54 protein-coding genes, 6 tRNA genes and 2 pseudogenes (2 of these 62 only partly in view) are annotated in these 54,485 nt (G+C 66.3%); 29 read left to right on the top strand and 33 right to left on the bottom strand.

The genetic code is table 11. From position 1 onward, the window contains the following. On the top strand, nt 1-878 hold the 3' portion of the coding sequence (locus tag ACTJLD_RS10200) for a Bcr/CflA family multidrug efflux MFS transporter (RefSeq protein WP_060083968.1). 340 nt of this gene lie to the left of the window's left edge; the window shows 878 of its 1,218 coding nt (coding positions 341-1,218); its start codon lies beyond the left edge, outside the window; its stop codon occupies nt 876-878. 99 nt (nt 879-977) lie between these two features. Here the strand turns inward: ACTJLD_RS10200 and ACTJLD_RS10195 are convergent, their stop codons facing one another. The 3 genes from ACTJLD_RS10195 to zwf all read right to left on the bottom strand — a co-directional run bounded on the left by ACTJLD_RS10195 (nt 978) and on the right by zwf (nt 5,121). Beyond that, nucleotides 978-2,906: a bifunctional transcriptional regulator/glucokinase gene (locus ACTJLD_RS10195; protein WP_059695899.1), complete on the bottom strand. Its 1,929-nt coding sequence runs from the start codon at nt 2,904-2,906 to the stop codon at nt 978-980. Beyond that, a complete protein-coding gene (gene pgl / locus ACTJLD_RS10190) occupies nt 2,884-3,564 on the bottom strand; it encodes a 6-phosphogluconolactonase (RefSeq protein ID WP_059695897.1) in 681 nt (226 codons plus the stop codon). Before pgl ends, ACTJLD_RS10195 begins: the two co-directional genes overlap by 23 nt. An 87-nt stretch (nt 3,565-3,651) precedes the next feature. After that, the gene (zwf, locus tag ACTJLD_RS10185; protein ID WP_027788124.1) at nt 3,652-5,121 is read right to left on the bottom strand and encodes a glucose-6-phosphate dehydrogenase; all 1,470 of its coding nucleotides are present in this window, start codon (nt 5,119-5,121) and stop codon (nt 3,652-3,654) included. Nucleotides 5,122-5,552: 431 nt separating this feature from the next. Here zwf and ACTJLD_RS10180 point away from each other — a divergent pair, with 431 nt between their 5' ends. From ACTJLD_RS10180 to ACTJLD_RS10165, 4 genes are all read left to right on the top strand, one after another. Next, complete coding sequence (locus tag ACTJLD_RS10180) at nt 5,553-6,800, top strand: ABC transporter substrate-binding protein (protein WP_027788123.1); 1,248 nt, start codon at nt 5,553-5,555, stop codon at nt 6,798-6,800. 137 nt (nt 6,801-6,937) lie between these two features. After that, on the top strand, nt 6,938-7,876 hold the full coding sequence (locus tag ACTJLD_RS10175) for a carbohydrate ABC transporter permease (RefSeq protein WP_027788122.1): 939 nt from the start codon (nt 6,938-6,940) through the stop codon (nt 7,874-7,876). Then, on the top strand, nt 7,866-8,723 hold the full coding sequence (locus ACTJLD_RS10170; protein WP_006476648.1) for a carbohydrate ABC transporter permease: 858 nt from the start codon (nt 7,866-7,868) through the stop codon (nt 8,721-8,723). The genes ACTJLD_RS10175 and ACTJLD_RS10170 overlap by 11 nt, the downstream gene beginning before the upstream one ends. Before the next feature lie 112 nt (nt 8,724-8,835). Next, complete coding sequence (locus ACTJLD_RS10165) at nt 8,836-9,954, top strand: ABC transporter ATP-binding protein (RefSeq protein WP_021163438.1); 1,119 nt, start codon at nt 8,836-8,838, stop codon at nt 9,952-9,954. A gap of 89 nt (nt 9,955-10,043) precedes the next feature. On the opposite strand, the gene ACTJLD_RS10160 is transcribed toward ACTJLD_RS10165, so the two are convergent. The 3 genes from ACTJLD_RS10160 to trxB form a co-directional block, all read right to left on the bottom strand. Then, nucleotides 10,044-10,667 (bottom strand): trimeric intracellular cation channel family protein, encoded by a 624-nt coding sequence (locus ACTJLD_RS10160; protein WP_027788121.1) that lies wholly within the window; start codon nt 10,665-10,667, stop codon nt 10,044-10,046. Continuing rightward, complete coding sequence (locus tag ACTJLD_RS10155) at nt 10,654-11,433, bottom strand: Smr/MutS family protein (RefSeq protein ID WP_440658645.1); 780 nt, start codon at nt 11,431-11,433, stop codon at nt 10,654-10,656. The genes ACTJLD_RS10160 and ACTJLD_RS10155 overlap by 14 nt, the downstream gene beginning before the upstream one ends. Before the next feature lie 136 nt (nt 11,434-11,569). Next, a complete protein-coding gene (gene trxB, locus ACTJLD_RS10150; protein ID WP_021163435.1) occupies nt 11,570-12,532 on the bottom strand; it encodes a thioredoxin-disulfide reductase in 963 nt (320 codons plus the stop codon). A 413-nt stretch (nt 12,533-12,945) separates the two neighbouring features. Here trxB and ACTJLD_RS10145 point away from each other — a divergent pair, with 413 nt between their 5' ends. The 3 genes from ACTJLD_RS10145 to ACTJLD_RS10135 all read left to right on the top strand — a co-directional run bounded on the left by ACTJLD_RS10145 (nt 12,946) and on the right by ACTJLD_RS10135 (nt 17,491). Then, on the top strand, nt 12,946-15,255 hold the full coding sequence (locus tag ACTJLD_RS10145) for a DNA translocase FtsK (RefSeq protein ID WP_440658644.1): 2,310 nt from the start codon (nt 12,946-12,948) through the stop codon (nt 15,253-15,255). A 46-nt stretch (nt 15,256-15,301) separates the two neighbouring features. Further along, nucleotides 15,302-15,991, top strand: a complete 690-nt coding sequence (lolA, locus tag ACTJLD_RS10140; RefSeq protein WP_440658643.1) for an outer membrane lipoprotein chaperone LolA — start codon at nt 15,302-15,304, stop codon at nt 15,989-15,991. Nucleotides 15,992-16,180: 189 nt separating this feature from the next. Then, the gene (locus ACTJLD_RS10135) at nt 16,181-17,491 is read left to right on the top strand and encodes a replication-associated recombination protein A (RefSeq protein ID WP_027788118.1); all 1,311 of its coding nucleotides are present in this window, start codon (nt 16,181-16,183) and stop codon (nt 17,489-17,491) included. A 39-nt stretch (nt 17,492-17,530) separates the two neighbouring features. Here ACTJLD_RS10135 and ACTJLD_RS10130 read toward each other — a convergent pair whose 3' ends face one another. Then, nucleotides 17,531-17,797 carry a DUF2164 domain-containing protein gene (locus ACTJLD_RS10130; protein ID WP_021163431.1) on the bottom strand — a complete coding sequence of 89 codons (267 nt, stop codon included), beginning with the start codon at nt 17,795-17,797 and terminating at the stop codon, nt 17,531-17,533. Between the two features lie 263 nt (nt 17,798-18,060). On the opposite strand from ACTJLD_RS10130, the gene serS reads away from it, so the two are divergent. The 3 genes from serS to ACTJLD_RS10115 all read left to right on the top strand — a co-directional run bounded on the left by serS (nt 18,061) and on the right by ACTJLD_RS10115 (nt 20,046). Then, nucleotides 18,061-19,362, top strand: coding sequence for a serine--tRNA ligase (serS, locus tag ACTJLD_RS10125; protein WP_440658642.1), 1,302 nt, complete (start codon nt 18,061-18,063; stop codon nt 19,360-19,362). Between the two features lie 136 nt (nt 19,363-19,498). Further along, nucleotides 19,499-19,589: transfer RNA gene (locus tag ACTJLD_RS10120), tRNA-Ser, on the top strand. Nucleotides 19,590-19,731: 142 nt separating this feature from the next. Further along, the gene (locus ACTJLD_RS10115; RefSeq protein ID WP_440658686.1) at nt 19,732-20,046 is read left to right on the top strand and encodes a methyl-accepting chemotaxis protein; all 315 of its coding nucleotides are present in this window, start codon (nt 19,732-19,734) and stop codon (nt 20,044-20,046) included. Here the strand turns inward: ACTJLD_RS10115 and ACTJLD_RS10110 are convergent. Both ACTJLD_RS10110 and ACTJLD_RS10105 read right to left on the bottom strand, forming a co-directional pair. Beyond that, nucleotides 19,965-21,125, bottom strand: coding sequence for an alkane 1-monooxygenase (locus ACTJLD_RS10110; RefSeq protein ID WP_060083965.1), 1,161 nt, complete (start codon nt 21,123-21,125; stop codon nt 19,965-19,967). The genes ACTJLD_RS10115 and ACTJLD_RS10110 overlap by 82 nt on opposite strands. Before the next feature lie 263 nt (nt 21,126-21,388). Further along, complete coding sequence (locus ACTJLD_RS10105; RefSeq protein WP_196494415.1) at nt 21,389-21,544, bottom strand: hypothetical protein; 156 nt, start codon at nt 21,542-21,544, stop codon at nt 21,389-21,391. Nucleotides 21,545-21,792: 248 nt separating this feature from the next. On the opposite strand from ACTJLD_RS10105, the gene ACTJLD_RS10100 reads away from it, so the two are divergent. The 5 genes from ACTJLD_RS10100 (at nt 21,793) to ACTJLD_RS10080 (ending at nt 24,958) form a co-directional block, all read left to right on the top strand. Further along, on the top strand, nt 21,793-22,305 hold the full coding sequence (locus tag ACTJLD_RS10100; RefSeq protein WP_027788116.1) for a GNAT family N-acetyltransferase: 513 nt from the start codon (nt 21,793-21,795) through the stop codon (nt 22,303-22,305). 169 nt (nt 22,306-22,474) lie between these two features. Then, on the top strand, nt 22,475-23,254 hold the full coding sequence (minC, locus tag ACTJLD_RS10095) for a septum site-determining protein MinC (protein ID WP_059695888.1): 780 nt from the start codon (nt 22,475-22,477) through the stop codon (nt 23,252-23,254). Between the two features lie 59 nt (nt 23,255-23,313). Next, nucleotides 23,314-24,129: a septum site-determining protein MinD gene (gene minD / locus ACTJLD_RS10090; protein WP_027788114.1), complete on the top strand. Its 816-nt coding sequence runs from the start codon at nt 23,314-23,316 to the stop codon at nt 24,127-24,129. A 12-nt stretch (nt 24,130-24,141) separates the two neighbouring features. Beyond that, on the top strand, nt 24,142-24,396 hold the full coding sequence (gene minE / locus ACTJLD_RS10085; protein ID WP_006486661.1) for a cell division topological specificity factor MinE: 255 nt from the start codon (nt 24,142-24,144) through the stop codon (nt 24,394-24,396). Between the two features lie 160 nt (nt 24,397-24,556). Further along, entirely contained in the window at nt 24,557-24,958 is a 402-nt protein-coding gene (locus ACTJLD_RS10080) for a YXWGXW repeat-containing protein (RefSeq protein ID WP_440658640.1), read from the top strand. Nucleotides 24,959-25,077: 119 nt separating this feature from the next. On the opposite strand, the gene ACTJLD_RS10075 is transcribed toward ACTJLD_RS10080, so the two are convergent. Then, nucleotides 25,078-26,634, bottom strand: coding sequence for a chloride channel protein (locus tag ACTJLD_RS10075; RefSeq protein WP_301825486.1), 1,557 nt, complete (start codon nt 26,632-26,634; stop codon nt 25,078-25,080). 170 nt (nt 26,635-26,804) lie between these two features. Here ACTJLD_RS10075 and waaC point away from each other — a divergent pair, with 170 nt between their 5' ends. After that, on the top strand, nt 26,805-27,803 hold the full coding sequence (waaC, locus tag ACTJLD_RS10070) for a lipopolysaccharide heptosyltransferase I (protein WP_440658639.1): 999 nt from the start codon (nt 26,805-26,807) through the stop codon (nt 27,801-27,803). Nucleotides 27,804-27,822: 19 nt separating this feature from the next. On the opposite strand, the gene ACTJLD_RS10065 is transcribed toward waaC, so the two are convergent. The 9 genes from ACTJLD_RS10065 to rph all read right to left on the bottom strand — a co-directional run bounded on the left by ACTJLD_RS10065 (nt 27,823) and on the right by rph (nt 34,298). Beyond that, the gene (locus tag ACTJLD_RS10065) at nt 27,823-28,002 is read right to left on the bottom strand and encodes a hypothetical protein (protein ID WP_440658637.1); all 180 of its coding nucleotides are present in this window, start codon (nt 28,000-28,002) and stop codon (nt 27,823-27,825) included. Nucleotides 28,003-28,106: 104 nt separating this feature from the next. Then, nucleotides 28,107-29,417 (bottom strand): MFS transporter, encoded by a 1,311-nt coding sequence (locus ACTJLD_RS10060; RefSeq protein ID WP_175863702.1) that lies wholly within the window; start codon nt 29,415-29,417, stop codon nt 28,107-28,109. Between the two features lie 294 nt (nt 29,418-29,711). Next, nucleotides 29,712-30,203, bottom strand: coding sequence for an energy transducer TonB family protein (locus tag ACTJLD_RS10055; protein WP_027788109.1), 492 nt, complete (start codon nt 30,201-30,203; stop codon nt 29,712-29,714). A 334-nt stretch (nt 30,204-30,537) separates the two neighbouring features. Beyond that, a complete protein-coding gene (locus tag ACTJLD_RS10050) occupies nt 30,538-30,831 on the bottom strand; it encodes a hypothetical protein (protein ID WP_027788108.1) in 294 nt (97 codons plus the stop codon). 188 nt (nt 30,832-31,019) lie between these two features. Continuing rightward, entirely contained in the window at nt 31,020-31,415 is a 396-nt protein-coding gene (locus ACTJLD_RS10045) for a hypothetical protein (protein WP_440658636.1), read from the bottom strand. A gap of 142 nt (nt 31,416-31,557) precedes the next feature. Continuing rightward, nucleotides 31,558-31,645, bottom strand: a tRNA-Ser gene (locus ACTJLD_RS10040). A 44-nt stretch (nt 31,646-31,689) separates the two neighbouring features. Next, a complete protein-coding gene (hemW, locus tag ACTJLD_RS10035; RefSeq protein WP_027788106.1) occupies nt 31,690-32,904 on the bottom strand; it encodes a radical SAM family heme chaperone HemW in 1,215 nt (404 codons plus the stop codon). A gap of 34 nt (nt 32,905-32,938) precedes the next feature. Next, a complete protein-coding gene (gene rdgB / locus ACTJLD_RS10030; protein ID WP_027788105.1) occupies nt 32,939-33,565 on the bottom strand; it encodes an RdgB/HAM1 family non-canonical purine NTP pyrophosphatase in 627 nt (208 codons plus the stop codon). Between the two features lies 1 nt (nt 33,566). Continuing rightward, on the bottom strand, nt 33,567-34,298 hold the full coding sequence (gene rph / locus ACTJLD_RS10025; protein WP_059695881.1) for a ribonuclease PH: 732 nt from the start codon (nt 34,296-34,298) through the stop codon (nt 33,567-33,569). A gap of 173 nt (nt 34,299-34,471) precedes the next feature. Here rph and ACTJLD_RS10020 point away from each other — a divergent pair, with 173 nt between their 5' ends. The 5 genes from ACTJLD_RS10020 to ACTJLD_RS10000 all read left to right on the top strand — a co-directional run bounded on the left by ACTJLD_RS10020 (nt 34,472) and on the right by ACTJLD_RS10000 (nt 39,044). Continuing rightward, on the top strand, nt 34,472-35,395 hold the full coding sequence (locus tag ACTJLD_RS10020; RefSeq protein WP_059529547.1) for a YicC/YloC family endoribonuclease: 924 nt from the start codon (nt 34,472-34,474) through the stop codon (nt 35,393-35,395). Between the two features lie 88 nt (nt 35,396-35,483). Further along, nucleotides 35,484-36,167 carry a guanylate kinase gene (gmk, locus tag ACTJLD_RS10015; protein ID WP_027788102.1) on the top strand — a complete coding sequence of 228 codons (684 nt, stop codon included), beginning with the start codon at nt 35,484-35,486 and terminating at the stop codon, nt 36,165-36,167. A 58-nt stretch (nt 36,168-36,225) separates the two neighbouring features. Beyond that, the gene (gene rpoZ / locus ACTJLD_RS10010) at nt 36,226-36,429 is read left to right on the top strand and encodes a DNA-directed RNA polymerase subunit omega (RefSeq protein WP_006025620.1); all 204 of its coding nucleotides are present in this window, start codon (nt 36,226-36,228) and stop codon (nt 36,427-36,429) included. A 63-nt stretch (nt 36,430-36,492) separates the two neighbouring features. Beyond that, nucleotides 36,493-38,859: a RelA/SpoT family protein gene (locus tag ACTJLD_RS10005; RefSeq protein WP_021164124.1), complete on the top strand. Its 2,367-nt coding sequence runs from the start codon at nt 36,493-36,495 to the stop codon at nt 38,857-38,859. Next, on the top strand, nt 38,859-39,044 hold the full coding sequence (locus ACTJLD_RS10000; protein ID WP_155637381.1) for a hypothetical protein: 186 nt from the start codon (nt 38,859-38,861) through the stop codon (nt 39,042-39,044). Before ACTJLD_RS10005 ends, ACTJLD_RS10000 begins: the two co-directional genes overlap by 1 nt. Nucleotides 39,045-39,046: 2 nt before the next feature. On the opposite strand, the gene ACTJLD_RS09995 is transcribed toward ACTJLD_RS10000, so the two are convergent. From ACTJLD_RS09995 to ACTJLD_RS09985, 3 genes are all read right to left on the bottom strand, one after another. After that, nucleotides 39,047-39,123: transfer RNA gene (locus tag ACTJLD_RS09995), tRNA-Arg, on the bottom strand. A 60-nt stretch (nt 39,124-39,183) separates the two neighbouring features. Continuing rightward, nucleotides 39,184-39,260 (bottom strand) — tRNA-Arg (locus tag ACTJLD_RS09990). Between the two features lie 67 nt (nt 39,261-39,327). Further along, nucleotides 39,328-39,404 (bottom strand) — tRNA-Arg (locus tag ACTJLD_RS09985). A gap of 129 nt (nt 39,405-39,533) precedes the next feature. Between ACTJLD_RS09985 and greB the strand changes: the two genes are divergently transcribed. Continuing rightward, nucleotides 39,534-40,097 (top strand): transcription elongation factor GreB, encoded by a 564-nt coding sequence (gene greB, locus ACTJLD_RS09980; protein WP_060372277.1) that lies wholly within the window; start codon nt 39,534-39,536, stop codon nt 40,095-40,097. An 83-nt stretch (nt 40,098-40,180) separates the two neighbouring features. Here the strand turns inward: greB and ACTJLD_RS09975 are convergent, their stop codons facing one another. After that, complete coding sequence (locus ACTJLD_RS09975) at nt 40,181-41,326, bottom strand: porin (protein WP_060083963.1); 1,146 nt, start codon at nt 41,324-41,326, stop codon at nt 40,181-40,183. 499 nt (nt 41,327-41,825) lie between these two features. Beyond that, nucleotides 41,826-42,092: a hypothetical protein gene (locus tag ACTJLD_RS09970; RefSeq protein WP_027788099.1), complete on the bottom strand. Its 267-nt coding sequence runs from the start codon at nt 42,090-42,092 to the stop codon at nt 41,826-41,828. A gap of 399 nt (nt 42,093-42,491) precedes the next feature. Between ACTJLD_RS09970 and ACTJLD_RS09965 the strand changes: the two genes are divergently transcribed. Together ACTJLD_RS09965 and ACTJLD_RS09960 are read left to right on the top strand one after the other, a co-directional pair. Then, entirely contained in the window at nt 42,492-42,695 is a 204-nt protein-coding gene (locus ACTJLD_RS09965) for a cold-shock protein (RefSeq protein ID WP_011351289.1), read from the top strand. A gap of 141 nt (nt 42,696-42,836) precedes the next feature. After that, nucleotides 42,837-43,976 (top strand): exonuclease domain-containing protein, encoded by a 1,140-nt coding sequence (locus ACTJLD_RS09960; protein WP_440658633.1) that lies wholly within the window; start codon nt 42,837-42,839, stop codon nt 43,974-43,976. A gap of 18 nt (nt 43,977-43,994) precedes the next feature. Here the strand turns inward: ACTJLD_RS09960 and ACTJLD_RS09955 are convergent, their stop codons facing one another. Both ACTJLD_RS09955 and ACTJLD_RS09950 read right to left on the bottom strand, forming a co-directional pair. Further along, nucleotides 43,995-44,588 (bottom strand): chorismate mutase, encoded by a 594-nt coding sequence (locus ACTJLD_RS09955; RefSeq protein ID WP_027788097.1) that lies wholly within the window; start codon nt 44,586-44,588, stop codon nt 43,995-43,997. A 223-nt stretch (nt 44,589-44,811) separates the two neighbouring features. Further along, the gene (locus ACTJLD_RS09950) at nt 44,812-44,916 is read right to left on the bottom strand and encodes a chorismate mutase (RefSeq protein WP_162269111.1); all 105 of its coding nucleotides are present in this window, start codon (nt 44,914-44,916) and stop codon (nt 44,812-44,814) included. Between the two features lie 240 nt (nt 44,917-45,156). Here ACTJLD_RS09950 and ACTJLD_RS09945 point away from each other — a divergent pair, with 240 nt between their 5' ends. From ACTJLD_RS09945 to ACTJLD_RS09930, 4 genes and pseudogenes are all read left to right on the top strand, one after another. Continuing rightward, a complete protein-coding gene (locus tag ACTJLD_RS09945; protein WP_048024310.1) occupies nt 45,157-45,546 on the top strand; it encodes a DUF2946 domain-containing protein in 390 nt (129 codons plus the stop codon). Between the two features lie 126 nt (nt 45,547-45,672). Beyond that, the gene (locus ACTJLD_RS09940; RefSeq protein WP_440658632.1) at nt 45,673-48,036 is read left to right on the top strand and encodes a TonB-dependent receptor; all 2,364 of its coding nucleotides are present in this window, start codon (nt 45,673-45,675) and stop codon (nt 48,034-48,036) included. After that, a pseudogene (locus tag ACTJLD_RS09935) lies at nt 48,024-48,368 on the top strand (exo-alpha-sialidase); the annotation flags it as partial. The gene ACTJLD_RS09940 and the pseudogene ACTJLD_RS09935, both read left to right, overlap by 13 nt. Further along, nucleotides 48,363-48,662, top strand: a pseudogene (locus ACTJLD_RS09930) (TlpA family protein disulfide reductase); the annotation flags it as partial. The pseudogenes ACTJLD_RS09935 and ACTJLD_RS09930, both read left to right, overlap by 6 nt. A 79-nt stretch (nt 48,663-48,741) precedes the next feature. Here ACTJLD_RS09930 and ACTJLD_RS09925 read toward each other — a convergent pair. From ACTJLD_RS09925 to pepN, 7 genes are all read right to left on the bottom strand, one after another. Beyond that, on the bottom strand, nt 48,742-48,996 hold the full coding sequence (locus ACTJLD_RS09925) for a GlsB/YeaQ/YmgE family stress response membrane protein (protein WP_027788093.1): 255 nt from the start codon (nt 48,994-48,996) through the stop codon (nt 48,742-48,744). 260 nt (nt 48,997-49,256) lie between these two features. Next, nucleotides 49,257-49,469: a hypothetical protein gene (locus ACTJLD_RS09920; RefSeq protein ID WP_027788092.1), complete on the bottom strand. Its 213-nt coding sequence runs from the start codon at nt 49,467-49,469 to the stop codon at nt 49,257-49,259. Beyond that, entirely contained in the window at nt 49,466-51,199 is a 1,734-nt protein-coding gene (locus ACTJLD_RS09915; protein ID WP_440658631.1) for an FAD-dependent oxidoreductase, read from the bottom strand. The genes ACTJLD_RS09920 and ACTJLD_RS09915 overlap by 4 nt, the downstream gene beginning before the upstream one ends. A 144-nt stretch (nt 51,200-51,343) precedes the next feature. Further along, a complete protein-coding gene (locus tag ACTJLD_RS09910) occupies nt 51,344-52,153 on the bottom strand; it encodes a helix-turn-helix transcriptional regulator (RefSeq protein ID WP_440658630.1) in 810 nt (269 codons plus the stop codon). 170 nt (nt 52,154-52,323) lie between these two features. Further along, a tRNA-Thr gene (locus tag ACTJLD_RS09905) sits at nt 52,324-52,399 on the bottom strand. Nucleotides 52,400-52,605: 206 nt separating this feature from the next. Next, nucleotides 52,606-53,619, bottom strand: a complete 1,014-nt coding sequence (locus tag ACTJLD_RS09900) for a class 1 fructose-bisphosphatase (RefSeq protein WP_006485729.1) — start codon at nt 53,617-53,619, stop codon at nt 52,606-52,608. Nucleotides 53,620-53,898: 279 nt separating this feature from the next. Further along, nucleotides 53,899-54,485 carry the final stretch of an aminopeptidase N gene (gene pepN / locus ACTJLD_RS09895; RefSeq protein ID WP_440658629.1) on the bottom strand. The gene runs 2,107 nt beyond the window's last position, so 587 of the gene's 2,694 nt are visible here — the last part of the coding sequence; its start codon lies off the right edge, out of view; the stop codon is at nt 53,899-53,901.

The following is a 54,485-nucleotide window of genomic DNA, read 5'->3' as shown; positions in this document are numbered from 1 at the left end:
CCGGCGCGGCGTCGGTGCTGTCGCGTGCGATCGCGCGCGACGCGCACGAGCCGACCGACGCGGCGAAGGTGCTGTCGATGGTCGCGATCGTCACCGCGGTCGGGCCGCTGCTGGCGCCGCTGATCGGCGGGCAGATCCTGCGTTTCTCGGGCTGGCGTGGCGTGTTCGTCGTGCTGGCCGTGTTCGGCGCGGTGTGCGCGGCGACCGCGTACCTGCGCGTGCCCGAAACCTGGCCGAAGGAGCGGCGCAAGAGCGCGGCCGTGCTCGCGTCGTTCGCGTCGTACGGGCGCATCCTGTCCGACCCCGTCGCATGGGGGCACATGCTGTGCGGCGGGATGGCGTTCGCGTCGATGTTCTCGTACATCACCGCGACACCGTTCGTCTACATCGAGTATTTCCACGTGTCGCCGCAGCACTACGGGTTGCTGTTCGGCCTGAACGTGGTCGGCATCATGATCGGCAACTTCACGAACACGCGGCTGGTCGGCCGCGTCGGTTCGCTGCGCATCATCGCGGCCGCGTCGCTGGTGAGCTGCATCGCGTCGCTCGCGGTCGCGCTCGTCGCGCTGACGGGGTGGGGCGGGCTGTGGTCGATCGTCGTGTGCCTGTTCTTCGTCGTCGGCGTGGTCGGGATCCTGTCCGCGAACTGCACGACCGACCTCATGCATCGTTATCCGCACAATGCGGGCGCGTCGGCAGCCGTGTTCGGCGCGATGCAGCTGGCGCTCGGCGCGATCGCGAGCGTGGCGATCGGCGCGCTCGCGGACGGCACGCCGTTCGCGATGGGGGTGACGATCGGTGTTACGGGCGTGCTGTGTTTCGCCGGGCGCTGTCTCGTGCTGCGCTGGCACGGGCGGCCGGTGAAAGCGGGGGCGTGATCCTCCAGCCGGGCGGCACCATGAAAAACGCCACCGCGCGCGATGCGCCGGTGGCGTTTTTCGTTGGGGGGCAGGAAGCGGCTTGCGCCGCGCCGTGCGTCAATCCCGCGCGACGTCCTTCGCCGCCGGCGACGCGCCGTGGCTCAGCCAGTCGAGCACGTCGGCCGTTTCGTCGTCGCTCGCGCGTGCCTTTGCCTGGGCGACGGCCTCGGGCAGTTCGCCGTTCGTCGACGCCCGGCGGATCGCGACGCCGACCGCGAGGATGTCGATCATCAGCAGATGCAGGATCCGCGAGATCATCGACAGCTGCGATTCGCGCATCTCGATGTGGTCGGTCTCGAGCGCGACGGTCGCGCGCTTCGCGAGCGGCGTGTTGCTCGACGTGATCGCGATCACCTTCGCGCCGGCCTGCATCGCGACGTCGAGCACGCGCAGCAGCTCGGGCGCGCGTCCCGACTTCGACACCGCGACGATCACGTCGCCCTTGCCGAGCAGCGCGGCCGATGCGGCCTGCATGTACAGGTCGCCGTACGCGATCGTCGGGATCCCGAAGCGGAAGAACTTGTAGTGCGCGTCCTGCGCGACGATGTTCGAGTTGCCGAGCCCGTAGAACTCGATGCGCCGCGCGCCGTTCAGGATCTCGATCGCGTTCTCGACGTGCTCGAAGTTCAGGTGCTCGCGCAGCTGCAGGATCGCCGACACCGTGTTGTCGAGCACCTTCGCGCCGAAGTCGGTGGCCGTGTCGCCGAGATGCACCTGGCTGTGGCTCATCGGGATCGTGCCGGTGAGGCCGGTGGCGAGCTTCAGCTTGAAGTCCGACAAGCCCTGGCAGCCGAGCGAGCGGCAGAAGCGGATCACCGTCGGCTGGCTCACGTCGGCCTTGCGCGCGATGTCGACGATCGGGTCGTTGATGATCGAGCGCGGATGGTTCAACGCGAGATCGGCGACGCGGCGCTCGGCCGGCGTCAGCGCGTCGCGCATCTGGCGGATCCGTTCGAACACGGCCGACGACGCACCGCCCGAGCGGTTCGACAACTGCTCCGCGAGGATCGCGGATACGCCGAGGAACGCCGGGTATTCGGCGGTGATCAGGTAGGTCGGGATGTTCTCGAGATAGTGCGTGAAGCGGCCCTTCGCCTCGAAGCGCGCGCGGAACGACGAGCGCGTGAACAGCTCGCCGAGCTTCAGCGCGACGCCGCCGCCGATGTACACGCCGCCGAGTGCGCCGAGCGTCAGCGCGACGCTGCCCGCGAACGCGCCGAGAATCCCGCAGAAACATTCGACCGTCTCGAGCGCGAGCGCGTCGCCCGCATGCGCGCGCTCGACGATCTCGACCGTGTCGACGGTCGCGGCGACGCGCTTCTTGTCGCGCGCGGCGAGCGCGCGATAGATGATCTCCATGCCGGGGCCCGCACACACGCGTTCGAACGACACGTGCGGAAACTTCTTGCGCGCGTACTGCAGCACCAGATCCTCGCGCTCGTCCTGCGGCGCGAACGACGCGTGGCCGCCCTCGCTGCCGAGCGCGATCCAGCGGTCGTCGGCCGGAATCAGCCCCGACACGCCGAGCCCGGTGCCGGGCCCGAGCAGCCCGATCACGCTGTTCTGGCGGCGCGTGCCGCCGCCGATCTGCACGCGCTGCGCGTCGGTCAGGCCCGGCAGCGCCATGGCCAGCGCGGTGAAATCGTTGACGACGAGCAGCGTGTCGAAGCCGAGCGCGCGGCGCGTCGCCTCGATCGAGAAGCTCCAGTCGTGGTTGGTCATCGTGACCTGGTCGCCGTCGACCGGATTGGCGATCGCGATCGCCGCGTGGTTCACGCGGGTGATCTTCACGTCCTTCAGGTATTTGCGGATCGCGTCGGTGAGCGTCGGATAGTCGGCGCCGGGATACACGCGGATCTGCGTGATGTCGCCCGGCCCGGTTTCCAGCGCGAAACGCGCGTTGGTGCCGCCGACGTCCGCGAGCAGGCGCGGGCCGTCGGCATGCTGGCCCGCGACAACGGCCTTACTTTGCGCACCAGTAGACATCGAGCTGGGTCCCCTTGTCGTTGGCCAGTTGGGAAATCGCGTTCTTCTGCAGCGATGCGGCCGCGGCGTCGAGCACCGCGCGCTTGCGTTCGCCCGCGATCAGCAGGAACAGCCGGTCGACGCGCTTGAGCGCATCGAGCGAGAAGCTCACGCGCGCATGCGGCGCGGCGCCGGGATGCACGGCGACGAACCGCTCGGGCGTCGTGATCGCGTGATCCCATTCGGGCGCATCGGCGAAGATCGACGCGGTATGGCCGTCCTCGCCCATGCCGAGCACCGCGACGGTCGGCACGCGGTAGTCGGCGTTCGCGTTCAGCGCGGCGACATGCGCGTCGAGCGCGCTGCGCGTGTCGACGAGCGGCAGGAAGCGGGCAGGGGCCGCCGCGTGCTGCAGCAGCGTGTCGCGCACCAGGCGCGCGTTGCTGGCCGCGTCGTCCTCCGGCACCCAGCGGTCGTCGACCAGCGTCACGTCGACGCCGGCCCAGTCGAGCGCCGCGTGCGACAGCGTGTGCAGGAACGGGCGCGGGCTCGTGCCGCCGGACACCGCGAGCGTCGGGCGCGCGGGGCCGGCGAGCGCGGCGCGCAGCGCATCGCCGACGGCGCGCGCGAGCGCTTCGCTTTGCGCTTCCTGGGTGTCGAAAGCGTGGATCTCGATCACATCTCCTCCGGACTGCTTTGTCTGTTCAAATCGTACGAATCGTGGGGCACGTCGCCGCGTACGAAGGCGTGCGCGGTGACGTTTACATCAGTTCTCTTCTTCGAGCCAGCAGGTGTCGTGCTGCGCGAGCATCGCGCTCGCCGCGGCCGGCCCCCACGTGCCCGCCGCGTACGGCTTCGGCGGCTTCAGCGTGCGGGCCCATTCGTTCAGGATCGGTTCGACCCAGCGCCATGCGGCTTCCTGTTCGTCGCGGCGCACGAAGAGGGCGAGACGGCCGTTGATCACGTCGAGCAGCAGGCGCTGGTACGCCTCCATCTGCCCTTCCTTGAAGAACTGGTCGAACGCGAGGTCGAGGTGCACGCTCGCGAGGTTCATCCCTTCGCCCGGCTGCTTGGCGAGGCAGTACAGGCGGATCGTCTCGTTCGGCTGCAGCCGGATCACGAGGCGGTTCGAACCGGGACGCAACGCGGTGGGCCCGAGCGCCGAGTGCGGCACCGGGCGGAAATTGACGACGATCTCCGCGACACGGTCGGCCAGACGCTTGCCGGTGCGCAGGAAGAACGGCACGCCGGCCCAGCGCCAGTTCTCGATCTCGACCTTCAGCGCGACGAAGGTTTCGGTCTGGCTGTCCGGCTTCACGCCCGGCTCGGTCGCGTAGGCGGGCACCTGCGCGCCCTTGATCACGCCCGCATGATACTGGCCGCGCACGGCCACCTTGCCGATGTCGCGCGGATCGACCGGCTTCAGCGCGCGCAGCACGCGCAGCTTCTCGTCGCGCACCGAATCCGAATCCATCGAATGCGGCGGCTCCATCGCGACGATCGACAGCAGCTGCAGCAGGTGGTTCTGCACCATGTCGCGAAGCGCGCCCGTATTGTCGTAGAAATCGCCGCGTGCCTCGACGCCGAGCTCCTCGGCGATCGTGATCTGGATGCTCTCGACCCATTCGCGGCGCCACAGCGGCTCGAACAGCGCATTGCCGAAGCGCAGCGCGAGCAGGTTCTGCACGGGTTCCTTGCCGAGGTAGTGGTCGATCCGGTAGATCTGGCCTTCCGCGAAGATCTCGCCGACCGCGTCGTTGATCGCATTCGACGACTTCAGGTCGTAGCCGAGCGGCTTTTCGAGCACGATGCGCGAGCCTTCGTTCAGGCCGACCGACGCGAGCGCCTTGCAGATCGGCACGAACAGCGACGGGCCAGTCGCGAGATAGAACACGCGGATGCCGGGCAGCGATGCGATCGCGTCGCGCAGCACGACGTAGTCTTCCGCGCGGCCGAGGTCGAGCTTCACGTACTCGATGCGATCGAGGAAGGACTTCCACGCCGTTTCGTCGAGCGCCTTGCCGGCGGCTTTCTCCGCGTGCGGCTTCACGTGCGTGTCGACCCATTCGAGATAACCCGCGCGGTCCGATTCGTGACGCGCCACGGCGACGATCCGGCCGCTCTCCGCCAGCATGTTCGCACGGTGCGCTTCGAACAGCGCGGGCAGGATCTTGCGCATCGACAGATCGCCGGTGCCGCCGAAAAGTACGAAGGTAAAGCTGGAATCGGTATGCATGTGTCTCCGCCGTGTTGGGGGTGCTGGGAAGCGATCCGTAGTGCGATAAAAATATTTTTGACACTGAATTGTAGTTTAACTACAATCCGCCGCAAGGGGTAGCACCTGGGTGAAGAAAAAAGAAGTGCGGTCGATGAACTGCGCGAGCTTCGCCTTCGGGAACGCCTTGTGCCGAATGTTATCGGACATTGACGGCGCGCATCGTCGGCGCGCCGTCGGCCCCGGGCTCGCGCCGCAGCATCGCGGCGGGCCAGAAACACAAAGAGGAGACACGCCGTTGAATCTCGATTCACGCTTTCTGTAAGAGCCCGGCCGGTCATCGGCCCCGTACGCTGCATGCGTCCCGCGGCTCGATTTCCCCGTCGTTTATCAAGAAGCCGGTTCCCGGTCAGGGAACCTCACGAGTTGATTCAGTCTGGAGGAGATAAGTAATGAAAGTTCGCTCGATCATGGGCGCGCTCTGCGCGGCAGGTCTGATGGCTGGCGCCGTGGCGGCGCAGGCAGCCGAGAACGTAACGGTGCTGCACTGGTGGACCTCGGGCGGCGAGTCGAAGGCCGTCGGCGTGCTGAAGGACGACCTGCAGAAGCAGGGCTACGTGTGGAAGGACTTCGCGGTCGCGGGCGGCGCGGGCGCAGCGGCGATGACCGCGCTGAAGACCAAGGTGATCAGCGGCGACGCACCGTCGGCCGCGCAGATCAAGGGTCCGCTGATCCAGGACTGGGCCGACCAGGGCGTGCTCGTCAACATCGATTCCGCTGCCGGCGACTGGAAGCAGAACCTGCCGCCGGAAATCGACAAGATCATCAAGTACAAGGGCCACACCGTCGCGGCGCCGTTCTCGGTGCACCGCGTGAACTGGCTGTACATCAACAAGGCCGCGCTCGACAAGGTCGGCGCGAAGGTGCCGACCACCTGGCCTGAATTCTTCGCGGTGGCCGACAAGCTGAAGGCCGCGGGTATCCAGCCGGTCGCGATGGGCGGCCAGCCGTGGCAGGACCTGACGCTGTGGGAAGACGTCGTGCTGTCGCAGGGCCCGGCGTTCTACAAGAAGGCGCTGGTCGACCTCGACCAGGCGACGCTGACGTCGCCGCAGATGCTGTCCGTGTTCGACACGGTGCGCAAGATCCAGGGTTACTTCGATACCGGCCGTAACGGCCGCGACTGGAACCTCGCGACCGCGATGGTCATCAACGGCAAGGCCGGCATGCAGTTCATGGGCGACTGGGCGAAGGGCGAGTTCGAGAACGCCGGCAAGAAGGCGGGCAAGGACTACATCTGCGCGGCGGTGCCGGGTACGGCGAATGCGTACACGTTCAACGTCGACTCGTTCGTGTTCTTCCAGCAGAAGGGCGAGAAGGCCGCGACGCCGGGCCAGCTCGCACTCGCGAAGACGATCATGACGCCGGACTTCCAGGAGCAGTTCAGCCTGCTGAAGGGTTCGGTGCCCGTGCGCCTCGGCGTGAAGATGGACAAGTTCGACGACTGCGCGAAGAAGTCGTACGCCGACGAGCAGACCGCGATCAAGTCGGGCGGCTTCGTGCCGTCGCTCGCACACGGGATGGCGCAGAGCGATGCGACCGCCGGCGCGATCACGGACGTCGTGACGAAGTTCATGAACTCGCAGCAGGATTCGAAGAGCGCGGTCGCCGCGCTCGCGAAGGCCGCGAAGGTCAAGTAACGCGCGACAGGCGCCCGGCCGGACACGCTATCTCGGCCGGGCGTTTTTGCATGTGCAGCAAACGGGCTCGCCCGCGGGCCCGTGCCGTACCGGCGCCGGCCCGGCCTGCGCCGCCCTCGTTCCAGGAGTCGAATCAAGTGGCTGCCCCTCTTAGCGGAAACGGATCCGGCGCTGCCGCCGCACGGCGCACGTCGCCGATGTCGGCCTTCGCCGATCGCTGGATCCCGAAGCTCGTGCTTGCGCCGAGCGTCGCGATCGCCGTGGTGTTCATCTACGGCTTCATCCTGATTACCGGCTATCTGTCGCTGACCAATTCGCGGCTGTTGCCGAACTACGAATTCGACGGCTTCGGCCGTTACACGGACCTGTTCCAGAACGACGTGTGGTGGACGTCCGCCGCGAACCTCGCGTGGTTCGGGATTCCGTTCATCGCGATCTGCGTCGCGCTCGGGCTGTTCCTCGCGATCCTGCTCGACCAGCGGATCCGCAACGAAGGCGCGCTGCGCGCGATCTTCCTGTACCCGATGGCGCTGTCGTTCATCGTCACGGGTACCGCGTGGCAGTGGATCCTGAACCCGGGCCTCGGCCTCGAGAAGGTGATGCACGACTGGGGCTGGACGAGCTTCTCGTTCGGCTGGCTCGACGATCCGGACAAGGCGATCTTCTGCGTGGTGATCGCGGCCGTGTGGCAGTCGACCGGTTTCGTGATGGCGCTGTTCCTCGCGGGGCTGCGCGGCGTCGACAGCGAGATCTTCAAGGCCGCGCAGGTGGACGGCGCGACGCTGCCGACCATCTACCGCAAGATCGTGATCCCGAGCATGCGCCCGGTGTTCTTCTCGGTGCTGCTGATCCTCTGCCACATCACGATCAAGACCTTCGACCTCGTCGTCGCGCTGACGGCGGGCGGCCCGGGCACGTCGTCGTCGCTGCCGGCCATGTTCATGTACACGTTTTCGTTCAACCGCGGCCAGCTCGGGCTCGGCGCGGCATCCTCGGTGATGATGCTCGCGACCGTGGTCGCGGTGCTGGTGCCGCTGATGTATATGGAATCGAGGAGCACCCGCAATGCAGCCTAAGATGACGATCAGCCGGGCAGTGATCTACGCGGCACTGATCCTGTTCGCGCTGTATTTCCTGTTCCCGATCTACGTGATGCTGTCGACGTCGTTCAAGGATCTCGACCAGCTGCGTACCGGCAACCTGCTGACGCCGCCCACCAGCTGGACCGTCGACCCGTGGGTGAAGGCGTGGAGCGGCGCCTGTACCGGCGTGCGCTGCGACGGGATGAAGCCGTTCTTCCTGAACTCGCTGCAGATGGTGATCCCGGCCGTGCTGATCTCGTCGCTGATCGGCGCGTTCAACGGCTACGTGCTCACGCACTGGCGCTTTCGCGGCGCCGACGCGCTGTTCACGATGATGCTGGTCGGCTGCTTCATCCCGTTCCAGGTGATCCTGCTGCCGATGGCGCGCCTGCAGGGGATGCTCGGCCTTGCCAACACGATTCCGGGCCTCGTGTTCGTGCACGTCGTGTACGGGATCGCGTTCACGACGATGTTCTTCCGCAACTTCTACGTGAGCGTGCCGGCCGAGCTGGTGAAGGCTGCGCGCATCGACGGCGCCGGTTTCTTCACGATCTTCACGAAGATCCTGCTGCCGGTGTCGCTGCCGATCTTCATGGTGTGCCTGATCTGGCAGTTCACGCAGATCTGGAACGACTTCCTGTTCGGGATCGTGTTCTCCGGCGTCGATTCGATGCCGATCACGGTTGCGCTGAACAACCTCGTCAACACGTCGACGGGCGTGAAGGAGTACAACGTCGACATGGCCGGCGCGATCATCGCCGCGCTGCCGACGCTGCTCGTCTACATCGTCGCCGGCCGCTATTTCGTGCGCGGGCTGACGGCGGGCGCGGTGAAGGGGTAAGCGCGGCTTCATCCGATACGACGAACCGGCCGCGCCTCGCGCGCGGCGCATCGAAACGAACCCGACGCGGCGCCGGAGTGTGCCGCGCGAGACGAGACAGAGGATTCACAGCATGGCAAGCCTTTCCATCCGTGACGTGTACAAGACCTACCCGAACGGGGTGCCGGTCCTGAAGGGTGTCGACATCGAGATCGAGGACGGACAGTTCCTGATCCTGGTCGGCGGTTCGGGCTGCGGGAAATCGACGCTGCTCAACATGATCGCCGGGCTCGAGACGGTCACGAGCGGCGAGATCTGCATCGACGGCAAGGTCGTCAACGACCTGTCGCCGAAGGATCGCGACATCGCGATGGTGTTCCAGTCTTACGCGCTGTATCCGTCGATGACGGTGCGCGAGAACATCTCGTTCGGCCTGAACATCCGCAAGGTGCCGAAGAGCGAACAGCAGCAGATCGTCGACCGCGTGTCGCAGATGCTGCAGATCCAGCACCTGCTCGACCGCAAGCCGGGCCAGCTGTCCGGCGGCCAGCGCCAGCGTGTCGCGATGGGCCGCGCGCTCGCCCGCGATCCGTCGCTGTTCCTGTTCGACGAGCCGCTGTCGAACCTCGACGCGAAGCTGCGCATCGAGATGCGCGCGGAAATCAAGCTGCTGCACCAGCGCCTCGGCACGACGATCGTCTACGTGACGCACGACCAGATCGAGGCGATGACGCTCGGCGACCGGATCGCGGTGATGAAGGACGGCGTGGTCCAGCAGTTCGGCGCGCCGCAGGAGATCTACGATTCGCCGTCGAACCTGTTCGTCGCGGGCTTCATCGGCGCGCCGCCGATGAACTTCATCAACGGCAAGCTGGTCGAGCAGGGCAGCGGGATCGCGCTCGAGATCGACACGGGCCTCGCGCGCAGCGCGCTGAACCTGCCGTTCGACGCGAAGCGGATGAACGGCCACGTCGGCCGCGAGGTGATCCTCGGGCTGCGTCCGGAGCGCATCACCGATGCGCGCAACGCACACCACGGCGAGGCGTCGAAGCTGCAGCCGATCGACGTGCGCGTCGACGTGACCGAGCCGACCGGGCCGGACACGCACGTGTTCGCACAGGTGAACGGCAAGCGGATCGTGAGCCGCGTGCATCCGGCCGCGAACCCGCAGCCGGGGCAGACGCAGTCGCTGCTGTTCGACGTGTCGAAGGCGGTGCTGTTCGATCCGGCGTCGGAAGAGCGGATCGCGTGAGGCAGCGTTCGCGCTGAACGAAGAAGGGGCCGTCTCGACGTGAGCGGCCCCTTTTGTTTCTGGCGATGCGTCCGGCGTTGCGGCGGCGCTCAGTGCGGCAGCCGCACGTCGAACTTGAAGGTCGCGAGCCGCGCGACGAGGATGAAGCCGGTCGCGAGCAGCACGCTGTACACGGAATCGAACTGCAGCCACACGAGCAGCAGGTAGAACCAGCAGCCGACGAACGCACAGGTCGCGTACGGCCGCGAATCGCGCAGGATCAGCGGGATGTCGTTGCACAGCACGTCGCGGATGATCCCGCCGACCACGCCGGTAATCACGCCCATCATCACCGCGATGAAGCGCGGCATCTCGGCATCGAGCGCGATCGCCGTGCCCGAGATGCTGAAGATCCCGAGCCCGATCGCATCGGCGACGAGCAGCAGCCGCTCGGCCGACAGCCGCGACAGCATGCGCAGCACGAACGGCGCGAACAGCGCGAGCACGAAGATCGCGATCACGTAGTCGTCGTGCACGACCCAGTAGAACGGGCGGCGCTCGAGCAGGATGTCGCGCAGCGTGCCGCCGCCGAACGCGGTGGCGAGCGCCACGACGAACGTGCCGACCGAGTCGAGACGGTTCTTGCGCGCCTCGATGAAGCCCGAGATCGCAAAGGCCAGCGTGGCGATCGCCTCCAGTACCGCGATCGCGAGCGTCAGCCTAGGATGCGGCACGCGGCCCCCGGTCGGCGGGTGCCGCGAACGGCTGCAGCAGGACCAGCACCGCGCCCGCGCCGCCGTCGTGGCCGCGCGCCTCGCAGAACGCGATCACTTCTTCCTTCTGCACGAGCCACGCGCGCACCTTGCCCTTCAGCACGGGTTCCTTGCCGATCGAGCCGAGCCCCTTGCCGTGGATCACGCGCAGGCAGCGCAGCCCTTTCTTGCCGGCTTCGCGGATGAACTCGGCGAGCGCGTCGCGCGCCTCGTCGCGCCGCATCCCGTGCAGGTCGATCTGCGCCTGCACGATCCACGCGCCGCTCCTCAGCTTGCGCACGACGTCGCGGCTGATGCCGGGGCGGTGGTAATACAGCGAGTCGTCGCTGTCGAGCAGCGTCTCGGGATCGAATTCGTCGGACAGCGTCGCGTTCAGCACGGCTTCCTCGTCGCGCTGCGTCTGCTTCGGCACCGGGTCGGGCGGCGTGCGGCCGGCTGCCGCGCGCGGTGGGGCATTGAGCGGCTGGATCGCGCCGATCTCGTTGCGGAACAGGTTCGCGTCGGCTTCCGCCTTGCGCTCGGCCTTGGCCGTTTCGACGCGTTGGCGTTCGCGGCGATCGGCTTCGCCTTGCAGCGACTTGCGCAATGCGCCGAGGCCCGCGAGCCCCTGGCCGCGCAATGTGGCGGGATCGGGCGCGGGCGCCGGCGCGACGGGCGCGGGGTTCGCGGGACGGGCGGCGATCTGCCGCTTCGCGGGATCGCTCGGATGGGGCTGGTTCTTCGCCATGATTCGGTACACAGGGCAGGCGCGTTCGGGCGCGCGGGCAAAAAAAAGCCGCTGCACGGCGGCAGCGGCTTTCCGGTCGAGCCCGCTTCGCGGCAGCGGACGCCATTGTAGCGCCCGGCGCGAGCGGTCTCGCGGCTTACTTCTTGTCGTGCAGGCTTTCGAGGTAGCGCTGCGCGTCGAGCGCGGCCATGCAGCCCGTGCCCGCGCTGGTGATTGCCTGGCGGTACACGTTGTCCTGCACGTCGCCGGCGGCGAACACGCCCGGCACGCTCGTCGACGTCGCGTTGCCGTGCAGGCCGCTCTTCGTCAGGATGTAGCCGTCCTTCATCTCGAGCTGGCCCTGGAACAGGTCGGTGTTCGGCTTGTGGCCGATCGCGACGAACACGCCCTGCACGCTGAGGTCTTCCGTCGCACCGGTCTTCACGTTCTTGATGCGCAGGCCCGTGACGCCCGAATCCTCGCCCGTCACTTCGTCGAGCACGTGATCCCACTTGATCACGACGGCGCCCTCCTTTTCCTTTTCCAGCAGGCGGTCGATCAGGATCGGCTCCGCGCGGAACTTGTCGCGGCGGTGGATCACCGTGACCTTCTTCGCGATGCCCGTCAGGTAGAGCGCTTCCTCGACGGCCGTGTTGCCGCCGCCGATCACCGCGACTTCCTGGCCGCGATAGAAGAAGCCGTCGCAGGTCGCGCAGGCCGACACGCCCTTGCCCATGAAATGTTCTTCGGACGGCAGGCCGAGATACTGCGCGGACGCGCCGGTCGCGATGATCAGCGAGTCGCACGTGTATTCGCCCGAGTCGCCGATCAGGCGGATCGGCTGCTCGTGCAGCTTCGCGGTGTGGATGTGGTCGAACACGATTTCGGTGTTGAAGCGCTCGGCGTGCTCGAGGAAGCGCGCCATCAGCTCCGGACCCTGCACGCCTTTCGCGTCTGCCGGCCAGTTTTCGACGTCGGTCGTGGTCATCAGCTGGCCGCCCTGCGCGATGCCGGTGATCAGCACCGGGGACAGGTTGGCACGTGCCGCGTAGACGGCAGCCGTGTAGCCGGCGGGGCCGGAACCGAGAATCAGGACTTTGGCGTGTTTGGGCGTGGACATGTGCGAATCCGTAAAAGTCGGCTGCGGCGGGCGGGGTAGGGCTCGCCGTACGATCCGGGTTGACCGGGATGCCGTCATAGATGGGTATCAGACGCGCATTATAAAGGCCCCGTTGCTGCGTTGCCGAACGAGAGTTTCAATCGCGGCGATAGTGTCTCGCGGCGCAACGGTCGCGCATGCGGGGCGGGCGGGGCGAGGCACCCGCCCGGGGCGGCGCGGCTGCGGGCGGCCGGCCGGACCGCGCACCGGAGTGAAAGGGCGGAAAGGGCCGCCGCGGAGAGCATGCGCCGCGCCGGCCGTACCCCGGCCCTGTTATGTAACCGTCATTTACACTTGGCGGCCCGGTGCAGCGCTTACAATATGCGGGATCGAACGACAGGCGGGCGCGCAGCCCGTCCTCTTTATACGGATTCATGGCAAAAGCTCCTTATTCCGCCCAGGCACAGGCGTTGCCGCACCGGATGTCGAAGCTCCTCACGGAGATCCGCTGGATTCTCCAGGTCGCGCTCTGCGCATTTCTGGTGATGGCCCTGCTGAGCTACAGCCGGCGCGATCCGAGCTGGACGCACGCCGCCCAGGTGGACCACATCTCGAACTGGGCCGGCCGCGTCGGCGCCTGGACGGCCGACATCATCCTGCTGCTGTTCGGCCTGTCGGCCTACTGGCTGATCGTGCCGCTCGCGCGGCGCATCGCCGTCAACTACCGCCGCATCACGCGTCACGAGGCGGTCGTGGACGAACCCGAGCGGCCGATCGGCTGGCTCACCGAAATCTTCGCGTTCGTGCTCGTCGTGCTGGCGTGCGACGGCATCGAGGCGCTGCGCATGTGGTCGCTGAAGGTGCAGTTGCCGCGCGCGCCGGGCGGCGTGATCGGCGAGGCCGTGGCGGGTGCGATGGCGCACGCGTTCGGCTTCACCGGCGGCACGCTGCTGCTGCTGATCCTGCTCGCGATCGGCCTGTCGCTGTATTTCCGCTTCTCGTGGCTGTCGGTCGCCGAGCGCGTCGGCGGTGCGATCCTGTCCGCCGTCAATGTCGCGAAGCTGCGCCGCGAGGCCGAGCGCGACCGCAAGCTCGGCGAGGCCGCGGCCGTGCGCCGCGAAGGCAAGGTCGAAGAGGAGCGCGTGCGCATCGAGGATCACGAGCCCGTGACGATCGTGCCGCCGGTCGTCACGCCGGCGAAGTCCGAGCGTGTCGAGCGCGAGCGCCAGGTGCCGCTCTTCACCGACCTGCCGGGCGATTCGACGCTGCCGCCGGTGTCGCTGCTCGACCCCGCGCCGAAGGCGCAGGAGGCGATTTCGGCCGATACCCTCGAATTCACGTCGCGCCTGATCGAGAAGAAGCTGAAGGATTTCGGCGTCGAGGCGAGCGTCGTGGCCGCGTATCCGGGCCCGGTCGTCACGCGCTACGAGATCGAGCCGGCCACCGGCGTGAAGGGCAGCCAGATAGTCAACCTCGCGAAGGATCTCGCGCGCTCGCTGTCGCTCGTGTCGATCCGCGTCGTCGAGACGATTCCCGGCAAGAACTACATGGCGCTCGAGCTGCCGAACCAGCGCCGCCAGACGGTGCACCTGTCCGAGATCATCGGTTCCGAGGTGTACGCGGCCGCATCGTCGGCGCTCACGCTCAGCCTCGGCAAGGACATCGGCGGCAAGCCGGTGTGCGCGGATCTCGCGAAGATGCCGCACCTGCTGGTCGCCGGTACGACCGGCTCGGGCAAGTCGGTCGGGATCAACGCGATGATCCTGTCGCTGCTGTATAAAGCGACCGCCGAGCAGGTGCGCCTGATCCTGATCGATCCGAAGATGCTCGAAATGAGCGTCTACGAAGGCATTCCGCACCTGCTGTGCCCGGTCGTCACCGACATGCGCCAGGCCGGCCACGCGCTGAACTGGACGGTCGCGGAGATGGAGCGCCGCTACAAGCTGATGAGCAAGCTCGGCGTGCGCAACCTCGCGGGCTACAACAACAAGATCGACGAGGCCGCGAAGCGCGAGGAGAAGCTGCCGAATCCGTTCAGCCTGACGCCGGAAGATCCCGAGCCGCTCGGCCGCCTGCCGAACATCGTCGTGGTGATCGACGAGCTGGCCGACCTGATGATGGTCGTCGGCAAGAAGGTCGAGGAACTGATTGCACGGATCGCGCAGAAGGCGCGCGCGGCCGGCATCCACCTGATCCTCGCGACGCAGCGTCCGTCGGTCGACGTGATCACGGGCCTCATCAAGGCGAACGTGCCGACCCGGATCGCATTCCAGGTGTCGTCGAAGATCGACTCGCGCACGATTCTCGACCAGATGGGCGCCGAATCGCTGCTCGGGATGGGCGACATGCTGTACCTGCCGCCGGGCAGCGGGCTGCCGGTGCGCGTGCACGGCGCGTTCGTCGCCGACGACGAAGTGCACCGCGTCGTCGAGAAGCTCAAGGAGCAGGGCGAGCCGAACTACGTCGAGGGCCTGCTCGAAGGCGGCACCGCCGACGGCGACGAGGGCTCGGCCGGCGCGGGAACCGGCGAAGGCGGCGGCGAGTCTGATCCGCTGTACGACCAGGCGGTCGAGATCGTCATCAAGAACCGCCGCGCGTCGATCTCGCTCGTGCAGCGGCACCTGCGGATCGGCTATAACCGCGCGGCGCGGCTGCTCGAGCAGATGGAGCAGTCGGGGCTCGTGTCGGCGATGTCGTCGAGCGGCAACCGCGAAATTCTTGTGCCGGCGCGCGACGCGGAATGAGTCCGCGGCGTTCGCGGCGCCGGCCACCCAGGGAGAAAACCGCAATATGCAGCAACATTCGTTCGCAATGCCCCTTCGTTCGACGCGGCGCTGGCTCGGCGCGGCGCTCGCCGGCGCATCGCTGATGCTCGCGGCGACGCACGCGTTCGCGGGCGGCACCGAGCAACTGAAGGCGTTCGTGTCGCAGGTGCGTTCGGCGAAGGGCGACTTCACGCAGCAGATCGTCAAGGCGCCGGCGAAGGGCGCGAGCGCCGCGCAGGCCGTGCCGAAGCCCACCGACAATTCGAGCGGCACGTTCGTGTTCGCGCGCCCGGGCAAGTTCATCTGGACGTACCAGAAGCCGTACCAGCAGGTGCTGCAGGCCGACGGCGAGAAGCTCTACGTGTATGACCGCGACCTGAACCAGGTGACCGAGCGCAAGCTGAACGGCGCGCTGGGCGCGAGCCCGGCCGCGATCCTGTTCGGTAGCAACGATCTCGACAAGAGCTACACGCTGCGCGATGCCGGCGAGAAGGGCGGCATCGAGTGGCTCGAGATGCTGCCGAAGGCGCAGGACACGCAGTTCCAGCGGATCGGCATCGGCTTTCGCAACGGCACGCTCGCCGCGATGGAGCTGCACGACGTGTTCGGCAACGTCACGCTGCTGACGTTTACGAACATCCAGACGAATCCGCCGCTGAAGGGCGATACGTTCAAGTTCGTCGTGCCGAAGGGCGCCGACGTGATTACCGGCTGACGGCGCCGCACGCCGTTTGTTCGCAACGGGCCTGCCGGCGACGGCAGGCCCGTGTTGTTTTCGGGCGCGGGCACTGGGCGCGGGCACCGGGCGCGGGCAGCAGGCACGGCGGTGCCGTCGCGCGGCTGTCATAATGTCGGGTCCGGCGGCCGGTTCGGCCGCGACCGTTTTGATGTGGAGCGAGGGTTCATGTCCGATCTGTTTCAAGTCGAGCCGCGCCGGCCGCTCGCCGAGGCGCTGCGGCCGAAGACGCTCGCCGAGGTGATCGGCCAGACGCATTTGCTGGGCGAAGGCAAGCCGCTGCGGCTCGCGTTCGAATCGGGCAAGCCGCATTCGATGATCCTGTGGGGGCCGCCCGGCGTCGGCAAGACGACGCTCGCGCGGCTCACCGCGCTCGCGTTCGACTGCGAATTCATCGCGCTGTCCGCGGTGCTCGGCGGCGTGAAGGACATCCGCGAGTCGATGGAGCAGGCGAAGGACACGCTGAACCGCACCGGCCGCCACACGATCCTGTTCGTCGACGAGATCCACCGCTTCAACAAGGGGCAGCAGGACGCGTTGCTGCCGTTCGTCGAGTCGGGGCTCGTGACCTTCATTGGTGCCACGACCGAGAACCCGAGCTTCGAGGTCAATTCGGCATTGCTGTCGCGTGCGCAGGTGTACGTGCTGAAGTCGCTGGACGACGACGAGATGCGCCAGTTGCTGAAGCGCGCACAGGAAATCGCGCTCGACGGCCTCGCGTTCGACGACAAGGCGATCGATACGCTGGTCGGCTATGCGGACGGCGACGCGCGGCGTTTTCTGAACCTGCTCGAGCAGGCGCAGACGGCGGCCACGTCGGCCGGCGTCGCGACGATCGACGCCGATTTCGTCAGCAGCGCGATGACGCTGAACGCGCGGCGTTTCGACAAGGGCGGCGACAACTTCTACGACCAGATCTCGGCGCTGCACAAGTCGGTGCGCGGTTCGAGCCCGGACGGTGCGCTGTACTGGTTCTGCCGGATGATCGACGGCGGCGCGGATCCGAAGTACCTCGCGCGGCGGATCGTGCGGATGGCGTGGGAAGACATCGGCCTCGCCGATCCGCGCGCATTGCAGGTGGCGAACGACGCGGCCGAAACCTACGAGCGGCTCGGCTCGCCGGAAGGCGAGCTCGCGCTCGGGCAGGCGGTGATCTATCTCGCGTGCGCGGCGAAGAGCAACGCGGGCTACAACGCGTTCAACCAGGCGATGGCGTTCGTGAAGCAGGACAAGTCGCGCGAGGTGCCCGTGCACCTGCGCAACGCGCCGACCAAGCTGATGAAGGAACTCGGCTACGGTCACGCCTATCGCTACGCGCACGACGAGCCGAATGCGTATGCGGCCGGCGAGACGTACCTGCCGGACGGGATGCGCGAACCGCGCTGGTACAAGCCGGTGCCGCGCGGGCTCGAATCGAAGATCGCCGACAAGCTCGCGTGGCTGCGCGAACTCGATCGCGAAGCCGGCAAGAAGGACTGACGGCGCGGCCCGGGGCGGCCGGCATGCTCGTGGCTCGCGTCAGCGCTTGCGTGCTGGCTGCTTCTTCCAGTAGTCGAACGGCTCCTGATGGCATTCGATGTCGAGTTCGGCGATGCGCGTGTGCAGGCTCGACTGCGCGTCGGCGATCGCGAGGTTGTAGATCACCGGGCCGATCTCCTCGACGAAGAAATGCAGCAGCGCGCCGGCCTGGATATTGCCGATCGGCTCATCCATGTTTTCTGTGAAATAGCGTTGCAGTGACGCGATCGCGCGGTCGCGTATTTCCTTGTCCAGTTCGATGGCCATCGGGTTCCTTGGGGTGCTGTGACGTGGGGCGGGCGCCTTGCTCGATGCGCCGCCGCGGGCCCGCGCGGGCGTTTCGCGATCCGCGGCGCTTCGATGCCGCGCGATTTCGCGGGTGCCGACGGGCGGGCCGGCAACGCGATACTGCCATGGCCATCGCGCCACGGTCATCGCCCGTTTGCAGCATAGTCCGTCCGTCCAGTGCCTTGGCGGCCCTGCGGTGCGTTAGAATTCCCGTCTTACACAACGATTCTCCAAGTCCTCCCATGCTCGACATCCAGTTGCTGCGCAAAGACCTCGACGGCGTCGCGAAGCGCCTCGCCGATCGCGGCTACACCCTCGACATCGCCGCGTTCTCCGCCCTCGAAGCGGAACGCCGCGCGATCCAGACCCGCACCGAAGAGCTCCAGGCGCGCCGCAACAGCCTGTCGAAGCAGATCGGTGCGATGAAGGGCAAGGGCGAGGACACGTCGGCCGTGATGGCCGAGGTCGGCGGGATCGGCGACGAAATGAAGGCGGGGGAAGCCAAGCTCGGCGACATCCAGGCGCGCCTGTCCGACCTGATGCTCGGTATGCCGAACGTCGCGCATGAAAGCGTGCCGGTCGGCAAGGACGAAGCCGACAACGTCGAGGTGCGCCGCTGGGGCACGCCGCGCAAGTTCGATTTCGAGGTGAAGGATCACGTCGACGTCGGCACGCCGCTCGGCCTCGATTTCGAGACCGGCGCAAAGCTCGCCGGCGCGCGCTTCACGATGCTGCGCGGCTCGATCGCGCGCCTGCACCGCGCGCTCGCGCAGTTCATGATCGACACGCATACGCAGCAGCACGGCTACACCGAAGCGTATACGCCGTACATCGTGAACCCCGAGATCCTGTACGGTACGGGCCAGTTGCCGAAGTTCGCGGACGACATGTTCCGCGTCGAGAAGGGCGGCGAGGAGAACAAGGTCACGCAATACCTGATCTCCACGTCGGAAATCTCGCTGACGAACACCGTGCGCGAGTCGATCGTCGAAGGCTCCGCGCTGCCGATCAAGCTGACCGCGCATTCGCCGTGCTTCCGCTCGGAAGCCGGTTCGTATGGCCGCGACACGCGCGGGATGATCCGCCAGCACCAGTTCGACAAGGTCGAGATGGTGCAGGTCGTCGCGCCGGATGCGTCGTACGCGGCGCTCGACGAGATGGTCGGCCATGCGGAAGCGATCCTGCAGAAGCTCGGCCTGCCGTACCGCGTGATCACGCTGTGCACCGGCGACATGGGCTTCTCGGCCGCGAAGACGTTCGACCTCGAAGTGTGGCTGCCTGCGCAGAACACCTATCGCGAGATCTCGAGTTGCTCGAACACCGAGGCGTTCCAGGCGCGCCGGATGCAAGCGCGTTTCCGCAACGCACAGGGCAAGCCGGAACTCGTGCATACGCTCAACGGTTCGGGCCTTGCGGTCGGCCGCACGCTCGTCGCGGTGCTGGAGAACTACCAGAACGCGGACGGCTCGGTCACGGTGCCGGAAGTGCTGCGTCCGTACATGGGCGGCATCGAGCGCATCGACGCGCCGGCACAGGCGTCGTAAGGTCGCGCGCCGGCGATCGCTTCAAGCCCCCGCAAAAAAATTTGCAAAAAGGGCTTGTGAGATTCGAAGAGATCGTTCTATAATCTTTTCTTTCGCGGAAACGACCAAACGCGAAATGCAGTAAAGCAGCAAGGAAGGAGAGGTGGCAGAGTGGTCGAATGTACCTGACTCGAAATCAGGCGTACGGTTTCCCCGTACCGTGGGTTCGAATCCCACCCTCTCCGCCAAAATACGAAACCCCTTGATCCGGAAGGATCAAGGGGTTTTTCGTTTTGGGCTTGCTAAATCGTGTGTCGCAAGGCGTTGCGGTGGCAACAGCATCGACCATCGATGCATCGGAATGTGCCGATGCGATAGCGACCGTGTTCCATATGTCTTGCTGCGCAGTGGGCAGCGTCGGCAGTTCAGTCTGTCCGGATCGCGGGGACGCGTGTCGCCGCCGCGAAGGAGATCAAGGGGCTCATCGAGCAGTCGACGCAGCGTGTTGACGAAGGCGCCGTGCTGATCGGCCGCGCGGGCGAGTCGATTCACGAGATCGTCGATGCGGTGCAGCGCGTCACGACGATCGTCGGCGAGATCTCGTCCGCGTCGCAGGAGCACAGTCAAGCTGTGGCCGGATATTGCGCGAGCACCCGGGCGCGGATCGACGGCTTGATGTTCGATTGCGCCATGTTGCCGCCGTAGTGCGCGACCACCCGCGGGTTCATCACGCGATACCAGAGCGGCGGCACGTACGCGAACAGGATCATCGTCGCGTAGCCGGCCGGCAGTTGCGGCGAATCGTCGAAGTGGCGCAGCGCCTGATACGAGCGCGTCGGATTCGCGTGATGGTCGGCGTGCCGCTGCAACTGGTACAGGAACAGGTTGGTGACGACGTGATTGCTGTTCCACGAATGCTGCGGCGTGCAGCGTTCGTAGCGGCCGTTCGGCAGCTTGCGGCGGCCGAGCCCGTAGTGCTCGACGTAGTTCACGACTTCGAGCAGCGACGCGCCGTAGACGGCCTGGATCACGAGGAACGGGATCACGACCTTGCCGGCCAGCACGATCGCGATGCCCCACACGACGACGGTCATCGCCCATGCGTGCAGCACCTCGTTGCGCCAGGTCCACGGCGAATGCCCGAGCCGTTCGAGGCGGGCCTTCTCGAGCCGCCACGCGGAGCGGATGCTGCCGGTCACGGTGCGCGGCAGGAAGGCCCAGAACGATTCGCCGTAGCGCGCGCTCGCCGGATCCTCGGCCGTCGCGACACGTACATGGTGGCCGCGATTGTGCTCGACGTAGAAATGGCCGTATGCGACCGGCGCGAGCGTGATCTTCGCGAGCCAGCGTTCGAAGCGGTCGGTCTTGTGCCCGAGTTCATGTGCGGTGTTGATCGAGATGCCCGTCGCGGCGCCGAGCGACAGCGCGAAGCCGACGTAGTCGTACCAGGCGAGCGCGTGCGTGCCGACGATCCATACGCACGCGAAGAACGCGACGTATTCGACGAGGGTCGCGAGATAGACGATCAGCCGGTAGTAGCGCTCCCGTTCGAGGTGCGGCACCACGGCCTCGGGCGGATTGTCGCGATCGTCGCCGATCAGCGTGTCGAGGATCGGGATCACGCCGAACGCGAACAGGGGGCCGAACCACCAGAACACATGCAGGCCCGTCGACAGCGCGAGTTGGGCGGCGAGAATCGGTAGCGTGATCGTCAGTGCGCCGAGCAGCCACAGGTAACGCTTGCCATCCGACCAGCCCGAAGCCGATCCGTCGGTCATTGCCATTGTCTCCCTCCTGCCGGCCGGCCCGAAGGCGGCCGCCTGTACGGTTGTTCGAATTCTCGTTGGCCCGCGACGCACGCGCGGTTGAACCGGATCGTCGTCCGGTTCTGCCTGTTATACGACCCATGCGCACGCTTGCCAAACTCCGGCACTAGGCGTGCGGCTCCAAACGGCGGCGCGCGTGCGGCGCAGGCAGGGAAGAGCCCGCGCACGCCGATTGAAACATGCGGGAATGACCGGATCGGCCCGCGCGGGCGGCAGGTTTGTCAGACGGATGGCGTGCCGTGACGAGGATTGGCGTCGACGCTGCAGGTTCGCAACAAATGTTGCATCGCAATATGCGGAGCGGGATGACGACCCATGTCGCTTGCTTCGGCGTTACCAATATTACGGATCATTACGCCCTTCATGATGAAATTCACGGGGCCCGACCTGCGACTGCCTGTTGCCGCAAGGCGACTGCTGCCAGGCGTCGAATGAAGCCGTCACGGTGGTCATCCGGTTGCCGCGTCGATGTGCCGATGCTGCACCTGCACACGGGCTGGCCGCATGGCCGCCCGCAGTGCCTGCCGCCTTTCGATTCGCGCTGCCATTTGAAAATTACGATTTGACTCATGCCCCGCTTTCGGTTGAAGCTAGTAGCTTGCTGTCCGAAGGGGGCTGTGCCTGCATGAGTTCGACCTTGACCGTTCGTCGTATCGTTGCCGACCAGGGCGGCGTGTATCGCGAACTCCGCGCTGCATCGCTGCGCGAGCCCTACGCGCCCGGCGAAGCGCCGGAGGCCGAATTGCTGAACGTCGAAACGGACGCAGCGTCGGCGATTGCCGCGCAGCGCGCCGTGTCCGACGAGTCGACGACTTTCCTGCTGTATACCGAAGGCCATCCGGCCGGCATGATCGGCGCGTATTTCGACAATACGCCCGATCGGCGTGCGTTCGTCAGCGAGCTGTGGGTCGCGCACGCGGTGCGCCATCTACGCGGCGGCGTGCTGCTGCTGGAGACGGCCACCGCCTGGCTCGCCGAGCGCGGCGCCCAGGACGTCTACGCGTGGATTGCCGATGCGAACCGCAACGCGATCCGCTTCTACGAGCGCGCGGGTTTCGGCAACACCGGCGAACACGCGCCGATCGCGCGGATGCCCGGCGCGATGAAATCGCTGTACGTGTCGCAGGTGAAGCACTGACGCGACGTCAGAACGCGGGCCGCGCGGCGCGATGAAGGTCCGGTCGCCCGCTTGCCAGCCCGCTTTCCGGTTGCGCGCCCGCCCGGGCCGCTGCAACCCGGTTCCCCAAAAATAATGGCCGCGCGCGTGGACGCCTGTAAAATACGCAAAAAATTTTTGCAGAGTGTCCATGTCGCTTAAAAAATCGCCATTCTTCGAGCTGCGCAGCGGATCGGTCGATACGTTGCTGTTCACCGTGAAGACGACCGATCTCGATGCGTTGCGTACCGAACTGGTCAAGCGCTTCGAAGCGACTCCCGAGTTTTTCGCCGACGATGTCGTCGCGATCGACGTCCGCCGCCTGGCGGACGGCGAACGCGTCGCGCTGGCGGACATCCGCCAGATGCTGAACGACGTGCGGATGCGCCCGGTGGGTGTCGTCGCGCTGGCCACGCAGGGCTGGGCGGGGGAAGCCGGCCTGCCGTTGCTCGAGGCGCGCGATCGCCGCGCGCCGGCCGCGAAACCGGCCGAGGGCGCGGAGGCGTCGCCGGTCGCCGAGGCCGTCGTCGCTGCAGCAGCCGCGGCGGCGCCCGAGCAGGCGTCCGAATCGGTGCCGGTGTCGAACCAGCCGGGCGGCCAGACGCTCGTGATCGACCGGCCGTTGCGTTCGGGGCAGCAGATTTACGCGAAAGGAGACCTCGTGGTGCTCGCGCCGGTCAGTCACGGCGCGGAGATCATCGCGGAAGGCAATATCCACATCTACGCGCCGTTGCGCGGCCGCGCACTCGCGGGCGTGCACGGCAATCACGACGCGCGCATTTTCTGCACGTGTCTCGAGCCGGAACTGATTTCGATCGCGGGTATCTATCGAACAACCGAGAACCCGTTGCCCGCCGATGTACTGGGGAAAGCGGTGCAGATCCGGCTCGAAGAGGAAAAACTGATGATTGAACCGCTGCGCCTGACGTAATACACGCGGTGCGCTCCGGATCGATCGGCTCTCATTGACGAACACAGGGTATTGGGTAAATGGCAAAAATCATCGTGGTGACCTCGGGCAAGGGCGGCGTGGGCAAGACGACGACGAGCGCGAGCTTTGCGTCCGGTCTCGCGCTGCGCGGCCACAAGACGGCCGTGATCGACTTCGACGTCGGCCTGCGCAACCTCGATCTCATCATGGGCTGCGAGCGCCGCGTGGTGTACGACCTCGTGAACGTGATCCAGGGCGAAGCGAACCTGAACCAGGCGCTGATCAAGGACAAGAAGTGCGAGAACCTGTTCATCCTGCCGGCGTCGCAGACGCGCGACAAGGATGCGCTCACGCGCGAAGGCGTCGAGAAGGTGCTGAACGACCTCACCGCGATGGACTTCGAATACATCGTCTGCGATTCGCCGGCCGGCATCGAGGCGGGCGCGCTGCACGCGATGTACTTCGCGGATGAAGCGCTGATCGTCACGAACCCGGAAGTGTCGTCGGTGCGCGACTCCGACCGCATTCTCGGCATCCTGTCGTCGAAGACGAAGCGTGCGACCGAAGGCAAGGATCCGATCAAGGAACACCTGCTGATCACGCGCTACAGCCCGAAGCGCGTCAGCGAAGGCGAGATGCTGTCGCTCGAGGACATCAGCGAGATCCTGCGCATCAAGCTGATCGGCGTGGTGCCCGAGTCGGAAGCCGTCCTGCATGCGTCGAACCAGGGCTTGCCGGCCGTGCATATCGACGGCACCGACGTGGCGGAAGCGTACAAGGACGTCGTCGCGCGCTTCCTCGGTGAAGACAAGCCGCTGCGCTTCACCGATTACCAGAAGCCGGGCCTGCTGCAGCGCCTCTTCGGCAGCAAGTAACGGAGGCCGCCAATGTCCATCCTTTCGTTTCTCCTCGGTGAGAAGAAGAAGTCCGCATCGGTCGCGAAGGAGCGCCTGCAGCTCATCATCGCGCACGAGCGCGTCGGCGGCCGCCCGCCGGCGGATTACCTGCCGGCGCTGCAGAAGGAGCTGGTCGCGGTCATCTCGAAGTACGTCCATATTTCGAACGATGACATCCGCGTGAGCCTCGAGCGCCAGGACGATCTCGAAGTCCTCGAAGTGAAGATCGAGATCCCGCAGGCCTGAGTGCTACCTGTGTCCCTCCGCACGGCGGCACTCGCCGCCGTGCGCGTCTTACGCCCTGTTGCACTTTCGGGCACGCCGTAACACGGCGCCTGTCGGCCGTTATCGGTCCTCCCGCATTGAACGAATACGCTCGCGTAACTTGTTCAACCTGGAGGTTGTGATGGCTGTCTCTACTGTTCAACGTCGTATCGTTTCGCTCGCCCTGCTTGCCGCGAGCCTGTCAGCCGTCGTCGCGCCGCTCGCCGCGCATGCGGACGAGATTCTCGTCGGCACGCCCGTGATCGCGCCGCAGGACCGCGTGGTCGTCGCCGAGCCGGTCGCCGTGCGCACCGAGGAAGTCGTCATCGTCGCGCCGAATGCGCCGCCGCCGGTGCGCTACGAGGTCGTGCCGGCCGCGCGCGTGGGCTATGTGTGGGATCGCGGGCACTGGCACTGGGAGCATGGCCGCTACGTGTGGATCGGCGGCCACTGGGAGGCCGAGCGCGTCGGCATGCAATGGGTGCCGGGCCATTGGGACCAGCGCGGTCCGAACTGGTTCTGGACCCGTGGCCACTGGGCGTGATGGAGGCGGGCGATGAAAAGAACCGCAATCGCCATCGTGCTCGTCGCAATCACGCTGGCCGGGTGCATCGTCGTGCCGGCGCGGCCCGTGTACTACCGGCCGGCACCCGTCGTGATCTACTAAGCGTCGCGCGGGCCGGGCTGCGCCGCGCCGTTGGTCCCGGCCGCGGCCGGCTCGTCGTCGTGCGGCGCCGGCGCATCGGCGGCGCCTTCGGTCGGTGCGGTGGCGGGCGGCACTTCACCACCTTCGTCGCGCAGCGTGTCGAGCGGGTCGGCGGGCGCGGCGGCCGCATCCTGCGGCTCGGTGATGCCGGTTGCCACCGTCGTGCTCGCCGCGGCTGCCGCGGCCGGTTCCGCGGCCGCGACGGGCGGCGCGAGATAGCGCAGCGCGAGCGTTTCGTAGAGCGGCGGCGCGAAGAAGCGCGATACGCGGCTCGACACCAACGCGGTGGCCATCAGCGAAATCACGAGTGCGTGACCGTTGATCATCTCCATCACGATCACGAACGACGTGATCGGCGACTGCGTGACGGCCGCCATATAGCCCACCATCGCGAGCGCGATCAGCATCGGCAGGCTCATGTTGCTGAACACGACGTGCAGCAGGTTGCCGAACCCTGCGCCGATCGACAGCGACGGGGCGAAGATCCCGCCGGGGATGCCCGGCAGGTACGAGGCGACCATCGACACCATTTTCAGGAACGGGTAGAACACCGACAGATGCTGGCTGCCGTCGAGCAGGCCGCGTGCTTCGGCATAGCCGCTGCCGAAGGTCGTGCCGCCCGATACGAGGCCGACGACGGCGATCGCGAAGCCGCACAGCGCGGCGAACGCGATCGGCCGCTCGCGATACAGGCCCAGCAGCCGCGCGGGCAGCCAGCGTCCCGTGTTGAGCAGCAGCCAGCAGAACAGCCCGCCCGCGATTCCCGTCACGATCGCGGTGACCAGCACCGCGAGCGCCAGCAGTTTCGGGAAATGGGGGCCGGCATCGATCGTACCGAAATACGTGTAGTTGCCGTTCAGGCCGAGCGCGACGACGCCGGCGAGTATGATCGCGGTGATCAGCACGCCGCTGGCGCGCGCGGAGAAGCTGCGCGTCAGCTCCTCGATCGCGAACACGATCCCGGCGAGCGGCGTATTGAACGCGGCCGACAGCCCGGCCGCCGCGCCGGCGAGCACCAGCTGGCGTTCGATCTGCGCGTTCGAGCGGGGGTAGAAGCGCCGCAGGTTGAACATCAGCGCCGCGCCGACCTGCACGGTCGGCCCTTCGCGGCCGATCGTGAAGCCGCCCAGGATGCCGAGGAACGACACCAGCACCTTGCCGAACAGGATGCGCAGCGTCAGCAGCCGGGAGCCGAACGCGCTCGGGCGCGCATGCAGCGTCGCGATCACCTGCGGGATGCCGCTGCCCTCGGCGCCGCGGAAGAAGCGGCGCGTGATCCATACCGACACAGCGGCGATTGCCGGCGTCAGCAGCAGCGGCAGCCACGCGGCGTGATCGCGCATCGTGCGGAAGCTTTCGTAGCCCCAGTCGATCAGTCGCGCGTAGAGCACGGCCGCGAGGCCGACGACGATCGCGCCGAGCCAGAAAACGCCGTACTGGCGCCAGATTCTCAGCGAGCGTCGGGTGAGGGCGGGAAACAGGGCGGGAAGGGCGGCAAGAGCGGGGCGTGGCATCGGCGGGGCCATCGGGCAAAGGAGACATTATAAAAAGGAACCGGGGCCGCAAAGTGGGCGACAGGGTTTCGCAAGCTTGTAGCATTTCGTTGCAAATGTAATTCAGGAGTAATGTTCGCGGCGGGTATCCGTCGTTAGCATCCCCAAATGGCTCGCTCTTCCCCGCAAACGTGAAACGCATCCTCATCGTGAAAGTGACGTCGCTCGGCGACGTCGTCCAGACGCTGCCTGTCGTCGCGGATCTGCATCGCGCCTTTCCCGGCGTAACGGTCGACTGGGCGGTGGACGAATCGTGCGCGGAGGTCGTGCGCTGGCATCCGGGCGTCAGCCATGTCCTTTGCGCGCCGCTGCGCCGTTTCAAGAAGATGCGCAATCGCGGCGACCTGAAGGCGATCTCGGCGTCGATCAGCGCGCTGCGGGCGCACCGCTACGATGCGGTGATCGACCTGCACGGCGTCTACAAGAGCGCGATCATTTCGCTGCTGGCGCGCGCCGCGCGCCGCGTCGGCTACCAGACGCAGGATCTCGGCGAAACGGGCGCACGCTTCGCGTATTCGCACCGCTTCGGCCCGCGGCCGGATTGCGACGCGTGGCACGGGATGCGCGTGAGCGCGGGCGAGGCGCTCGGTTACGCGCCCGAGGGTGTCGCCACGTACGGCATCGTCCCGCCGCAGGACGCGAACCTGCCGGCGGCCGTGACCGACGGCGCACCGTTCATGCTGTTGTTCCATGCAACGTCCAACCCCGACAAGAAATGGCCGGCCGACCACTGGGCCGCGCTCGCCACGCAGATGATGGCGAGCGGCGTGCGCGTGCTGTTGCCGTGGGGATCGGCTGCCGAGCACGACGACGCGCAGGACATCGCCGCGCGCGCGCCGGGGGCGGTCGTGCTGCCCGCGATGACGGTGCGCGAACTCGGTGCGGCGCTTGGCCGGGCTGCGCTCGTGGTGGGAGTCGATACGGGGTTCGTGCACATGGCGCACGCGTTGCAGCGGCCGACCGTGATGATTTTCGTCGCGACGTCGCGGCACCATTGCGGGATCGGCGGCGCGCCGAATGCCCTGTCCATCGGCGAGCCGGGCGCGATGCCGTCGGTCGAGGAGGCGCTGGACGCGATCGATACGGTCTGCCCGGCCTATGGCGCGCGGCGCGCGCGACTGACCGCCTGACGAAGCGGGGCGGGCCGGTTCAGGCGAGCAGCGCCTCGACCGTGACGACGGCGGCGATCGCCGCCAGGTTCGCCAGCAGCGCCTCGAACACGAGGCCGCGCCACGTCTTCGGCCGGAAGTGCAGCGCGAGCAGGAGCGCGCCACCGAGCGCAAGCGCGAGGATCAGGACGAGATCGGCATTGCCGAGGCGGATGTTCATGGTGGCGGCTCCTTCGGGGCGGGATCCCGGGGGCGCGCGGCGGCGCACCCGGGATCGAGTATAGGCAGCGCCGGCCACCGCGCAACCCGGGTCGCCCCGGAGACTCAGACGAGCGACGCGTCGCGCGTTTCGCGCATCAGCAGCACGCCGATCAGGCTGATGGCCGCCGCAACCGATACATATCCGCCGACCCACGACAGCCCGCCGCGCGCCGCCAGCAGTTGCGCGATGTACGGCGCGATCGACGCGCCGAGGATCCCGCCGAGGTTGTACGCGACTCCCGCACCCGTATAGCGGACGTTGGTCGGGAACAGTTCCGGCAGCAGCGCGCCCATCGGCGCGAACGTCACGCCCATCAGGAACAGCTCGATCGTCAGGAACAGCGCGACGAGCGGCATCGAGCCGCTGCCGAGCAGCGGTTCCATCGCGAAACCCGACAGCAGCGCGGCGATCGCGCCCACGACGAGTACCGGTTTGCGGCCGAAGTGATCGGATGCCCACGCGGACAGCGGCGTCGCGAGTCCCATGAACACGACCGCGAAACACAGCAGGCCGAGGAAGCTCTGGCGCGGAATATGCAGCGCCGACACGCCGTATGACAGCGAGAACACCGTCGAGATATAGAACAGCGTGTAGCAGACGACCATCGCGAGCGCGCCGAGCAGCGTCGGCTGCCAGTGTTGCGTGACGAGGGTCGCGACCGGCACGCGTACGCGCTCGTTGCGATCGAGCGCGGCCTGGAACGCGGGCGTTTCGGTGATCTTGAGTCGCACGTACAGGCCGAGCGCGACGAGCACCGCGCTGACCAGGAACGGGATGCGCCAGCCCCAGCTGCGGAACTGCTCGTCCGACAGCGACAACGCGAGCGCGAAGAACAGGCCGTTCGACATCAGGAAGCCGACCGAGGGCCCGAGCTGCGGGAACATGCCGAACCAGCCGCGCTTGCCCTGCGGCGCATGCTCGGTCGCGAGCAGCGCGGCGCCGCCCCATTCGCCGCCGAGGCCGATCCCCTGGCCGAAGCGCAGCACGCACAGCAGCACCGGCGCGAGCGTGCCGATCGCGTCGTAGCCGGGCACGAAGCCGATTGCGGTGGTGGATACGCCCATCACGAGCAGCGACGCGACGAGCGTCGATTTGCGCCCGATGCGATCGCCGAAGTGCCCGAACAGGAACGAGCCGATCGGGCGCGCGATGAATGCGATGCCGAACGTGACGAACGCGGACAGCGCCTGTGCGGTCGCGGAGCCGTGTGGAAAGAATACGGGGCCGATGACGAGCGCGGCAGCCGTTGCGTACACATAGAAATCGTAGAACTCGATCGCGGTGCCGATGAAGCTCGCGAACACGATGCGCCGGTGGCTGACGGCGCCGGCCGAACCGGTTGCGTGTGCAACGGTCGGGGGGGATGCGGACATGGATGTCTCCGTTTTGTCGTTGGGGCGGTCGGCTGGGCGTGCGGTCGGACAGGCGGACGCCTGCCGGGGGGCAGCCGAGCGGATGATGCGGTAGCGGCGTGGACGCGCGCCATGGCGCGGACGTCACCCGCCGGTCGACGATGGAGACGGGTACGTCGCCGCCGCCCGGTGCCGGCGTGGTCGGCTCGCATGCCGGGTGGGGCGCACGAACGCGCGCGCGGCGTGATGGCCGCGCGATTGCGGAAAATTATAGCCAGCGCTGCCGCGCACCGGCAATCGCGGTGCGGCGGCCGGTCAGTCGATCGATTGCGCCTGCGCCGACGCGGTGCTTTGCAACTGGAAGTGGCCGTCGTCGTTGAAGAGCCAGCCTTCCATCATTTCGAGCCGGCCGTTGCCGTCGAGCAGCCGCGACGGTGGCGGCGGCAGTGGCGCCGAGCGGCGCAGCGACGCGAGCGCGAGCGCTTCCGCTTCGCTGTCGCCGTTGCTGCGATAGACGGACGCGTTGACGAGCCGGCCGCTGCCATCGACGGTGAAGGCCACGACGACGAGCGAACGGAGCATGGCCTGCGGCGTGCCGTGCAGCAGGCCGGACGGATTGCGTTCGGCGACACGCTGCGCGACTTCGACGCGGTATTGGTCGAGGCTGCCGCTGCGTGTGATCGACGGAATCGTCAGGATCGAGTGCAGCGACGGAGGCGGCGTGATCGTGCACGCCGCGAGCATGGCGACGACGGCCAGTGCAACTGCACGCAGCCGGTCGACGCGCGAACGGGAAAGGGGGCGCATGGGAGGCTAGCCAGAAGTGACTATAAAAAAATGATAGGCGCACGGGCGCGAGCCGGCATCGGGAGAAACGCATAACGGTCGATGCCGGGTGTCGCGATCGCTGATGGCGGGGCAGCGTGCGCTCGCGTATCGCAATGTGACGTGACTTGTGACGGCACGCTCGCGCGGCTGCCGCTCGTCCGCATCCCGGTGCGCGTGTTGCACGGCTGAAAGCAAGGCGAGGAACGCGACCGGCGCGCAGGCGCTTGGAGATGGTTCGGCAGCGCGCATCCATCGCCGCGGGCAGCACCGCGGCGGATGCCCGCGCAATCGTCAGCGACGCGTGCCGCCCGGTTCAGAAACCGTGCGTGACGAGTGACAGGACCGACAGGTCGGGGTGCGTGCCGTCGATGATGCTCTTGCCGACATGCACGGCTTCGTGGACGGCTTCATCGAGGCTGGCGAAGCTTTCCTCGCCGTCCGCATGGAACGGTACCGCGTGGCCGGGTAACGCGGGATTCGCGCCGGGATGGCATACGTAGCCGGTGTAGGTATAGCGCGTGTCGCTGCCGGGCACGGCAGCCGGCACGACATGGACCTCGAAGCCTTCGTAATCGACGTGTTCCGTCGGTATCGACAGTTCGGTCATGGCGATCTCCGTGTACCGCACGCAGGGGTGGCGCGCGCGGCATCGAGTACGCGGCGGCGGTCGTGTCGCCGTGTTGATCGAATTCTAGGTGATCGAGCGGCTGGCAGGGAGGCTTCCGGCGCGCTGCGGCGCGATGACGGGCTGCTGCCCGTGCCGTTTCGACAAACGGGTTCGTGCGCGGCGCTGCATCATTGTTTGCAGCGGGCGTCCTTGCGCTGCACGACGATGATCACCGGGTATTTCTGGCCGTGGTCGAGCTCCACGCGTGCCACGACGGTGAGCGTCGCCGGATCGGAATCGTCGTACACGCTCACCTGTTCGTTGCGCAGGTAGGTCACGCCGGTGCAGTTCGACGTGCGTCCGTCGTCTCCCACCTTGCACTGGAGGTCGTTGTCTTTCAGGTAGTTGTACGGCGACGGGCTCGCGAGGTATTCGCTCAGGCCGCGCGGCGAGCCGCCGACGCCGGACACGTATGCGATCGCGCACGACGCTTGCACGTCGCTGCCGGACGCGGTGTCGGCTGCCGCGTGCGTGCTGACGGCCGCGAGCAAGGCGACGAGCGACGAGACGATGAGGGGCTTCATGACGTGGGTTTCCCGTTTCGCGAATCGGAGCGCCGGATTGTAACGGCATCCGGCGGGACGCGTCGGAACGTGGGGGAAAGCCGTACGAGAACCAACAAAAAACCCCGTCATTCGCTGAATGGACGGGGTTTGGCAAACTTCCTGGCGGAAGCGGTGAGATTCGAACTCACGGACAGTTTCCCGTCGCCGGTTTTCAAGACCGGTGCCTTAAACCGCTCGGCCACGCTTCCACACGAGGCGGCATTGTAACCGAAATGCCGCGATCTTCATGCCCTCAATCGTCGCGCAGGAACAATTCCTGCAGGTCGTTGAGGAAACGCTGGCCGAGCGGCGTCGGCGCGATCTGCGCGAAATCGCGTGCGATCAGTCCGCGCCGTTCCGCTTCCTGCAGTGCCGGCTCGATCGTGCTCATCGGCAGGCCGGTGCGCTCGGCGAAGCTGTGCACGGGGAAGCCCTCGACGAGCCGCAGCGTGTTCAGCATGAACTCGAACGGCAGGTCGCGCGCGCCGACTTCACGCTCTTCCTGCACGGCCGTGCCGGCCATCGCCTGCTCGATGAAGGTCGCCGGATGCTTGTAGCGTGCCTGCCGCAGGATCCGGTTCGGGAACGACAGCTTCGTGTGCGCGCCCGCACCGATCCCGAGATAGTCGCCGAAACGCCAGTAGTTCAGGTTGTGCTTGCACTGATGATTCGGCTTCGCATACGCGGACACTTCGTAGCGCCCGTAACCGGCCTCGGCCGTACGTGCGTGAATCCATTCCTGCATGTCGGCCGACGCGTCGTCGTCGGGGACGACCGGCGGAAACTTCGCGAACAGGGTATTCGGCTCGAGCGTCAGGTGATACAGCGACAGATGCGGCGGTGCGTACGACAGTGCGGTTTCGATGTCGGTACGGCATTCGTCGAGCGTCTGGTTCGGCAGCGCGAACATCAGGTCGAGGTTGAAGTTGTCGAAGTTCTTCGCGGCGATCTCGACGGCCGCGCGCGCCTGCGCGGTGTCATGAATCCGGCCGAGCGCCTTCAGGTGCGTTTCGTTGAAGCTCTGGATGCCGACCGACAGGCGGTTCACGCCGCTCGCGCGGAACTGCGCGAACTTCGCGGCCTCGAACGTGCCCGGATTCGCCTCGAGCGTGATCTCGGCATCGGCGTCGAGCGGCAGCAGCGCGCGCACGTCGGACAGCATCCGGTCGAGGCCGGCGGCCGACAGCAGGCTCGGCGTGCCGCCGCCGATGAACACCGTATGCACCTGCCGGCCCCACACGAGCGGCAGCGCCTGCTCGAGATCGGCGCGCAGCGCGTCGAGATACTCGGTTTCCGGAAACCGTTCGCCTTTCCACTCGTGCGAGTTGAAATCGCAGTACGGGCACTTGCGCACGCACCACGGGAAATGCACGTACAGCGCGAGCGGCGGCAGCGACGTGAGCCGCACCTGGCCGGGCGACGTGAAGGTCGCGACGACGCGTGCGCCGGTTTCCGCGGCCTGGCTCATGCAACCTCCCGCAGCGAAGGGGTATCGGGCATGCTCATGCCTCCTCCGCGAGCCGTGCCAGCAGCGCCTTCAGCGCCAGCGCGCGGTGGCTGTGCGTGTTCTTCACGGCCGGTTCGAGTTCGGCGGCCGTCGCGCCGAGCGAAGGCAGATAGAAATACGGGTCATAGCCGAATCCGTGCTCGCCGCGCGGGGTATCGACGATTTCGCCCGCCCAGCGCCCTTCGGCGAACAGCGGCTCGGGGTCGTCCGCATGGCGCACGAGCGCGAGCACGCAGCAGTAGTATGCGCGCCGGTCGTCGACGCCGCGCAGCTGCTCGACGAGATACGCGTTGTTCGCCGCATCGCCCTTGTCGCGGCCCGCGCGCTGCGCATAGCGCGCCGAATAGACGCCCGGCGCGCCGCGCAGCACGCGCACGCACAGGCCCGAATCGTCGGCGATCGCCGGCAGCCCGGTGAGCCGCGACGCGTGACGCGCCTTCGTCAGCGCGTTCTCGATGAAGGTGCCGAACGGCTCTTCCGCCTCGGGCACCGCGAGGTCGCCCTGCGGGACGATCTCGATGCCGACGGTCGAGAACAGCGCGGTGAATTCGCGCAGCTTGCCGGCGTTGTTCGACGCGAGGACGATGCGCGACAGCGGCGCGATGGTGTGGTCGTCCGGCATGTCAGGCGCCCAGCACGTCTTTCTGAAGCTGCACGAGTTCGGCGATCCCGCCTTGCGCGAGGTCGAGCAGCGCGTTCATCTCGGCGCGCGAGAACGGCACGCCTTCGGCCGTGCCCTGGACTTCGACGAAGCCGCCGGCGCCCGTCATCACGACGTTCATGTCGGTATCGCAGCGCGAATCTTCCGCGTAATCGAGGTCGAGCACGGGCGCGCCTTCGTACACGCCGACCGAGATCGCGGCGACGTGGTCGGTGATCGGCGAGCGCGTGAGCTTGCCGGCCGCGATCAGCGTCGACACGGCGTCGTGTGCGGCGACGAACGCGCCGGTGATGCTCGCCGTGCGCGTGCCGCCGTCGGCCTGGATCACGTCGCAGTCGATGTGGATCGTGCGCGGGCCGAGCGCCTCGAGGTCGAACACGGCGCGCAGCGCGCGGCCGATCAGGCGCTGAATTTCCTGCGTGCGGCCGGTCTGCTTGCCGCGTGCGGCTTCGCGGTCGCTGCGCGTGTGCGTCGCGCGCGGCAGCATGCCGTATTCGGCGGTCAGCCAGCCTTGCCCGCGGTCGCGCAGGAAATCGGGCACGCGTTCGGAGACGCTCGCGGTGCAGAGCACCTTGGTGTCGCCGAATTCGACCAGCACCGAGCCTTCGGCGTGTTTCGTGTAGTGGCGCGTGAGGGCGACCTTGCGCAGTTCGTCGGCGCGGCGGCCGCTCGGGCGGGAAACGGAGGACGTCATGTGGGAATCGCGGAACGAGAGGAAACCCCGATTTTAGCGCCGAACGGCGGGCTTGCCCGGCGGGGTGGTTCCCAAAAATGGGATAATGCGCGCTTCCCGCCCCGCGCTTTCCGATGCGCCGGGCGCCTCGACATATCCCCGCCCGCGAGGGCACCCAGACGGCGAGACGAACCATGATCTACAGCATGACGGGCTACGCGAGCGCGACGCGCGAACTCGCGACGGCCACCGGTAACGGCGGCACCAGCGTGTCGGTCGAACTGCGCACCGTGAACTCGCGCTTCCTCGACCTGAATTTCCGGATGCCGGACGACGTGCGCGCGTGCGAACCCGCGCTGCGCGAAATGCTGATGAACAAGCTGTCGCGCGGCAAGGTCGACATCCGCATCAACCTGCAGCGCGGCGAGCAGAGCATCGGCGCCGGCGCGCTGAACCAGTCGGCGCTCGGCCAGCTCGCCGAACTCGAGCGCTCGGTGCTGGACACGTTCCCGGGCGTCGGCCGCCTGCGCGCGGGCGAGATCCTGCGCTGGCCCGGCGTGATCGCCGAAAGCGGCGTGTCGGCGGAAGCGATCCGCGACGCGGTGCTCGCGTGCGGCAAGGAAGCGATCGGCGAGCTCGTCGTCGTGCGTTCGCGCGAAGGCGCGCAACTGGCGACGATGCTGCTGTCGAACGTCACCGAGATGGAAGCGATCGTCGCGCGCATCACGCCGCTCGTGCCGGAGCTGATCGCGAAGCATCAGCAGAAGATCGTCGAACGGCTGCAGGAAGCGCTCGGCATCGCGGCGCCCGAAGGCAGCGCGACGATCGTCACGCGCGAGGAAGCCGCGGAGCGCATTCGTCAGGAAGTGACGATGTACGGGATCCGGATCGACATCGCGGAAGAGCTGTCGCGTCTCACCGCGCACCTGAACGAAACGCGTCATGTGATCGAGAAGGGCGGCCGCGTCGGCAAGCGTCTCGACTTCATGATGCAGGAACTGAATCGAGAAGCAAACACGCTCGGCTCGAAGGCGGCGGCGAAGGAACTGGCCGACGCATCGATGGCGCTCAAGCTGTTGATCGAGCAGATGCGCGAGCAAGTGCAAAACCTGGAGTAACAGAGATGAAACGACCCCCACGCTCACTATGTTCGCTGCCCCCCGAGGGGGCGGCCAGCCTCCTTGGGGCTGCCCGGCGGAGGCAGTCATGACCGATTCCCATCGCGACGTCCACGCGTCGCATTCGCTGCACGGCGGCGTCTATCCCGGCAACCTGTTCATGGTCGTCGCGCCGTCGGGCGCCGGCAAGTCGACGCTCGTGAACGCGCTGCTGTCGAAGGACAACGACATCTGCCTGTCGATCTCGTACACGACGCGCAAGCCGCGCCCGGGTGAGCAGGACGGCCGGCACTATCACTTCACGACGGTCGAGGATTTTCGCGCGCGTCACGCGGCGCACGAATTCCTCGAGAGCGCGGAAGTGCACGGCAACTACTACGGCACGTCGCGCGTCTGGATCGAAGAGCAGATGAAGAACGGCCACGACGTGCTGCTCGAGATCGACTGGCAGGGCGCGCTGCAGGTGAAGAAGCAGTTCCGCAACGCGGTCGGCATCTTCATCCTGCCGCCGTCGCTCGACGCGCTCGAGGAGCGCCTGAAGAAGCGCGGCCAGGACGAACCGAACGTGATCACGCGCCGCCTGCTCGCCGCCGGCAGCGAGATCGCGCACGCGTCGGAAGCGGAATACGTGGTGATCAACGAGAATTTCGAGCGTGCGCTCGCGGAGCTCGAATGCATCGTCGCCGCCACGCGCCTGCGCTTTGCTTCGCAGTACGCGCGACACACGGAGCTGTTCATCGAGCTCGGCATCCATCTGCCCCACGCGGAATGACGCGGGGGACGAGGGACATAAGGTAGAATAAGGACTATATTCAGAAGGAATTACCAACATGGCTCGCATTACCGTCGAAGACTGCCTGAAGCAAATCCCGAACCGCTTCGAATTGGCGCTCGCCGCCACCTATCGCGCGCGGCAGCTCGCGCAAGGCCATACGCCGAAGATCGAAAGCCGCGACAAGCCGACCGTCGTCGCGCTGCGCGAAATCGCTGCCGGCCAGGTCGGCGTCGAGATGCTGAAGAAGGTGCCGGTGTAACGCGCATCCGGCCCGTTCCAGCCATGTAATCCACGCGCGCAACGACTCGACCTGGAGGCGAATATGAGCACCACCCCATCGTCCGCCTCCGCGGATTCGACCACCGAAGCCACGGCCCAGTCGCCTGCGCGCCAGTACATCGACGCGGTCCTCGAACAGTCCTTCCGGCATCTGTTCGGGCCGACCGCCACACCGGAGCAGCCGCGCAAGCACGGCGTCGTTTCGATTGCGAAACTGACGGCCGTGCTGGCCGAGTATCTCGCTCCGGAAGAAATCAAAGAGGTCAAGGCGGCGTTCCACTTCAGCGACGAAGCCCACCTCGGTCAATATCGCCAGAGCGGCGAACCCTACATCACCCATCCCGTCGCCGTCGCGGAAATCTGTGCCGGCTGGAAGCTCGACGCACAGGCCGTCATGGCTGCGCTCCTGCACGACGTGATGGAAGACCAGGGCGTGACCAAGAGCGAGCTGGCCGAACGGTTCGGCCCGAAGGTCGCCGAACTGGTCGACGGCCTGTCGAAGCTCGACAAGATGGAGTTCCGCAGCCGCGAGGAAGCGCAGGCGGAAAACTTCCGCAAGATGCTGCTCGCGATGGCACGCGACGTGCGCGTCATTCTCGTCAAGCTCGCCGACCGCCTGCACAACATGCGCACGCTCGGCGCGGTGCCGATGGAAAAGCGCCGCCGCGTCGCGCGCGAGACGCTCGATATCTACGCGCCGATCGCGCACCGCCTCGGGTTGAACAACACGTATCGCGAGCTGCAGGACATGAGCTTCGCGAACTTCAACCCGCATCGCTACGCGACGCTCGAGAAGGCCGTCAAGGCGGCGCGCGGCAACCGCCGCGAAGTGATCAGCAAGATTCTCGAGGCCGCGCAGCGCGCGATGGCCGACGCGAAGATCGACGCCGAGATCACCGGCCGCGAAAAGACCATCTACAGCGTGTACCGCAAGATGCGCGACAAGCAGCTGTCGTTCTCGCAGGTGCTCGACGTGTACGGTTTTCGCGTCGTCGTCGACAGCCCGCTCGACTGCTACACGTGCATCGGCGCGCTGCACGCGCTGTACAAGCCCGTGCCCGGCAAGTTCAAGGACTACATCGCGATCCCGAAGATCAACGGCTATCAGTCGCTGCACACGACGCTCGTCGGTCCGTTCGGCGCACCGATCGAGTTTCAGGTGCGCACGCGCAAGATGCATGAGATTGCCGAGGCGGGCGTCGCCGCGCACTGGCTGTACAAGAACGGCAGCGCCGATCTCAGTGACGTGCAGAAGCGCGCCCACCAGTGGCTGAAGTCGTTGCTCGACATCCAGAGCGAAGCCGGCGATTCGAGCGAATTCCTCGAGCACGTGAAGATCGACCTGTTCCCCGATGCGGTCTACGTGTTCACGCCGAAGTCGAAGATCATGGCGCTGCCGCGCGGCGCGACGGCGCTCGATTTCGCGTATTCGATCCACAGCGATCTCGGCAACCAGTGCGTGGCCGTGAAGATCAACAACGAGCTGCTGCCGCTGCGCACCGAACTGAAGAGCGGCGACATCGTCGAGGTGATCACCGCTCCGTATTCGAAGCCGAACCCCGCATGGCTCGGCTTCGTGCGTACCGGCAAGGCGCGTTCGGCGATCCGTCACTACCTGAAGACGATGCGCCTGAACGAGTCGGTGCAGCTTGGCGAGCGGCTGGTCGACCAGAGCCTGAAAGGCTATGGTCTCGCGCTGGCCGATGTCGAGCCGGAGGTGTGGGAGAAGCTCGTGCAGTGGACGGGCAACAAGAGCCGTCAGGAAATCTTCGCGGACATCGGCCTCGGCCGTCGCGTTGCCGCGGTGATGGCCAAGCGCATCGAGGTGCTGATGAGCGGCCGCGACGCGGACGACGATCTGCCGAAGTCCGAGCGGCATCCCGCGCACCATGCGCCGCCGGTCGTGATTACCGGCACCGAAGGGATGTCCGTGCAGTTGTCCGCGTGCTGCCGGCCGATTCCGGGCGACGCGATCATGGGCTACATCGGCATCGGCCTGGGGATGGCGATTCATACGACCGATTGCCGCGTGGCGCAGCGGATTCACCGCCGCGATCCGGGCCGCTGGATCGACGTCGAATGGGCGCCGCAGCCGGGCCGCCTGTTCGATGTCGCGGTGAAGGCGCTCGTGAAGAACACCAAGGGTATCTTTGCGCGCGTGGCGGCGGACATCACGTCGGCCGACGCGAACATCGTGCATATCGCGATGGACGAGGATCTGACACACGAATCGACGGTGCTGCGCTTCGTGATCCAGGTCAGCGACCGCGTGCATCTCGCGAACGTGATGCGGCGCGTGCGGACCAATCCGGACGTGATGCGGATCATGCGCGAGCGTTCGACAGACGACGGCGCGCATGCGCGCCATGACGGCGGCATGCGGATCGAGCGCGAACGGCAGGATTATTGATGCTTGCCAGCACAAGCGGGCGATTGATCGACGGCGGCCAATATGGCCGCCGTTTTCATTTGTGCGGTACGAAGAGCGAACGTGCGGCGTGGCTGGACAAGGGTGCCTGTAACCGGGCCGTGTCGGGAGCAAGGGAAGGGGAGGCGGAAAAGAAAAAGGGCTTTCCCGGAGGAAAGCCCTTTTAAGGTGGCGCGGCTGGCAGGATTCGAACCCACGACCCCTTGGTTCGTAGCCAAGTACTCTATCCAACTGAGCTACAGCCGCACGCAAAACGGTACTGCTTGACTGTCGGAACCTTCTGCGATGGGAAGGCCCCCAAAAAAGTGGCGCGGCTGGCAGGATTCGAACCCACGACCCCTTGGTTCGTAGCCAAGTACTCTATCCAACTGAGCTACAGCCGCACGCAAAACAAAACTTCTACTGCTTCGAACTGAAAGGGCCTTCGGTTCAGAAGGCCCTCGAAAAAAGTGGCGCGGCTGGCAGGATTCGAACCCACGACCCCTTGGTTCGTAGCCAAGTACTCTATCCAACTGAGCTACAGCCGCACGCAGAAGAGAAATTATAGCAGGGTTGTATAAAAAGGGAAGCCTTATTCGCGAATTGTTCTGCGCGGCCTTGCCGGGGCCCCCATCGTGTACCCTTGGAGCATCAGTCATCCACGTTGAATCTGCATCATGAACAAGGCGTTTGTCAAAGAGTCGGACGGCGACGACGACGATCTCGACCAGGCCCAGCCCGCGATCCCGGCGGGCGCGAAGAACTACATCACGCCGGCCGGCCACAAGCGGCTGAGGGACGAACTGCTGCACCTGATCGACGTCGAGCGTCCCGAGGTCGTGCGGCTCGTGTCCTGGGCCGCATCGAACGGCGACCGGTCGGAAAACGGCGACTACATCTACGGCAAGCGACGGCTTCGCGAGATCGATCGCCGCATCCGCTTCCTGACGAAGCGGCTCGATCTTGCCGAAGTCGTCGATGCGAGCCGGCAGGAGAATGTCGACCAGGTGTTTTTCGGTGCAACGGTCGATTACGAGACGCCGGACGGCGAGGATCATACGATCACGATCGTCGGGATCGACGAGGTCGATCTGGATCGCGGCTGCGTCAGCTGGATTTCCCCGGTTGCGCGTGCGCTGATCAAGGCGAAGATCGGCGATACCGTCATGCTGATGACGCCGGCCGGCCCGCAGCCGATCGACGTGCTCGACGTTCGCTACCCGCCGCGGGACAACGCCTGAGCGATACCCGGTGCAGTCCGGCAAAGAAAAAGCGCCCCGACGGGGCGCTTCGTCATCCGGCATGCAGCGGATGTGGCGGTCGCTCAGAAGCGATGGCGCATGCCGGCCGTGACCGCGATCTGCTTGTTGGTCGATGACGCGGCGCCCAGACCGTTGATGTTGGCGCCGAGGTCGAGGCCGTCGTTGTTGACCTTCTGGAACTCGCCCTGCAGGTAGACGTCGGTGCGCTTCGACAGCGCATAGTCGGCTTGCAGGTTGAACTGGTGCCAGGTCGGCTTGTCGCCGGCCAGGCGGCCCTGCGTGTACGTGTAGGAGCCGGCAAGCGACAGTGCCGGCGTCAGCGCGTAGCGGCCGTTGAGTTCGTAGTTGCTGAAGCGCGCGGTTCCGCCGAGGCCCGTGATGCCACCGGACACGCCGGACTGCCCCGCGCTGATTGCGCGGATGCCGGTGAGGCGCGTCTGCGTGAACACGAAGCCGACCGTGGCCGGGCCGAACCCGTAGTTCAGGCCGGCGCCCCAGGTGCGTTGCACGCGCGAGGCGAAGGTCCAATCGCCGGTCACCGCGCCCGGGTCGGTCGCGGCCTGCGCGAGCGCGTTCACATCGCTGTTCAACTGCAAGTAGGCCGCGGCGAAGTTGAAGCCCAGGTAGCTGTACGACACGCCGCCGCTATAGGCGCGGTTGTTCGCGAAAGACGTCGAGTTCGAGAACCCGTACAACGCACCGAACTTGAGTCCGCCGTAGTTCGCGCTCTGATACTTGACCGAGTTGTTGATCCGGAACGAGTTGTTCAGGTTGTCGTTGTCGAACGGGTGAGCGAACTGCGTGCCGCCGTACTGGGTGCCGGTCAGCGACAGCGGCCCGAGATAGTCGACGACGCTGTCGTACTGCCGGCCCAGCGTCAGCGAACCGTAGCTGTTGTGTGCGAGACCGACAAACGCTTGCCGGCCGAATTCGCGGCCGTTCTGCTTCAGCGCGCCGTTATTGATGCCGAAACCATTTTCCAGCGTGAAGATCGCTTTCATGCCGCCGCCGAGATCTTCGGTGCCGCGCAAGCCCCAGCGGCTGCCGTTGACCGAACCGCTCGTTTCCTGCCAGGCGCTGTGGCCGTGCTGATTGTTCGTGTAGGTGATGCCGGCGTCGATCAGGCCATAGAGCGTCACGCTGCTCTGGGCATGGGCTGCCGTAACGAATACACCCGACAACGCGGTGACGATCAGAGTTTTTTTCATGGATCTGTCTCCAAACAGGATGATGTCGATCGAACCTGCTGCGGACTGGCATGTTGTGCTTGACGCTGCGGCCGGTCCGGCAGAGCGGCGGTGCGCTTTTCAAAAAGCCATCTGCAGTGTAAGGAGTGCGTGGAGCGGGGATGGGGCGCGCTTTAAGCAATAATGTATTTTGGAATCCGCAAAGATCTAGGGGGGAGCGCAAACGGTTGTCCAGCAAGGGTTTGCGGCGATGCAGCGAAAGAAAATGGCGCTCAGGACTGCGTAACGGACGTTGCGCGATCGCGACAGGTAATCACCAGCAGGCGACGGCGGTCATAGCGCGATTATTGACACATCGGCAATAGAGGTTTGTGTGGAGCATGGATAATGAAAGGTTGTTCTCTCGCTATACTGCGATCTCTGCTTTCCGAAGCAGACTTTTTCGTTGACGGAAAAGATCTCCAAACCTTTGTCGGCGCGACTTCCCAGTCGCGCTTTTTTTTTGCCCCGCCGCTGCGCACTACTGCGTGTACGAGCGCCGCTTGCGCTTGGCCGCAGGCGCGGCCTCCTTGGCTTCGTTCGGGGGCGGCGTGTATGTCCAGTCTTCCATCACGTAGTGACGGGCATCGAGGGGCGATGCAAGCAGGTTCTGCCAGTGATCGCCGTGCCAGGTCGTATCGAACTCGGTGTCGCACGGCGCTTCGCGCGCGGACTCTGCCAGGGCGCGGGACTTGCGGCGTACGCGCCCAAGCCGGCTCGCGAAGCGCTTGATTCCGTCCAGCCACATGACCTTCTCCTTCCTTCCGGCATTGGATGAGCATCGCAATGTACCCGCATTTCCGCAACCCGGAAAAAACCCGAGGATTTTACCGAGGCGATTTGTCCCCGGTAGAAATTTCGTGGCCGAGATTATCGGAGCTTCCACCCCGGTAATGTTGACAGGTTTTTGACTCGAATCAATTAATAAAAGGCGATGGTGTACCGATTCCAATGCCATTAGCACTATTTTGATAAAACGATCATCAAAAATTTTCTTGACGCACCCGGATTGTCCAATTTATAAAGTCAGCACTCCGTCCTCGGGCGGCGTGCTGGTGCTGGTGCAGTTGCTGGCGCGATGTTTCGGGATTTCGGGAAACGGCTATAAAAATAGCTTCTTTGATCTAATCGAGTGGGGAACGAAGACATGGATACCGGTATCGTGAAATGGTTTAACGATGCTAAAGGTTTCGGCTTTATTACGTCGGACAATGGTGGTGAAGATTTGTTTGCGCACTTTTCCGAAATCAAGATGGACGGCTTCAAGACGCTGAAGGAAAACCAGCGTGTTTCGTTCGACGTGAAAGTCGGGCCGAAAGGCAAGCAGGCAGCGAATATCCAGGCCGTCTGACGCGCCACGCATTGCCGATCACGTCCGGCCCCCGCATGGCGGGGGCTTTTCATTTTCCGGGGACGGAACAATACGGTTCGGGCTGGCCGCGAACAGGGATGCCGGTGCATACTCACGGAAGCATCGTTTCCCAGTCTTTTCATGTCCGATTTCCCCCGTCCGTCCGATCCGGCCAGCGAACAGCCGCTCGTTTTCGTCGACCTTGAAACCACCGGCGGCTCGCCCGCCGAACACCGCATCACCGAAATCGGCGTGGTCGAAATCGGCCCGCTCGGCGTGTCGACGTGGACGACGCTCGTCAACCCGGGGCAGTCGATTCCGCCGTTCATCCAGCAACTGACGGGTATTTCGGACGAGATGGTGCGCGACGCGCCTTCGTTCGCATCGCTGGCGCCGGCCTTGTTCGAGCGGCTCGACGGCAAGCTTTTCGTCGCGCACAACGCGAGCTTCGACCGCGGTTTCCTGCGGGCCGAATTCGAGCGCACAGGTTTCGCGTTCAATCCCGACGTGCTGTGTACGGTGCGGCTGTCGCGTGCGCTGTTCCCGCGTGAAGCGCGGCACGGGCTCGACGCGTTGATCGAGCGCCACGGCCTCGTGCCGGCTGCGCGCCACCGGGCACTGGCGGATGCCGACCTCCTGTGGCAGTTCTGGCGCCAGTTGCACGACATCGTGCCGCTCGAGCGGCTGCGCGATCAGATCGCGCGCACGACGCGCCACTTCCGTCTGGGCGGCGACCTGACCGAAGCCTGGCTCGATACCGCGCCGGCCGGGTGCGGGGCGTACGCACTGTTCGGGGAGGGCGACGCGCCACTGTACGTCGGCCGCAGCGTACGCGTGCGGCAGAGGCTGCGCGCGTTGTTGACGGGAGAGCGTCGGTCGTCGAAGGAAATGCGGCTTGCGCAGCAGGTACGGCGCGTTGAATGGCGCGAGACGGGTAACGAACTGGGGGCGATGCTCGCGGAAGCGCAATGGATCGCCGGGCTGCGTCCGTCGTACAACCGGCGCCCTGCGGCCGACACGACCCGTGTCGGCAATGCACCCTGGCCGTTCGAAGGCGCCGTTGCGTTCGAGGCGAGCGGCGAGCGCCGCCTGTTTCATGTGATCGATGGCTGGCGCTATCTCGGCGTCGCGGAATCGCTCGACGCGGCCGCGCGGCTCGCGGCCGACGGGGCAGCCGGCGCATTCGAACCCTTCACCCACCGCCTGCTGCAGACGCATCTCGCGCGCGGCCTGCAACTGATTCCGCTCGCCGCACTCACGCCTGCGGGCCAAGCGGGTTGACCCGGTGCGACCGCCGTATCAGCCGATCGCGCTTGCGCCGCCGGCCGAGCAAACGTGCGACAACGCGGTGTCGAGCGCCTGCGTCTGCGTGGAGTCGTAGCGCGTGAGCGTCTTCCAGTTCGCAATGCTGCGGGCGAGCCGTGCCTGACAATCAGGCGCATCGCGCAGCGGTGCAACCTGCGTGAGCCCCGTGAGCATTTTCTGCGTCAGCCGGTCGAGCGCCGGGCGCGTGCTGGTCGCGAGATCGGGAGGCGTGCCTTCCGGCGGCCGCGTCGTGCGCCAGGTTGCGAACAGGGCGTTCTGCACATCCTTGCTCGCCGCGATCTGATCCTCGAAGAACGTCCGCGCGAACGCGGGATCGACGCCGGCCTGTGCCGCGCGCTTCCCGACCGATTCGAGCAGCGCCGCTTCGCGCGGGCGGTCCTCGATTGCCTTGTGATTCGCCCATTTCCATCGAGCCACCGGCTCAGCGAGCGCGAGGCGCTGCGACGCGAGTGCGACGATGTTGGTGAGGGCGGTGTCGTCGCCGTCTGCAACGGCGATGCGCGGGGACGAAAAGAGGGCGACGCCGAGCGCGGCGACAGCGACGCTGGCACGAATGGCTTGCTTCATCGGAACGATCGGGAGAGCCGGGCGGGCCGGACGTGGAAAACCAGAAGGATAGACGAAGACAGTCGCGCGGCGTAGCGACGCGACAGAGGAATCAGCAGGCGAGCTGATCCAGCACCGTCAGGCTGTTGCGGCCCGGGTGCGAGGCGAGTTGCGCGCGATGCGCAATGATGAACCGCACGATAGCGATGATCGACACGTGGCGGTTACAGAACCGAACAGGCGTTCACTTCGGCGAGTACAGCTTGTGCTGCTCGTCGAAGAATGCCCGTACGTGGTCGGGCAATTCGGCGAGGAATTCCACGCCGACGGGTTCCGGATCCGGGCTCATCACTTGCTCCGGCGGTGGCATGCGAGTTGGTCTTTCGTCCATGGTCATTTCTCCAGCAGGTTCGATGATTATCATCCTCGCGCTTGGATTTATGCCAGTGGCGAATCGTTAGATTTTGTCTCTGTTGTATTAACGGCACATGCGCTCGGACGCGCGCTGCGATGCCGACTATCGAGTCGTGCGGAATCGGCAACAATCGGGCCGCTTGTTATACTTGCGCGCACTTTTTCCTGCACCGCGATGAAACGAACGACGCGATGGATCGGCCTCGTATGGCTGGCGCTGGTACTGAACGTACTGTCGCCCGTCGTCGGCTATGCGCGTCTCGCCTCGAGCGGCTCCGGCGAGCTCACGCTCGAGTTGTGCAGTGCAGCGGGCGCCCGCCAGATCGTGCTCGCGCAGGCCGGAGGCGATCACGATGCGCCGTCGTTCGACCATGCCGGCGTGCCGCACTGCGTGTACTGCCCCGGCTTCGCGGCGAACGTGGCGCTCGGTACGAGCCTGCCCGCGCTGCCGGGTTTCGTGCGGACGTTCGCCTACCGCGCGGCAGCACCCGTCATTCCCGATTGCCCCCGCAAGGGTATCCGTCTCGCGCAGCCCCGCGCGCCGCCTGAAAACGCTCCGATCTGATTGATGTCGTCCGCGCGCCCCGGTGGCGCGCGTGCCGCTCGCGGCCGGGCCGCGTGCCGCGCCGTCCGTGCGTGGTGCGCGCGCTCGTGTCCGGCGGCGTTCGATCACGTTTTCAGGAATCCCCTCATGTCCTCCTCCTTCGCCGCGCGGCCGTCGCGCGGGCGGCTCGCGCTCGCATGCGCGGCCGCTTTCGCGTGGCCTGTCGCCCATGCGGCTTCAACTGACGACACGCGTGTCGACACTGCCCGCCGTGGTGTCGAGCGTCCCGCCGATACCGTCGCGCCGGCATCCACTGCCGCAGCCGTTTCGCCGGTGCCGGCCGGCAGTACGCTGACCGCGGTCAGCGTGACCGCGCAGCGGCAATCGGTCGATCCGGATATGCCGGCCGTCGTCACGTCGATCACGCGCGAGCAGATCGAATCGCATACCAACGTCACCACCGAGGACGCGCTCAAGTACGCACCGAACCTGATGGTCCGCAAGCGCTATATCGGCGACCGCAACAGCGTGTTCGCCGGTCGCGACTTCAACGAGCTGCAGAGCGCGCGCGGGCTCGTCTACGCCGACGGTGTGCTGCTGTCGAACCTGCTCGGCTCGAGCTACGCGTACCCGCCGCGCTGGTCGCTGATCCCGCCTGACGATATTGCGCGCGTCGACGTGCTCTATGGCCCTTTTTCCGCGCTGTACCCGGGCAACTCGATCGGCTCGACCGTGCTGCTCACGACGCGCCGGCCGGAAAAGCTCGAGGCGTCGCTGTCGACGCAGTTCTTTACGCAGCGCTACCACGACGGCTACGGATTCGCGGACAGCCTCGGCGGCAATCACCAGACCGCGCGGATCGCGAACCGCGTCGGGCGGTTCTGGTTCGCGCTGTCGCTCGACCGGCTCGAGAACAACGGTCAGCCGATGCAATATGCGAGCCCCAATTCGGCGTACAACCCGAAGCTCGGCGCCGCCGTGCCCGTGAGCGGCGCCGCGACCGACATCGGGCCCAACGGCAAGCCGCGGACGATCGTCGGCGCGCAGACGATCGAGCGGACCGAACAGCTCAACGAGACGATCCGGATGGGCTACGCGTTCACCGAGCACGTCGATGCGACGCTCACGCTCGGGCATTGGGAGAACCATTACCGGCAGCACGGCGAAACCTTTCTGCGCGATGCGGCCGGCAATCCGGTCTACGGCGGCAACGTGTCGATCGGTGGCCAGAACATGACCGTTGCGCCGAATGCCTTCGCGCCGCAGCGCGGCGACCAGGAGAACTGGCTGTACGCGCTCGGGCTGAACGGCCGGTTCGATTCAGGCTGGCGCCTGTCGGGCGTCGTGTCCGCGTACGACGTGTCGCGCGACGTGCAGCGCTCGGCGTCGACCGTGCAGGGCGGTGCCGGCACCCTGTTCCAGGGGGACGGCACCGGCTGGCGCACGCTCGACCTGAAGGCCGAGGCGCCGGAAGTGAAGGGCCACACGTTCACGTTCGGCTACCACTACGACAACTACTTCCTGCGCAACGTCACGTACAACACGGCCGACTGGCTGGCCGGGCCGACCACGTCGCTCGCGAGCACCTATCGGGGCGACACGCGCACGCAGGCGCTGTTCGGGCAGGATGCGTGGCGCTTCGCACCGGGCTGGCTCGCGACGCTGGGGCTGCGCTACGAACGCTGGGATGCGTACGGCGGCGCGCTCGGCAACGCGAGCGGCACGCTCGGTTATGCGGATCGCAGCGCGAATGCGTTGTCGCCGAAAGTCGCGTTGCAATGGGATGCGGCCGACGTCTGGCGCTTCCGGCTGTCGTTCGCGACGGGCACGCGTTACCCGACGGTCGGCGAACTGTTCCAGGGCACGATCTCGAACAACGCAATCGTCAACAACAACCCGAACCTGCGGCCGGAAAAGGCGATCGACTGGGACTTCACGGCCGAGCGCGACGTGGGTGTCGGCGTCGTGCGTGCCAGCGTGTTCCAGAGCGATCTGCGCGATTCGATCTACAGCCAGACGACGGTGTCGGGTGCGACGACGGTGACCAACATCTCGAACGTCGATCGCGTGCGCGTGCGCGGTGTCGAACTTGCGTTCAGCGGCGAGAACGTCGGGCTGCGCGGCCTCAGTCTCGACGCGAACGTGTCGGCGAGCAACGCGCAGATCCTCGCCGATGCCGCGAATCCCGCTTACGTCGGCTCGCGCTTTCCGCGTATTCCGCGCATGCGTGCAAACCTGCTCGCGTCGTACCGCTTCGACGAACACTGGCTCGCGAGTGTCGGCGTGCGCTATTCGGGCCGCCAATTCAACACGCTCGACAACAGCGACGTGAACCCGGACGTCTACGGCGGGACGAGCTCGTTCACGATCGTCGACCTGAAGGCGCGCTACCGCTTCGACCGTCACTGGACCGCGTCGGTCGGCATCGACAACCTGACGGACCACCGCTACTACGTGTTCCACCCGTATCCGGGCCGTACTTTCTACGGAGAACTGAAATGGTCACTGTGAAATCGCTCGCGGCAGGCGGCGCGCTGTGGTGCGCGTTGCTGTCGACTGCCGGGGCGCACGACACCCACGTCCTGCCGAAGGCCGCCGATTCGCGCGCCGCGCACATGAGCATGCAGGCTGCGCCCGCGCAGCAGAAGCAGCCGCTCGCGACGGGGGCGGCATTCGACGCGCATCACCGGCTGTGGGGCGCGTGGGTCGAAGGCGCGCATGTCGTAGTCGCGCAGTCCGAAGACGCAGGCCGCACGCTGTCCGCGCCCGCCACCGTCAACGCGATGCCGGAGCCGATCTACACGAGCGCCGAGAATCGTCCGAAGATCGCTTCGAGTCCGGACATGCAGTTCGCGATGGTCGCAATGGATGTGTACGACGACAACGGCCCGGCGATCTCCCGGGCACTCGCGCAGATGCATCTGCCGCCGCAGGTCGCGCAGTACGCGAACGCCGAGCCGATGCCCGAGCGGCTGAGCGGCTGAGCGGCTGAGCGGCTGCGCGCGGCGCTCGATGCGGGATGGAGAGGGGAGATGCTGCGCACCGTATGGATCGGGCGCGATGGCGCACGCGAAGCGCGCAGCGGATTGCTGACGGCCGACGTGCTCGACGGCGGGTTGCAGCGCGCCAGGCGCTGAACGGGCCGGTGGCGCGCGGCGAACGGGCCGCGCGCCGGCCTGATGCGAAAACGCGCCCGAAGGCGCGTGGAGAGAAGCGTCAGGCCGCTCGCTTGAATAGCCGGATCACGAACAGCAGGATCACCGCACCGACGACCGCGACGATCACCGATCCGATGAAACCGCTGCCGATGCTGATTCCGAGCAGCCCGGCGAGCCAGCCGCCGATCACTGCGCCGACGATCCCGACGATGATGTCGACGATCAGCCCGAAGCCGCCGCCCTTGACGAGCAAGCCGGCAAGCCAGCCGGCGATCGCGCCGATGATGAGCCACATAATCAAGCCATGAGTCATGGTGGTCCTCTCCTTGTGTTGTGTCGAATGACCGGACGTCGGCTGTCGCCGCAAGCTGAATGAAGGCGGCATTGCGACCCGCCGCGCCGCCCACGCAATGTAACGCGATAGACGGGTCGGAATCGTTAAGTAATGTTATGCACCCGTAACCGGATTTTCCAGGGAATTCGTCTGCATACGGCGAGGCTGGCGCACGGGCGATGCGCGGCGAAATGAATCTGTAAGGAATGACTGCCGGTGAAGCCGGTCGGCCGTGAGCGTCATCGTCCGAGCGTCGAAGCCTGCATGCCCGCAGAGGGCAATCCGTCGCTTGCGTCGGCAATCAGCCGTGCGACGGTCGCGGTGTCGCCGATCGCCTCGATCGACAGCAGTGCGAAGCGGGCGAGAAAGAGCGATGCATCGGCTTCACCGATCCGCGTCATCGTGCGGCACAGGTCGGTGTAGAGGGTGTCGCGTTCGGTATCCGTCATCATGCGGTCTCCTGAGGATCGGTCGATGCGCAAGGATGGAGTGCGCGTTCGAGTGCGGCGGCCACGTCGCCGGCGCGCGCGTCGTGCCAGCGGCCGAGTACGTGACCGTCCGGACGCACGAGATAGACGGTGCCGTCGCGCGCGCCGTACATGTCGAACAGCCGGCCGCCGACGTCATGGCCGCCGCAGGCCGGTTGCCGTGGCGCCGCATGCCGTGCGAGCGTGACGAGCGCGAACGGCATCCGCGCAGCCTGCAGGCGACGTTCGAGATCGGCCAGCGTCGCCTCGGGCGCGCCGTCGGCGGTGAAGCAGAATGCGGTGAAGCGCGGAGCGACGAGGTCGGTCAGGTGGCCGCGGCGCACGTCGCTGCCGTGTGCCGTGTACAGCATCAGCGGGCATTCGGCGAGCACCGTGCCGGGCGCGGGGCCGGCCGAAAACGTGTCGCGTTCGGCCGCGTTGAGCGACGACGTCGCATACGCGATGGCCGTCGTCTGGCGCGGATTGATCAGCGAGCGCAGCGCGGGATGGCGGACCGCGAGCGACAGCACGGCCTTGCGCATCAGTTCGAACGCGAACGACGGCGGCGCCATGAACTCGGTGCTCTTGGTGCCGTAGCGGAGGTTCTCGTGCGTCGCGAACACGCGTTCGTCCGAGTAGCTGTCGAGCAACGTGTCCGATGCGAGTCCGCGCGTCACGTACGCGAGTTTCCATGCCAGGTTGTCGGCATCGTCGATGCCCGAGTTCGCGCCACGCACGCCGAAGATCGGCACGAGGTGCGCAGCGTCGCCGCAGAACAGCACGCGACCGTGTCGATAGCGTTCGAGTGTCAGTGCGTTCGCCTTGTAGATCGTGATCCAGATCGGCGACCAGTCGCCGCGCTCGCCCATCATGTCGAGCAGGTTCTGCACGCGCGGGATCACGTTCTCCGGTTTCACGGCGGCTTCGGCATCCTCATCGTCGCGCAACTGATAGTCGATCCGCCACACGTTGTCGGGCTGCTTGTGAACGAGCACCGTCGAGCCCGGGTTCGACGACGGGTCGAAGTACGCCAGTCGTTCGGTCGGCCGGTCGCTGTCGAGCGCGATGTCGACGATCACGTAGCGGCCCTCGTAGCTCGTGCCGCGGAGCGACAGGCCGAGCGCGTCGCGCATCGTGCTGCGCCCGCCGTCGCACGCGACGACCCGGTCGGCGTCGAGTGCGTAGCCGCCGAGCGGCGTGTCGACGTCGAGTCGCACGCCGTCCGGTTGCCGGGTCACACCGGTGACTCTCGTCTGCCAGCGGATCTCGATGAGTTCGCGGCGGCGCAGCGCGGCGTCGAGCAGGAACTGTTCGATGTGATACTGCGCGAGATTCACCATCGGCGGCAGCTTCTGGTTTTCGTCCTGCGGCATCGTGAAACGCAGCACTTCGTCGCGACGGTAGAAGCTGCGCCCGCCGGTCCACGGCAGCCCCTTGCGCAGGAAGTCGTCGAGCGCACCGAGCCGCTCGATGATCTCGAGGCTGCGCCGCGAGATGCAGATGGCGCGGCTGCCGTGGCCGACTGCGTCGTCGGCCTCGATCAGCACGCTGCGGATGCCGTGGTTCGCAAGGCCGAGCGCGACGGCCAGGCCGACGGGGCCGCCACCGACGATCGCAACGCGATGCCGGTGCGTATCGATACCGTCGTCGCAGGCCGGCAGATGCGCGGGATGGCGCTCGGCGACGAACGGGTAGGGCTTGAAGTCGATATCCATCGTTGGCTTCCAGGGTTGTCCGGTTCGACGTGCGCGCATCGACGCAAAGATGCGCGCAACAGGTCGGGACAGTATGGAAGCCGGTCGTGCGTCGGTTGTCCCCAATTCGGGTACAGCGAGGGGCTCAACGCAGGCCGCGACGTTTCACGGCTGCATGCACAGCGCAAACAGCTCGCGCTGGCTCGAGATGCCGAGACGCCGGTATGCGCGCTTCTGGTAGGTGACGACACTCGATGCCTTCACGCCGATCGTCTCGCCGATCTCGTGCGCGGTCTGGCCGTCGAGTACGCCGCGCAGCACGTCGAGCTCGCGCTTGGACAAATCGGGGCATGCATGGCGCAGTCGCGCGAGCATCCGTTGCGGGATACCGATCTGCGCGGCACCGGCGAGCGCGTAGTGATGCCTTGCGGCCTGCGCGATCAGCGGCGCGAGCGCTTCGATCGCGGCGATCTCGCGCGGCTGGAATGCGCCGCTGCGATGCGCGCGGTACAGGTTGATCGACAGCCACGTCGCATCGCCGGGCTGCATCAGCAGCGCCAGCCGGTCGGAAACGTCGGGGCCGCGGTAGCACGCGGCACGATACGCTTCGTGATCGATCTCGTCGCCGGCCTGCTGGTGCAGCAGCAGATCGTGGCGGTGTGTGCCGCGATGGGCGGTCGACACGATCTGCTGGTTGCCGTCGAGTGTGTAGAAATGTCGTGCGTAGGTGTCGGCGAGATCGCGCAGGTAGCGGCCTCCGCGATGATCGGCGACCGACATCGTGCGCGGGCGATTGCCGAACTCGTACGCGAAGATCGTGCACTGCGTGATGGACAGCGCGTCGTCGAACAGCTTCAGGATTTCGGCCGCGAATGCGTTCGGCTCGTTGCCGCCGATCGCGGCGACGAGGCGCGTTGCGCGGGACACGTCCAGCTGCGCGGCGAGATTCACTCGCTCGAGACGCCAGGTGCGCATGAAGAAGGGGGCGAGGGTGGAGTGTCCGGCGATTGTAGTCGTCGGCGCGTGATACGGGAGTCCGGGGATGCCCGCAAGCGGACTGGGTGAGGCGAGAGGGCGGGCGCACGATTTCGGCGCCGGAAAAGAGAAAAGGCCTGACAAGCGATGCTTGTCAGGCCTTTATGTCTTGGTGCCGGAGATAGGAGTCGAACCTACGACCTTCGCATTACGAATGCGCTGCTCTACCAACTGAGCTACACCGGCAGCAGAGAAATGAAATTATATGGTGATTTCCGGGATCTTGGCAATAGGTTTTGCGAAATTTTTTTCAGCTTGCTGCTGCTGCTTCGCGAAACCATCGATCCGGCGGACTTCCCGCTTTCACTTCACTGTGATGCGACCGGTCAGGGCCACATCAAGAGGCGCGATTGTACTTGCGCATCGCACCTCCGTCTAGTGCTGCAGTGCAATTATTTTGCTTCGTCGTGATAGCCGGTCACGCGCTCGACTTCGTTCTTCGAGCCAAGGAACACGGGCACGCGCTGGTGCAGGCCCGTCGGCTGGACTTCCATGATGCGCTGCGTGCCCGTCGTCGCGGCGCCGCCCGCTTGTTCGACGATGAACGACATCGGGTTCGCTTCGTACATCAGGCGCAGCTTGCCCGGACGATCGGGCGTGCGCTTGTCGGCCGGGTACATGAAGATGCCGCCGCGGTTCAGGATCCGGTGTACGTCGGCGACCATCGAGGCGATCCAGCGCATGTTGAAGTTGTCGCCGCGCGGGCCGTCCTTGCCGGCGTTCAGTTCGTCGACGTAGCGCTTGACCGGGTCGTACCAGTGGCGCGCGTTCGATGCGTTGATCGCGTATTCGCGCGTGTCGGCCGGGATCTGCATGTTGCTCTGCGTGAGCACCCACGAGCCGACTTCGCGGTCGAGCGTGAAGCAGTTCACGCCGTTGCCGGTCGTCAGCACGAACACCGTCTGCGGGCCGTACACGGCGTAGCCGGCCGCGACCTGCTGCGTGCCCGGCTGCAGGAACGATTCCTCGGTTGCCTGCTTGCCGTCCGGGCAGCGCAGCACCGAGAAGATCGTGCCGATCGACACGTTCACGTCGATGTTCGACGAACCGTCGAGCGGATCGAACACGAGCAGGTATTCGCCGCGTGGGTAGTTCGCCGGGATCGGGAAGAAGGTTTCCATTTCTTCCGATGCCATCGCGGCGAGGTTGCCGCCCCATTCGTTCGCGTCGAGCAGGATCTCGTTCGACAGGATGTCGAGCTTCTTCTGCACTTCGCCCTGGACGTTCTCGCTGCCGGCGGTGCCGAGCGCCTCGCCGAGCGCGCCCTTCGACACGTTGTAGCTGATCGCCTTGCACGCGCGTGCGACGACTTCGATCAGCAGGCGCAGGTCGGCGGGGAGGTTGTTGGTCTCACGTTGCTGTTCGATCAGGAACTTCGACAGCGTGGTGCGGCGGGCAATGGACATGACAGACTCCAGAAGGCCAAAGAATCCTTGAATGGCCGCAATTTTACCCGTCGCGCCTCCCGTGCCGCCGGCTTTTTTCGTCCGGTTACACGGCCGGGCGGCCGGATCGGCCCGGTTTCCGGTGGCGACGACGCGCGGGACGCGCCATGCAGCGGCGGCAAGCGGCGCGGTCAGACCCCGCGACTACGTCCGGGGCCGGCAGTATTCACGCAGTAAAAAAGCCGGTGCCGCCATGAGCGACACCGGCTGTTTCGCGTGTGAGCGATGCGGAGAATTGCGTTACGCGAGCGCCTTCTCGACGATCTCGCGCACGTCCCGCGACTTCGCGCCTGCCGCGACCTGCTCGAGCGCTTCGCGCATCCGGTCGCGCAGCGCGGGCGTGAAGCGGCGCCACAGTTCGAGCGAGCGGGCGAGGCGCGCCGCGACCTGCGGGTTGATCGCGTCGAGCGCGAGCACCTGTTCGGCCCAGAATGCATAACCCGAGCCGTCCGCCGCGTGGAATTGCGCGGGGTTGGCCGCGCAGAAGCTGAAGATCAGCGAACGTGCGCGATTCGGATTCTTCAGGTTGAACGCGGGGTGCGCGAGCAGCTTGCGAACCTTCGCGAGCGTCGGCTGCGCGGGCGTACCGCGTTGCGCGGCCTGCATCGCGAACCATTTGTCGATCACGAGCGCTTCCTTCTCGAAGCGGCGGTAGAAATCGTCGAGCGCGTGCTCGGCCGGTTCGTTCGCGCCGGCGGCCGCGGCGGACAGCAGCGCGCCGAGTGCGGCCGCGCGATCGGTCATGTTGTTCGCCGCGTCGTATTGCGCGGTCGCGAGGCGCACGGCATCGGCCGGATCCTCGAGCTCGGCGAGATATGCGAGCGCGA

Source organism: Burkholderia sp. 22088 (assembly GCF_052045915.1).
Taxonomy (GTDB): Bacteria; Pseudomonadota; Gammaproteobacteria; order Burkholderiales; family Burkholderiaceae; genus Burkholderia; species Burkholderia cepacia.
The sequence above is the reverse complement of the archived record's forward strand: the minus strand, read 5'-3'. Positions and strand labels throughout refer to the sequence as shown.

Excerpts from the sequence above, each read along its gene's own strand:
- ACTJLD_RS09940 (WP_440658632.1), top strand. The coding sequence starts at position 45,673 with ATGTCCTCCTCCTTCGCCGCGCGGCCGTCGCGCGGGCGGCTCGCGCTC.
- ACTJLD_RS09965 (WP_011351289.1), top strand. The coding sequence starts at position 42,492 with ATGGATACCGGTATCGTGAAATGGTTTAACGATGCTAAAGGTTTCGGC.
- rph (WP_059695881.1), bottom strand. The coding sequence starts at position 34,298 with ATGACGTCCTCCGTTTCCCGCCCGAGCGGCCGCCGCGCCGACGAACTG.
- ACTJLD_RS10135 (WP_027788118.1), top strand. The coding sequence starts at position 16,181 with ATGTCCGATCTGTTTCAAGTCGAGCCGCGCCGGCCGCTCGCCGAGGCG.
- ACTJLD_RS10060 (WP_175863702.1), bottom strand. The coding sequence starts at position 29,417 with ATGTCCGCATCCCCCCCGACCGTTGCACACGCAACCGGTTCGGCCGGC.
- ACTJLD_RS09920 (WP_027788092.1), bottom strand. The coding sequence starts at position 49,469 with ATGATGACGGATACCGAACGCGACACCCTCTACACCGACCTGTGCCGC.
- ACTJLD_RS09925 (WP_027788093.1), bottom strand. The coding sequence starts at position 48,996 with ATGACTCATGGCTTGATTATGTGGCTCATCATCGGCGCGATCGCCGGC.
- ACTJLD_RS10195 (WP_059695899.1), bottom strand. The coding sequence starts at position 2,906 with ATGTCTACTGGTGCGCAAAGTAAGGCCGTTGTCGCGGGCCAGCATGCC.
- ACTJLD_RS10145 (WP_440658644.1), top strand. The coding sequence starts at position 12,946 with ATGGCAAAAGCTCCTTATTCCGCCCAGGCACAGGCGTTGCCGCACCGG.
- ACTJLD_RS09900 (WP_006485729.1), bottom strand. The coding sequence starts at position 53,619 with ATGTCCATTGCCCGCCGCACCACGCTGTCGAAGTTCCTGATCGAACAG.
- ACTJLD_RS10165 (WP_021163438.1), top strand. The coding sequence starts at position 8,836 with ATGGCAAGCCTTTCCATCCGTGACGTGTACAAGACCTACCCGAACGGG.
- ACTJLD_RS10100 (WP_027788116.1), top strand. The coding sequence starts at position 21,793 with ATGAGTTCGACCTTGACCGTTCGTCGTATCGTTGCCGACCAGGGCGGC.
- ACTJLD_RS09950 (WP_162269111.1), bottom strand. The coding sequence starts at position 44,916 with ATGAGCCCGGATCCGGAACCCGTCGGCGTGGAATTCCTCGCCGAATTG.
- ACTJLD_RS10170 (WP_006476648.1), top strand. The coding sequence starts at position 7,866 with ATGCAGCCTAAGATGACGATCAGCCGGGCAGTGATCTACGCGGCACTG.
- ACTJLD_RS10110 (WP_060083965.1), bottom strand. The coding sequence starts at position 21,125 with ATGGCAATGACCGACGGATCGGCTTCGGGCTGGTCGGATGGCAAGCGT.
- trxB (WP_021163435.1), bottom strand. The coding sequence starts at position 12,532 with ATGTCCACGCCCAAACACGCCAAAGTCCTGATTCTCGGTTCCGGCCCC.
- ACTJLD_RS09915 (WP_440658631.1), bottom strand. The coding sequence starts at position 51,199 with ATGGATATCGACTTCAAGCCCTACCCGTTCGTCGCCGAGCGCCATCCC.
- ACTJLD_RS10050 (WP_027788108.1), bottom strand. The coding sequence starts at position 30,831 with ATGACCGAACTGTCGATACCGACGGAACACGTCGATTACGAAGGCTTC.
- ACTJLD_RS10075 (WP_301825486.1), bottom strand. The coding sequence starts at position 26,634 with ATGCCACGCCCCGCTCTTGCCGCCCTTCCCGCCCTGTTTCCCGCCCTC.
- ACTJLD_RS09960 (WP_440658633.1), top strand. The coding sequence starts at position 42,837 with ATGTCCGATTTCCCCCGTCCGTCCGATCCGGCCAGCGAACAGCCGCTC.
- ACTJLD_RS10000 (WP_155637381.1), top strand. The coding sequence starts at position 38,859 with ATGCTTGCCAGCACAAGCGGGCGATTGATCGACGGCGGCCAATATGGC.
- ACTJLD_RS10130 (WP_021163431.1), bottom strand. The coding sequence starts at position 17,797 with ATGGCCATCGAACTGGACAAGGAAATACGCGACCGCGCGATCGCGTCA.
- ACTJLD_RS09945 (WP_048024310.1), top strand. The coding sequence starts at position 45,157 with ATGAAACGAACGACGCGATGGATCGGCCTCGTATGGCTGGCGCTGGTA.
- ACTJLD_RS10020 (WP_059529547.1), top strand. The coding sequence starts at position 34,472 with ATGATCTACAGCATGACGGGCTACGCGAGCGCGACGCGCGAACTCGCG.
- minE (WP_006486661.1), top strand. The coding sequence starts at position 24,142 with ATGTCCATCCTTTCGTTTCTCCTCGGTGAGAAGAAGAAGTCCGCATCG.
- serS (WP_440658642.1), top strand. The coding sequence starts at position 18,061 with ATGCTCGACATCCAGTTGCTGCGCAAAGACCTCGACGGCGTCGCGAAG.
- ACTJLD_RS10080 (WP_440658640.1), top strand. The coding sequence starts at position 24,557 with ATGGCTGTCTCTACTGTTCAACGTCGTATCGTTTCGCTCGCCCTGCTT.
- ACTJLD_RS09910 (WP_440658630.1), bottom strand. The coding sequence starts at position 52,153 with ATGCGCACCTGGCGTCTCGAGCGAGTGAATCTCGCCGCGCAGCTGGAC.
- lolA (WP_440658643.1), top strand. The coding sequence starts at position 15,302 with ATGCAGCAACATTCGTTCGCAATGCCCCTTCGTTCGACGCGGCGCTGG.
- ACTJLD_RS10155 (WP_440658645.1), bottom strand. The coding sequence starts at position 11,433 with ATGGCGAAGAACCAGCCCCATCCGAGCGATCCCGCGAAGCGGCAGATC.
- greB (WP_060372277.1), top strand. The coding sequence starts at position 39,534 with ATGAACAAGGCGTTTGTCAAAGAGTCGGACGGCGACGACGACGATCTC.
- ACTJLD_RS09970 (WP_027788099.1), bottom strand. The coding sequence starts at position 42,092 with ATGTGGCTGGACGGAATCAAGCGCTTCGCGAGCCGGCTTGGGCGCGTA.
- ACTJLD_RS10045 (WP_440658636.1), bottom strand. The coding sequence starts at position 31,415 with ATGAAGCCCCTCATCGTCTCGTCGCTCGTCGCCTTGCTCGCGGCCGTC.
- hemW (WP_027788106.1), bottom strand. The coding sequence starts at position 32,904 with ATGAGCCAGGCCGCGGAAACCGGCGCACGCGTCGTCGCGACCTTCACG.
- minC (WP_059695888.1), top strand. The coding sequence starts at position 22,475 with ATGTCGCTTAAAAAATCGCCATTCTTCGAGCTGCGCAGCGGATCGGTC.
- ACTJLD_RS09975 (WP_060083963.1), bottom strand. The coding sequence starts at position 41,326 with ATGAAAAAAACTCTGATCGTCACCGCGTTGTCGGGTGTATTCGTTACG.
- gmk (WP_027788102.1), top strand. The coding sequence starts at position 35,484 with ATGACCGATTCCCATCGCGACGTCCACGCGTCGCATTCGCTGCACGGC.
- ACTJLD_RS09955 (WP_027788097.1), bottom strand. The coding sequence starts at position 44,588 with ATGAAGCAAGCCATTCGTGCCAGCGTCGCTGTCGCCGCGCTCGGCGTC.
- ACTJLD_RS10005 (WP_021164124.1), top strand. The coding sequence starts at position 36,493 with ATGAGCACCACCCCATCGTCCGCCTCCGCGGATTCGACCACCGAAGCC.
- ACTJLD_RS10180 (WP_027788123.1), top strand. The coding sequence starts at position 5,553 with ATGAAAGTTCGCTCGATCATGGGCGCGCTCTGCGCGGCAGGTCTGATG.
- zwf (WP_027788124.1), bottom strand. The coding sequence starts at position 5,121 with ATGCATACCGATTCCAGCTTTACCTTCGTACTTTTCGGCGGCACCGGC.
- minD (WP_027788114.1), top strand. The coding sequence starts at position 23,314 with ATGGCAAAAATCATCGTGGTGACCTCGGGCAAGGGCGGCGTGGGCAAG.
- ACTJLD_RS10065 (WP_440658637.1), bottom strand. The coding sequence starts at position 28,002 with ATGAACATCCGCCTCGGCAATGCCGATCTCGTCCTGATCCTCGCGCTT.
- rpoZ (WP_006025620.1), top strand. The coding sequence starts at position 36,226 with ATGGCTCGCATTACCGTCGAAGACTGCCTGAAGCAAATCCCGAACCGC.
- rdgB (WP_027788105.1), bottom strand. The coding sequence starts at position 33,565 with ATGCCGGACGACCACACCATCGCGCCGCTGTCGCGCATCGTCCTCGCG.
- ACTJLD_RS10055 (WP_027788109.1), bottom strand. The coding sequence starts at position 30,203 with ATGCGCCCCCTTTCCCGTTCGCGCGTCGACCGGCTGCGTGCAGTTGCA.